Consider the following 57,671-nt stretch of genomic DNA (forward strand, 5'->3'; position numbering starts at 1 on the left):
CCCTTACCCTCATTCCCCCTTCCCCATTGCTGTTTCAAAAACCCTTCTGATTTAGCTTGTTAGGAACGGCTGTTTTCTGCGGTTTCGGGACTGCGGTTTTGAGTGTTCGAGAAACATCTGTTTTGTTGACAGTTTGGCGATCCGTGAGACGCTGTTTTTATGAGAGCAGCGATTTATGCAAGGGTGAGTACGGACAAGAGCCAGACGGTGGAGAATCAGATCCGTGAGCTGCGGCAAGTGGGTGAGCGGCTTGGCTGGGAGATTGTTACCGTCTTCAGCGATGAAGGCATTTCCGGTGCGAAGGGCCGCGATCAACGGCCGGGCTTCGATGCATTGATGCGCGCCGTTACCCGTCGAGAGATCGATTTGATTGGGGCATGGGCGGTCGATAGACTGGGGCGGTCATTGAGCGATCTCGTCGGATTTTTGAATGAGATCCAGAGCCGCGGTGTCGATCTCTATCTGCATCAGCAGGGACTCGACACGAGCACGCCATCGGGCCGCATGTTGTTCCAGATGCTGAGCGTCTTCAGCGAATTCGAGCGCGAGATGATCCGTTCACGGGTGGTTGCCGGTCTTCGCCGAACCGCGGAAAAGGGTACGCGACTTGGCCGCCCGCCGGTGCCGCCGCATAAGATGGATGCAATCCGCAAGGCTCTTGAAGAGGGGCGAGGTGTCCGCGCAACGGCAAGGCGGTTCGACGTGTCGCCGACGACGGTTAGCCGGGTCAAGGCCGAGCTGGACGCCGTGGCTTGAGAGAGGCTGACGCCGAGCCGTATTGGCAGTGGGAGCGAATGGCCGCGGCTGCTTGATATGCCATAACGAACCGGTCACAGGCAGACGTGACTGTGGCCGTTTTTTTGATCGACTTCTTTCCTCTCATATTGGAAACGGTTGGGAACGGGCAAAGGACCGTCTATGACCGTAATGACCGGCCTATATCGGGCAGAAGTAATTTCTCCATATCGCAACAAGCGATGCATATTCGACAGGCCATTGGCGTTATGGCATGCCATTGACAAATCCAAGCAATTTAAGAAGAGCGGCGAGTGTTCTGGCACAAAACCGGAGGTTTTTGGGTCAAGAACGCGAAGGCGTCGTTTGCAGCGGGACCGACGTGCGGTCAGCGCCAACAGCGCGACCCGCGCCAAAGGTCCTGATGCGAGCAGAATAACATTTTGACTCGATAGCTATACTGTTCATTGCCATCACCTTCGCTCTTCGCGTGCCGCGTATCGCATCGGCGACGACAATATTCATTCGAGCTGGAGATTATTGCCGACAACTCCGTTGCCCTCAATATATCTCCGTTCGAATGTTCATCCAATTAATTTAAATGGACAAAACCAGAGATATATTGGAATATTAATTATGTCACACAATAATACTTAATAGTAAATATGCGTGTGACGTGTTTTTTATTATCTAATTGAAGGAACTTCATGGACATAAAACTTATATCCGGCAATCCCGGTTCTTGCAAATCGACAACTGCACTGCATCAGATTGCCTCTAGCAAAAAACTATACGTCGTCGCTCTGCCCAGAATTGACCTGATCAAGGAGGTTAGTGAGCGACTCTGTCAGATGGCTGCATCGCACGGGACGTCGCCGCTCATCGTGTCGATCCACAGCCAGACGCAAAACCGGATGCGCCCAGTCACAGAGATCATGGACGCGCCTCAGACCTATGCCAACAAAGACCATGTGATCCTGTTGATCACCCATGAATCGATGATGCAGTGCGAGTTCGCTGCCTTCAGGGACTGGCATATCTATATCGATGAAGTGCCTTCGGCGGTTGCCTCAGGCTACCTCTCGATCCCGGCGAGCTGGCCTGCATTTGAGACTGCCTATGATCTCATGGAGGTAAAAGGCGTCGACTGTTGGCAAGTCACGTTGCGCGACGGCGCTCCCGGCCAGCGGCAGATACTGAACGACGACTTCTTGCGCGAGAACGCGGCTTTCCACCGGCGGGTGTCGAGCAGCCATGGCGTATTCGTCAATTTTGGCGACTGGTCCCTGCTCAAGGAGGCGGCGACCCGCCTAGAATGGTGGTCGGCTTGGACCCCTGCGGAACTCGAACCCTTCGCCTCTGTCACGTTCGTCGGGTCGAACTTTAAGGAGTCCCTGCTATTCAAGGCGTCCGAAAGCCTGTTTCCGGGCAGATTCTCCCTTCATGAGCAGACCATGCCGGTCACCCGCACCGCTTGGCCAAGCATTCGCATCCACTACTTCATCGAAAACCACATTGGCTCGACAGAATTTTGGCGGGGGGCTGGAAAACCGGCGTTGCATGCTGTTTGCCAATGTCTGGAGAGCCTTGTCGATCTCGGCTTTTGGTCCGGCAATCAGATGGTCATCGACCGCTGCGAAGGCCGTCTTCGCGGCATTCAGGCGAGCCCGAAGGTCGCGGGCTCGAACCGTTATCGTGACAAGACCTCCTGCGCCTTCCTTTACTCGTCAAAATCGCTTCCTGCCGACCAGCCTCTTCAAAAGGCGCTCGGTCTGTCACGAAACGATATTCAGCGCGCTCGAGAGACCGAAGACATCGCCCAGTTTGTCCTGCGCGGTGCAATCCGTGACCCGGCCTATCATGGCGATTACGACATCTACCTCTATGACCGAGGCCAAGCGGAAGACCTCAAGGCCTATCTGATCTCATCGGGGATCTCGCCCAACGTGTCGCTCGTGCACAATCCGGCTGCCAGTGGGCATGATATCGCGCGCAGCCAGCCGGGACGGCCGCCACGGGAAAAGCCCTTCACCTCACCGCAGGAGATCGAACGCAAGAAGCAGGAAAAGCGCTGGCGCAACGCTGAACGGCAACGAAAGAGCCGGATGCTGAAAAAGCGCAATTCCGACGAGCCGCGTCGACCACGCGGACGGCCGCGCAACGATGCGGCGTCGCCGACCCTCGGCCTGTGATCCCCAACCCGTCGCCGGACCTCCCCAAGCCCGCGGCGGGTACTCCCGTTCTAGCGACAGCATGCAGCCGCGCACATCATAGCGACGGGGTGTCCAGATCGGATAGTCTCGTGATCAGCGTCCAATGGAGGTCTCGGCATGGATGAGATGAAAGCCAAGCTGCTCAAAGAGCATCTGCCATATGAGCATGACATGCTCGATGCCGCCTATGCCTTCATTACGTCCGACAAGCGCAATGATGATGCAAAGGATCGAGAGCAGTGGTTCCTGCGCAACGCAGCAATCGTCGCATTCTGGACGCACGCAAGGAACCTGATCGAGTTCTATGAAAAGTCGCCGCACGCAAGCGCCAGCGCATCGGATTTTACCACCGAGCGCCTATGGCCGGAGTTCCGACTTAAGAAGGGCCAGCCCGCGGAGGAAAAGGCCGGGGAGGAGCTCCGCACGCTGATTAACGAGCAGATCAGCCATCTGAAATATGAGCGCGTTAAAGCGCCTCACGACAAGCTCGGCGAATATGATCCTTATAACGTGAAAACAGCTATAGACCGCGCCCGCAGAAAATTTGAATGCCTGCTCACTCCCGAAGCAAAAGCCATCTGGAAAAACCGGCAATCACCAGCAGCAGTGATCTATGGAGACGGAGCGGCCACAAACTGCATCGAAATAATCGAGACTCAGCCTCTGTCCCCAAGCCCGCACAAAGGCGATCAGGAGACGTAAGGAACCGTCGATCCAGCGCCCCAAGTCCCCTCGTCAAAGCAGCAAGCCAGCCCTCAAAACAGACAACCAACCGGTAGACCATCCAACCCGTTTGACACACAGAAAAAGCACGCTAACGTATTGGAATCGTTCAACTCACCAATGATCTAGAATCCTGTCGGGTGCGCCATACTTCTCGATAATTTAGTGAAAATGACCGTTAGCCAAAAAATGCGCTGCGTAGCACCGCGGCAGCACGGGCGTGTAACTTTTCGCTCCGATTTACGGTTCGCCTGCGACGAATGGTCGAGCGGGATACGCAAGCTCGCGTTTCAGGGACTTCACAGGCAAAGGCTTTATTCCGCTTCCCGGCATATGGCGTCTTAGAAGCGTCAGTCGATGAGCATCCTTATTCTCGCCCTGCCATTCAATATCTGCGTAGCTCCTCGGAAACCCCAATTCCGCTTCCTTCCTGATCGGGAAGCTGACGGGATGTCGGCGCAAGAAGTCAGGGCGGCACGAGGGTTCGGGGCGCCTTGGTCGATGTTTCCTCTTCTGCGGCAAAGGTCAACTTGGTCTGGAGGAAATACCTGCCAGCCTTTGCCGCGTCGGAAAGCATATTGTGCAGGGTATCGTCCGCAGGGTCGGCAGGCGGGATACTGATATTGATGCAGTGGGTCTGATCATTGGCAAGCCCGAGATCGCGCAGCCGTAGCGCGATCTCGCCGACCGAGGGACCGTCCGGCATTGCGACAACCAGATACAACGTCTGGAGCACCCCATAGGTCTCGGCGGGAATGACGACATCAACACTCAGATAGAGCCTGTCGTCATAGCGAAATTCGCCGCGTTTGAGTTCGATGAGATCGAGGTTCATCTCCTGGGCCACGCTGGCAGCCGCGCCGGCGATTTAGCCACGAACGACTGGCTAGTGCGCTATGCCAGCAACTGCGTGCGCTACGCGGCAATTGCCGACTGGAGCACCGCATGGCGCATGCCTGGCCGGGATTTCTCTCGAAGGCAGGCTCGGTCGCATCCGGGCGCCGATGCGGATTATCGCCGGGGAATGCGACCAGTCTACGCGGCCCGGCCCGATGGAAGGACTGAACCCGGCTTTCCGACGCTCTTAATTTGCTTGCGCATACAAATATATTGACTCCATGTTTATGGCCAGTTATATGCATGCACAAGCAAACGAAAGGGGCGGCGATGCGCCAGATAACCGTCTATTCGGACTACGTGTGCCCGTACTGCCTGCTCGCAGAGCAGGTCCTCTCCGAGGCCATTGGTGAACGGGATATCCGCATCTCGTGGCGAGCATTCGAGCTGCGTCCGGAACCTGTGCCGACACTGCGGCCGGAAGACCCGTATCTGCCTTCTGTGTGGCGCAAATCCGTCTATCCCCTGGCCGGGCGGCTGGGCGTGACGATCCGGCTGCCGTCGATCTCGCCACAGCCGCGAACCGCAAAAGCCTTTCAGCTTCTGGCGCTCGCGCAGGATAGAGGGCTCGACCATGCCTATTCGATGCGGGTTCTGCGCGCCTTCTTTCAGGAAGACCGTGACATCGGCGATGACGAGGTTCTGATCTCACTCGCAAGCGAGGCTGGTCTGGATCGGAACGAAGCCCGGTCCGCCCTGGAAGACAGCACTTACGCGGAGCGCCATCGGGAGGCCCTGCGCCATGCCCGTGAGGAGATGGCAATTACCTGCGTCCCCACCATCGTCGTCGGCAAGCAGGTGTTTCGCGGCACGCCGTCGCTGCATGAGTTGGAGGCGGCGCTCGACCGACTCGACGGGGCCACGAGCCCTGAAAGCCCACCCAATCAAAACATCACCGGAGACTGACCATGCACTGGTTCTATCTTGGAGTTGCCGTGATCTTCGAAATCGCGGTCGCAATCTCGGCAGGCAACGCAAAGGGCTTCACACGGCCATTGTGGACGGCGGCTACGCTGGTCAGTGGGGCCATCGCCACCTTCTTTCTCAGCCTTGCGCTTCTCACTTTCGATGTCGGCGTGGGCTACGCCATCTGGACCTCGGTTGCCGGCGTCGGGATCGTCATCCTGGGCGCGCTCTTCTTCGGGCAGAAGCTGGATTGGAAGAAGGCGCTGGGGATTGTCCTTGTGATCGGCGGCGTCGTCGGCCTGCGGCTCAGCGGCGCGGCATGACGAACCGTTATTCCAATTGAAAATCGCAAATCCGGACGGAAAGGAAATTGACATGACAACGACAGATCAGAACACGCCGCACAAGGGCCGTGCGTGGCTCATGCTGTTGCTCGCCAGCGCTTTCGAGATCGGCTACGCCCTGAGCGTCGGAGGCAGTCAGGCCTTCAGCGTGCTCGGCTGGTCGATCGCCGCCATTATCTTCTTCCTCCTGACCCTGTACTTCCTCAGCGTGGCCCTGAAATCGATCGATGTTGGGATCGGCTATGCGGTATGGGCGGGCATCGGCGCGGTGGGGGCGGCGGGCTTTGGCAGCGTCCTTCTCGACCAGCCATTGACGCTGAGCCAGGCCATCTGGCTGGCGGTCATCATTGGCGGCGTGGTCTGGCTGAAGCTCGCAGACAGCCCAAAGCTCAACACTGATGAAAGCCTTGCGTCCTGACCGGCCGCAACGAGGATATCCAATGACGACCGATCCTTTCGCCAGGTTCTCTTCCCTGATGGGAGACACCGTCGCCTACGCTCTTGAGCATGTTCATGATGGGGGTATTCCGTTCTCGGCTTTCGTCATCGCCCCGAACGGCGAGATGCTCGGCCGCGGCGTCAATCGGGTGCGTGAGCATCACGATCCGACGGCCCATGCCGAGGTCGAGGCCATACGGGACGCCTGCCGGACCCATTCAACGCCTTACCTTCAGGGCGCGACGCTTCTGGCTTCGGGCGAACCCTGCGCGATGTGCTATATGAGCGCCCTCCATGCCGGCATATCGCGTGTGTTCTTCGCGGTCGATCGCGACGAAGCGGCAGCTCATGGCTTCGACTATCGCAGCGGCTACGCCCTGTTTGGGGCCGATCCGTGCGCGTGGACCTCACCATCGGTCAGCAAGCTTGCCGTGCCCGAGGGGCTGGCCCCGTTTCTCGCCTTCCGTTTGGGAAGGCGTGGGCCATGACCCCGCCGGAACTTGCTTGAAAAATCATTGCATGGTCATACATATGGGAAGCACTTACCCGACAGGAGCCCGCACTGATCATGCTCACGAAAAGCGATGCCCGGAAAAGCGATGCATGGCTCAAGCTGGTTCAGGTCGTCGGCCATATCGAGACGGATATCGGCAAGGCGATGCAGGACAAGCATGGTCTGGGACTTTCGGAATACCGGGCACTCGAGGTGCTTGCGCGTTCGCCCGATTCCGAATTGCGCATGCAGGAATTGGCAACGCATCTGCGGCTCAACCAAAGCTCGATCTCAAGACTGGTGGAGCGTCTGGAACGCGCGGAACTGACGCTCCGCGATCTTTGCCCGGACGACAAACGCGGTGTCTACACGGTTCTGACCGACAAGGGCCGGGCGCGTCTCGAAAGCGCCCAAGCCGATTACAGCAAGGCATTGAACGCAGCGATCAAGAAGCACGGTTGCGAGGATCTGTTGTCCGCAAAACTGATCGCCCCCAGTAGGTCCGATCAATAGCGTTTGCCGTCCGGCGAGTTGGGGTCAGCACCCATTAATCGCCTTGTACAGACCATGGCGGCGTGATTCACGCTCTCCGACTATGGGGATATGACGAGCAATCTTTTCTGGCCGGCTGACGAACAGATGGCGCGGTTGCGGCCATTCTGGGCGGTCTTCCCGCAGCGCGCCTGCTAGAGAACTCCTGGCCGCTGTCGCAGCCCGCATGGCCTCGCGGTTCCGGCAACCCTTGACCGTGCAGACTACCGGTTCAATGAAACCTTCCTGGCTTTCTCCAGCCCTGCAACCAGCGCTTCGACTATTTCATCCGTTGCGCCGTGGCGTCGGAAATAGGAGCCGGGATCGCGGGCAAGCGGCTTGAAAGCATTCATTTTTTCAAGCGCTGCCTTGGTCGCGTCACGATTTCCAAGGGCTCCGTTGGCTATGGCCACAAACGCCTGACTCAAACCGGTTCCTTCAATTGTCAGGTGTCCGGTGGCTTCGAGCATGTCGTCGTAATCCCCCTTCAGGTAGAGATCGACTGCTATCAGGTGGAAGTACCAACTCGGCGGGTTCGCGCTGCGCTCGATGGCCCGCTTGAGGATCGGTATGCCTTCGTCGAAATTGCCGCGTACGGCAAGCCGCCATCCAAGTTGCGCCAGCGTGTCCGGGTCATAGGGATTGAGTTCGACAGCCTTTCGCGCAAGACGCTCGCCTTCCTCGTAGCGGCCCATATAGTGTGTGATAGATGACAGCGCCTTGAGCGCCACGATGCTACCGGGGTCGAGTTCCACAGCCCGGGACGCCGCCTGAAAAGCGTCTTCGTATTCGTCCTGCAGAGCGCGCCCGTCGCTGTACTCAAAGCGCCCTGCATCCAGGTATAACCATCCCAGCATCGCCCAGGCGTCACTGTAATCGGGATCGCGCCTGACCGCTTCCTCCAGGCAGGCGAGAACGGGGCCGAAATCCGTCCGCAAGAAGCTTCGGCGGTAACTGTAAGCGCGGAGCACACAGACATAGCTCGACATGCTCGACACCACCGGGGACGTCATCCGCTTTTCCAGATTGTCGCTGAGGATTCCGTAAGGCTGGCCAAGTATCGTGGCGATTTCGTCGGCCACTTCAGTCTGGATGCGCATAAGCGCCTCGGGGGTCAGCGGTCGGTCATAGGCTTGCGCCCATATCACCCGACCGCTCGCCGCGTCGACCAGTTGCAGGGCGATTCGTACGTTCGCGGCGGCGACCTGCACGCTGCCGCCGACCACGTAGGTGACGCCGAGATCCTGACCCAGCCGCGCGGGCTCTGATTCAACTTCAAAGCCGAAGGGGCGGGCATACAGGCGGAATCCGGGAAAGCGCATCAGGTTCGCGGTGAGTTCCTGGCTAATCCCGTCCGCGAGATAGCGGCTGTCGTCTGTCGGATCCAATGCCTTGAACGGCATCACGACCACCGCAGGACCGTGCACTTGATCTGCGGCAGTGGATCGTCCGTGACCGGTCCGGCCGTCCAGCAGGAGCCAGCCGGCGGCGGCGCTCGCGACGGAAGCGAAGATCAGCCCCCCGACCAGCAGCCTCCGCCCGGCGCGGTCGCCCCGACGGAGGCGGGCAGCAAGGAAACCGGAAACGTCGTCTGTCGAGGTTTTTCCACCGCCCGTAGCTGAGCCTGCGGCGATCGACGCGGACAGCTGCTCGTTTTCGAGCCACTCGAACTGGGGAACGTATGAGCCCTTGGGAATTGAGATCCGGACAGGATCCTTGCTGCCCGCGCCCATATAGTGGCTGTCGAGATCGCGCCGCAGCCGGCGGGCTTCGAAGCGGACGACCGGATCAGCCTGAGAGTCGAATGACTCGTCGCGACTGAAAACCGCGACGGCGACAGAGAAGCCCTTAAGCCTGCCGGCACGTCCCGAAAGCGTCTCTTCGACGATGAACCGCAGGAACGCGCGCCGTTTGATGCTCGCCGTAAATGCCGGACTGGCCAGGATGCGCTCCAATTGGGCCCGCACGTCGTCGGCGGATGGCACTCCTCCGGGAACCCGATCGTTTTTATCAAGTTCGGGGTTCTGCACACCCACACCTCTCGAGCCCGTATGACGATGGCGGCACCGGAGTTTGGTCGCTCGAGCGGTCCACAAGGATAGTCCGGCTGGCCTAACCCTGCACGAAGGTGCCTGCACCGTTTTGGTGGTGCTGAAAAAAATCAAGTCATTTCAGTCGCCTGATCGAACCCGGCTACATGTGCGCACATGTGCGCACCTTTAACTTACGCAACGTAAGATCGACCATAGCACCAGTTCACAGATTGTCGAACAGATGGCGGCTGCGGGAGCGACCATTCTGCGGCGCCGGGAATGGTGCCATGGAGGGATTCGGCTCAATCGTCGCACGTTTCCCACAGCGCGAACTCGACATATGGCGGCGTTGCGCTCGCGACGCGCGGTTCCGGGCTATCTGCTCGGATTACGAGGAAATGACGGCGGCGCTCGACCATTTGCTGAAATCGGTCGGGAATGGAGATCCCAAGATCGAAGAGTACACAAGCTTTCTCGGCGAACTGGAGGCGGAAATCTTGGGTTACTTGGATAATTCCATATCAAACGAACAGAAATCGTAGTCGACCCATTGCCGAATAATAGTATGGGAGAAGTAAATATTTGCCGATGAGGTCTTATCTGGAGGGAGATCTATGAAACGATCAATGTATGCGGCCCCGCCGATACTTGCCTTGGGCCTCTGGGTTCTTGGCCCGGCGCCGGCGCAGGCTCAGTCCGATGCCGGCAATAAGCCCAACATCTTGTTCATCATGGGCGACGACATCGGCTGGATGCAGCCTTCCATCTACCACCGCGGCCTGATGGTTGGCGAAACCCCGAACATCGACCGGATCGGGCAGGAAGGGGCGATGTTCACCGATTACTATGCCGAGCAGAGCTGTACCGCAGGACGGACCGCCTTCTTCACCGGCATGCAACCGGTTCGCGCCGGCATGACCTTGCCGGAAATCCCCGGGGCCCCTTCTTATCTGCAACCTGGCACGCCGGCCTTGGCAAAATTCCTGCTCGACCTCGGCTACAATACCGGCGAGTTCGGCAAGAACCACCTCGGCGACCACACGGACGCCCTGCCGACGGCGCACGGTTTCCAGGAGTTCTGGGGCTATCTCTACCACCTGGATGCGATGCAGGGGGTGAGTTTCCCGGACATCAACAAGAGCCCGACCGAGCAAACGATCGCGCCGCCGTGCAAGAATACGCCGGTTCCCGGCCTGGCCGAGGTGCCCGGCGCGGTCGATCCGAAGGACGGGCTTTGCATGACGCCGCCGCGACCCGTCATTCATTGCACCTCGTCCGATGGCACCGCCGCGAACCAGATGTGTAAGGATGAGGGACCGCTGACACTCGAGCGGTCCGAGACAGTTGACGAGGAGATCTCGGCCGCTGTCATCGATTTCCTCGACCGCAACGACCCGGACGAGACCGGCAAGCCCTTCTTCGTCTGGTACAACCCGGCGCGTATGCACATCACCACCGTCCTGTCGGACAAGTACATGGCGATGGTCGGCGAACCCGGCGGCAAGGACTGGGGCGTCAACGAAGCCGGCATGAAGCAGATGGACGACAACATCGGCTATGTGCTGAAAAAGCTCGAGGACATGGGTGAACTCGACAACACGATTGTCGTTTTCACCACCGACAACGGCGCCGAGACGATCACCTATCCCGATGGCGGCGTCACCCCCTTTGCCGGCGGCAAGCTTACCACCTGGGAAGGCGGCATGCGTGCTCCGATGGTCATACGCTGGCCGGACCATATCGAGCCGGGCACGGTGAAAAACGACACGTTCTCGTCGCTTGACTGGGTGCCCACGCTGGTCGAAATCGCCGGTGGCCCGAAAGGTGACGGACTGAAGGAGGAGATCGAGAAGGGCGCCTATCCCGGCATCGTCAAGACGACGCTCGACGGCGTCAACCAGCGCGCCTACCTGGATGGCTCGTCGGACAAGTCGGCGCGCGATCATTTCTTGTACTGGTCCGGCAAGGTCCCGTCGGCAGTGCGGTACAAGAACTGGAAGATCTACTTCTCGATGGTGTCGCAGAGCCCCAGCGGCTTCGTTGCCGGCGCACTGCCCTATCACTGGACGCAGGTGGTGAACATCAAGCGTGATCCGTTCGAAGCGTCGATCGGCGATCACACCAAGACCCTCTTCGGTGTCGGCGGGGCCCTTGCCGGCCCGGTAACCGCCTATGTGTACGATTGGAACATGCTGCCGATCGGCCAGGCGCTGTGGCTGAAGCATCTTGAGTCCTACGTCGACTTCCCGCCGCTGCAGAACCCGGCCAGCTATAACCTGGACCAGGTTCTCCAGCAGGTGAAGGAAATGAAGACGTCCAGTCACGCAGGCGAATAACACCACATATGCGAGCACTGCGGGCGCCCCGGATCCGGGGCGCCCGTTCACCCGCAAGCCGGAGCAATCGACATGACGCGGTTTCCGATATTATCGACGGCGGCGATAGCTACGGTCTGTCTTCCCCACGCATTCCCTGCAGTTGCACAGGAGGCGCCCAAACCGAACATCCTCGTCATCATGGCCGACGATATCGGGTACTGGAACATCAGCGCCTACAACCGCGGCCAGATGGGATACCGTACGCCCAACATCGATCGCCTTGCGCACGAAGGCGCGATCATGACCGACTATTATGGCCAGCAGTCCTGCACCGCCGGCCGGGCGGCCTTCATCACCGGCCAGAGCCCGCTGCGCACGGGGCTCTTGAAGGTCGGACTTCCAGGCGCCAAGGAAGGTTTGTCGCCGCAGGATCCGACGATCGCCGATCTGCTGAAGCCGCCGCGCCAGAAGCCAGGCAGTTTTTCCGTAGACCAGGCCCTCGACATGCTGACGAACCCGCAGGGAAGCAACTGACAGGGAGGTCGCCATGACAGGAATTCACCGTCTCGGCAATCCGCTGCGGCACGTTTTCGCGCGCGGAATCGTGGCAGCCTTCAGTCTGCTCGCCGCGGCAGTTCCGCTTGCCGCCCAGACCGATCCCCTGCCGTCGTGGAACGACGGAGCGACCAAGCAGGCGATCGTCGACTTCGTCACCGCGGTGACGACCGAGGGCAGGCCGGATTACGTCGCGCCGGCGGACCGGATCGCGACCTTCGACCAGGACGGCACGACCTGGGTCTCGCATCCGCTCTACGGCCAGGCGCTGTTCGCGCTCGACCGCGTGACCGCGATGGCGCCAGACCATCCGGAGTGGAAGGACACGGAGCCTTTCAAGTCGGTGCTGTCAGGCGACCGCATCGCAATGGCGAAATTCACCGAGAAGGATTGGATGGAGATCATTGCGACGACCCACGCCGGGATGAGCACGGCGGATTTCGAGGCGATCGTCGCCGACTGGCTACCGAAATCTGAAAACCCGGTGCTGAAGAGGCCCGTGACCGATCTCGTCTACCAGCCGATGATCGAGGTGATGGAGTACCTGAGGGACAACGGTTTCCGCACCTACATCGTGACCGGCGGCGGGCAGGAGTTCGTGCGTGTCTATGCGCAGGACGTCTACGGCATTCCACCGGAGCAGGTCGTGGGATCGAGCATCGTCACCAAATACGCGACGGTCGACGGAAAGCCGGCTTTGATGCGTGAACCGAAGGTGTTCTTTATCGACGACGGGCCGGGAAAGGCGGTGGGCATCAACCTGTTCATCGGCAAGCGGCCGCTGATCGCCTTCGGCAATTCCGATGGCGACAAGGAGATGCTGCAATGGACCACCGACGGCCCGGGCGCGCGGCTCGGACTGCTGGTGCTGCACGATGACGCGGAGCGGGAGTTCGCCTACGGCCCGGCCGATGGCTTGCCCGACACCAAGGTCGGCACATTCAGCCAGGCGCTAATGGACGCCGCGAAGGGGAACGGCTGGATCGTCATCAGCATGAAGGGCGACTGGAAGCGGATATTTGCATTCGAGTGAACTTCGGGATCGGTCGCGGCCGATCATTCGCTTGCCACACAACCCACGCGTTGACCGGTAGACATTCGAGCCCTGTCAGGTTGGAAATCGGCGTCTTCAACGGGTGCCGGCCTAGATCCCGTTGGCTGCCTGAAGTTCGCGCACATACCGGATGATCGCGACGATCTGTTTATCCGCTACCTCGGGCTGCGGCGGCATGTTGCCATAGGGCCAGTGATGCTGGCGAACCCCAAACCTTACAGCCGCCAGGAAGGCCTCATCGGCATGATGGCCCGGTTTGTAGATATCATGAACGAGCGGTGGCCCCTTGTCGGTTCCCGCCGCATTCTTCCCGTGACACTCTGCGCAAACCTTGTCGAATTCCGCCTTGCCTTCTGCCGCCAGCCCGCTCAGCTCCGGCACGTTCACGGCAACGGTGAATGCCTGGCTCTCCGCGGTCTCTCGTGATCCAGGCGCCTGCCAGAGCCATGCCGCGATTCCTCCGCCGATGGCAGCGACAATCGCAATTTTTGTAACGTTGGCTATTCTTCGCATCCACTGCCTCTACTGCCGATTGAAGGGGTGCATTTTGTCGTCTCAATCCGAGCGGTTGGCAAGATTGCCGGCACGGCCAAGCAGCTTCGCATTGATCGCCACGACCACGGTGCTGAGCGACATCAGCGCCGCACCGAATGCAGGGGTCAGAAGTACGCCCCAAGGATATCCGACGCCCGCAGCAAGCGGGATTGCAAAGGTGTTGTATCCCGTTGCCCACAGCAGGTTCTGAACCATCTTGCTATATGTGGCGCGTGACAGGGCGAGGATCGCGAAGACGTCCCGGGGGTCGCTGCGTACAAGCACGACATCCGCGGACTCGATCGCCACATCGGTACCCGCACCGATCGCGATGCCGAGATCGGATTCCACGAGCGCGGGAGCATCGTTGACACCGTCGCCAATCATCGCGACGGTCAGACTGCGCGCTTTCACATCACGGACTTTTTCCGCTTTCTGGTCCGGCAGGATCTCTGCGAAATATTCGTCGAGGCCCAGTTGCTCGGCGACCGAACGGGCGACGGGGGTGGCATCTCCGGTGACCATCATGCATCGGATGCCCATCTTCTTCAGCCGTGAAATGGCTTCAAAGGACTCCTCGCGGATCACATCGGCAAGAGCGATCGCTCCGACAGGTTCGCCATCCACGACGACATAAACGACCGTATCGCCCTCGTCCGCGTGTTTCCTCACCTTCGGATCGTCGACTTCCTTCCCGTTTTCCCGCAGGAATCCGGGGCTAACCACCTGGACTTTTCTCCCCTCGATCGTCGCCTCGGCACCTTGCCCCGTGATGTTCCGGAAGTCGCTCGCCGACTTGGCACTTACCCCTCGTTCGTGCGCGCCCCGAGCCACTCCTCGGGCGATCGGGTGTTCCGACTGGCTTTCCAGTCCCGCCGCTAACGACAGAACTTCGGCCTCGGGCATGTCGCCAAGCGCGACCACTCCGGAAACGCTGAATTTCCCTTCGGTCAATGTGCCAGTCTTGTCGAACAGGACCGTATCGAGATTGCGAGCTCGCTCGAAGGCGGCCCTGTCCCGGATCAGCAGTCCGTTTTGTGCCGTCAGGCGTGTGCTGACCGCAACGACGAGCGGCACGGCGAGGCCGAGGGCATGCGGGCAGGTAATGACCATCACCGTCACCATTCGTTCAAGCGCGAAAGAGAATTCCTCACCTGTCCCAAGCCAGAAAATCAAAGTGGCGGTCCCCGCGGTCAGCGCAATATAGGTCAGCCAGAGAGCTGCCCGGTTTGCCAGATCTTGAGTACGGGAGCGCGTCTCCTGCGCCTGCCGCACCATATCGATGACCTGGCTGAGGTAAGTCTCTGCGCCGGTCTTGCGGATTTCGAGGGTGACCGAGCCTTCGCCGTTCACGGCGCCACCGACAGCCTCCTGATCAGGCCCTTTTTCGACAGGACGCGATTCACCCGTCAGCATCGCTTCGTTGAAGCTTGAACGGCCCTTGACGATTATCCCGTCGGTGGGGACTTTTTCGCCGGGCTTGACGAGAACGCGATCGCCCGGCTTCAGGTCCGCGATTGCCACATCGACAATCTCGCCGTCATCGTCCAGCCGATGAGCGGTTGACGGAAGCAGCTTGACGAGCGCCTCAAGAGCTCCGGACGCGCCCATGACGGACTTCATCTCGATCCAGTGGCCAAGCAGCATCACGTCGATCAAGGTGACCAGTTCCCAGAAGAACACCTTGCCGGAAAGGCCGAATACGACCGCGCTCGAATAGAAGAAGGCGACCGAGATCGCGAGTGCAATCAGCGTCATCATTCCGGGGCGAAGCGAAGCAAGTTCGCTGAACAGCCCTTTCAGGAATGGCCAGCCTCCATAGAAAAACACGATGCTGGATAGCGCGAAGAGAACGTAAGTATCACCTGTGAAGGCAAGCGCATTGTCCAGTCCCAGGAAGGCCTGGATCATGGGTGACAGGGCCAGGACCGGCACCGAGAGAACCGCCGAAACCCAGAACCGCAGACGGAAATCGGCCACCATCGCCGAATGATCGTGACCAGCATGGTCGTTGCCGCCCTCGTGCCGGTCCATGTGCCCGTTGCCGTGGTGCGGCGCCCCGGTATCTTCTTCCAGCAGCTCTCCGTCGGAATGGGTTCGGGTGTCTCTTTGCATTGTCATTCTCCGCTATGCTGGACGATTGTCGGAAATACCGGCAATCGAAGCCAACGGATGGAAATCGTGGGCGTTCCCTGACTATGGATTTCTTGTCAAAGGCGGGATGCCAATCTCGCCGCTTCCTGCAGCCTGCGGCCCAGATGGATCGGCCAATGCGGGCCGAGCCAGAATACTGCGCGACAGTGGCGTGATTGTTGGCTACCGCGGTGGATGGTCCAGATCAGGTTGCTTGGAAGCCCGTCCGTACTCATTGACGGGGAGTTCCGGATCCTTCGCATCGGGAGCCGCAATTAATAGCGGCTCCGTCAGGACGGCCACGAAAGAGCAATGGCCCCTTCCCGAGCAGGTGTGACTATCCTGCAAGCCCGCTTGGTTTGAAGCGGTACCAAGATTTGCCGCAACCGACGTTTCATGGGTTGACGAGGTTGCGTGCGGATTTTCGACATGGACCGTGGAGGAGACGGCGAGCGCAAGAACGCACAACAGTATTCCGGTCAGCCTGCTCAGAGCCGACGGTTTTCCGATTTTTCCGTTTCTTGCCAATCGTCCCATAAATACCCGCATGCTCCATGCCGCGGTCGGATTATCGTATCATACCCGCTGTCTATTTAGCGCATGCCGCCCTTCGCAGCCGGTCAGCCTTCCAACGCCTTGCGCCGCTCTTCGAACTCGGCGACATCGATTTCGCCGCGCGCGAGGCGAAGCCTGAGCGTTTCAAGCGCATCGCTCTGCTTCTTGGCGGTGCCTTCCTTATCGAGAAACCAGCGCACCGCAAGAACAACGAGGACGATGATTATGCCCCAGAAGAGGAACATCATCCCGAAACCCATGAAACCGTAGCCGTCTCCCCACATATGGCCGTGGTAGCCGCCCCGGTAGTCTCCGGTTTGCGCAAGGGCGACGCTCCCCGTCGTTGCAGTGGCCGCGACGGCGGCCAGAAACGTGTTCAATCGCTTGTTCATTACATCGTCCTTTCTTGTCGCAACGGGGTGCGTGCCTCCGCACTTCCGGATTGAATGGCAAGACGTCAAGTCTTCGGGCAGGCGAAGGGCATCCCGAAGATCAACCTGCACCGGGCGCAAATACGCGCAATTGATGCAGGTCAAGCCACCCTACAATTGATGGGAGTTTGATCGCAGCCGGCAATGGAGCCGCGAGCCGGTGCGGGACGTGCGATGAGGTCGATTGGGGAAAGCGGGCGGCCTCCGGATTTCAGGCGCACCCGTGGCCGTGACAAAAGCAAGGCAAGAGAAGGATCACGAATGGCTCCCGCGCAGGAGTGAGCCTGCCCGATGATGCAGGTAACATCGATCTCGGCGAAGTGGCACCTGAGACAGTGCGGGGCGCCATGGGCCCGTTCGACCTGCCAGCGGCTCAATCAATACCCGCAAAGGTAAGTTCTATATAGAATGCATCCTATGATTTTAAATCGAGCGTCTTTCCTGGGAAGATCTCTTTATAAAATTACGTACTACCTTGGGCGAGTCATTAAGGCATTGGTTGTTTTAAAATTTTTAAAATTGATAAAAGTGCATGATTTACTATCGAGCTACTCTTACGCGAAGTATTGGATTTCCCCAGAGTTCGAGTGCCATTTCTGCAACACGTTGTGGTTTGGGTGCACTTCGGCGGTATTTCAAAATTGACCCTATGTAAAATTGACCTTACGGCAAAATCGTTACGCCTCTGAAGTGGCAGTGATTTTTTCGATTCTGCGAGGTTAAAAATGAACATCAAGAGCATCCTGCTCGGTTCTTCCGCAGCGGCACTTGCCGTGACCGGCGCCCAGGCGGCCGATCTCCCGGTTGCTCCGGAGCCGGTAGACTACGTCCGTATCTGCGACGCTTTCGGTACGGGCTTCTTCTACATTCCGGGCACCGAGACCTGCCTGCGCGTTGGCGGCCGTATCCGTACGGAACTCCGTTTCAACGACTTCGGCGACAGCCCGAATTCCTGGGACGCCGACAGCGACATCTCCACGGCCTTCCGTGCTCGTGGCTACGTCCGTCTCGACTCGCGCACCAACACCGAGTTCGGCCTGCTGCGCACCTACCTGGACCTGTTCGTGACCAACACGACGGGTGATGCCGGTAACGACAGCGTCAACCTCGACAAGGCCTTCATCCAGTTCGGCGGCCTGACCGCCGGCCGCACGACGTCCTTCTACGACTTCTACACCGGCAACAACTGGGGTTCGATCTTCGATCAGGGCTTCGCCGACAACGGTGACGTCAACCTCTTCGGTTACACCTACGCCTTCGGCAACGGCTTCTCGGTTTCGGTCTCGATCGAAGACGGAACCGACCGGCGTGCGGCGCTGGCTGCAACCTCGACGGTGCTGACCACGACCTCGGGCGTCGCAACCCTCACCTCCGGCGTGTTCAACGTCTATGGCGGCCACAAGATCCCCGACTTCGTCGCGAACCTTCGCGTCGACCAGGGCTGGGGTTCGGCCCAGATCATGGGTGCCCTGCATCACGTCTATGTGGACAGCGGCGTGGCGCCGGGCTTCGATTCCGAACTCGGCTGGGCGGTCGGCGCCGGCGTGACGGTCAACCTGCCGATGATCGGCGCGGGCGACTATCTCGGCCTGCAGGCAGCCTATGCCCAGGGCGCTACCAAGTTCGCGACCACCGCCGGCATCGGCGTTCTGGACGGCTTCCTGAACCCGCTCACCGGCGATATCGACCTCGTCGACGCCTGGTCGATCGGTGCGGGCTACACCCATTTCTGGACGCCCACCTGGAATTCGTCCCTGACCGTGAACTACGCGTCGGTGGACGTGCCGATTTCGGGCGCTCCGGATATCGATCTCGACGAATGGAACCTCCAGGGCAACCTGGTCTGGAACCCGGTTTCCGGTCTCGATATCGGCGCCGAAGTCGAGTACCGCAATCAGGAAGCCAGCGCCACCGGCCTCGGCTCCTTCGACAAGGACAGCGTGACCGCGGTCCTTCGCGTGCAGCGCACGTTCTGACACGATTGCCCCTCGCCGGCCCGGTCGCCGGCGAGGGGCTGACACCGGGCCGCGAGAAAGCCCGTGATCGACGCTCAGTCAATCAGATGCCGGCGGAGGCAGGGGCGCTTCGCCGGCCTTTTTTATGCCGGCCGGATATTCTGGTTCATGCGGAAGAGATTTTGCGGATCGTAGAGCCGCTTGATCTCCGCGAGACGGCGATAATTGTCGCCATAGGCCGTCTCGACGCGGTCGGTTTCGTCCTCCGGCATGAAGTTGATATAGGCGGTTCCGATGGCGTGCGGCCTGGCGGCCTCGAAAATGCCGCGTGCCCAGCCGATACAGGCCTTGTCCATCGAGGCGTCCTGCCAGCGGGCATGGACGTTCATGACGAAATGCGAGCTTCTCTGCGGGAAGGCGGTTGCATCCGCCGCAACCCGCCCCGCGGCGCCGCCCACATGGCCGACGAAAATCTCGCATTCGGGTCCCGGCAGCTTGTCGATCGCATCGATCAGCACATTGACCGCGGCGTCGGAAAGTTCCGCGAAATCGTGGCTCTTCCAGTAGTTGCGGGCGCCCGGCGCCAGAAGCGGATCGAAGGCCTGTTGCCAGCCGGCGAAGGGATGCGGAGCGACCACGTCGACAATCGGCTTGCCGATCGCCCGCAAGGGGGCCGTGGCCTTTTCACCCGCGGCAAGGTCGCCGCAATGGCACATCGCCAGCACCAGCACCTTCTTGCCGTGCCATTCGGCCGGCAGGAAGGGAAGGGGCGGCGCCTGCCGCAGCACGACCCAGCAGGTAAGTTCGTCGGGCGCGGATTCCAGCACCTGGCGGTATTGCCTGAAGACCTCGCGGGCATTGGAGAAGGGATGGACGACAAGCCCGGACATGACCTCGGGGCCAAGCTTGTGCAGCTTGAACTCGAAGGAGGTGACGATGCCGAAATTGCCGCCGCCGCCGCGGATCGCCCAGAAGAGATCCGGGTTTTCCGACGGGCTTGCGCGCACCAGTTCGCCATTCGCCGTCACCACGTCCACGGCCAGCAGGCTGTCGATCGTCAGTCCGAACTTGCGGGTGATCCAGCCGAAGCCGCCGCCGAGCGTCAGGCCGGCAAGGCCCGTGGTGGAGTTGATGCCGGTTGGCAGGGCAAGGCCGAAAGCCTGCGTCTCCTTGTCGACGTCGGCAAGGGTCACGCCGGGTTCGATCCAGGCGCGCCTGACTGCCGGGTCGACGCGGATGGAGCGCATCGGCGCAAGATCGATCATCAGGCCGTCGTCGCAGACCGCGTTGCCCGCGATGTTGTGTCCGCCGCCACGGACGGAAACGAGCAGGTTGTTGTCGCGGGCAAACCGCACCGCGTTGATGACATCGGCCGCTCCCTGGCATTTCGCGATCAGCGCCGGTCGGCGGTCGATCATGGCATTCCAGATCGCCCGCGTTTCGTCATAGGCGGGATCGTCTTCATCGAGCACCGGGCCGCGCTGGCGCGCCGCAAGATCCTCGATTGCCGCCGCACTGATCTTCGTCTTGCCGGATTGCAGCGTCTGGAGGCTCATATCATGCATGACTGGTTCCTCCCTGGCGCATGTTCCGCTGGGATCTGGCCGATCCGAATGCCGGAAACATGCGCAAAGCGTCGAACCTGAAGCGGATTCCTGCTTGTCATGCGATTGAGGCGGCAGGATAAACGCTCCAGATGAACCGTTGCCCCAGCCTTTGCCCCGAGGGCCGTCATTGTCATCCTTTACGACGGAGCATGCAAGACGGACGCGGTGACGGAGTTCACACGAGAGCGGCGGCGAAGGTCTTGAGATATTTCATGCCGGTGTCGCACATCGGCGTAACGATGGTGGAGCGGGCCGGAAGGCTTTCCGCAAGGCGCAGCGCCGCGGTCACGTTCGCGCCCGTCGAGGTGCCGGCGAAGAGGCCCTCCTCGCGGGCGAGCCGCAATGCCATGGAGGAAGCCTCCGCAGTCGAAACCTGCTCGATGCGGTCGGCGATCGCGTCGTGCCAAAGGGGAACGACGAAACCGGCGCCGACACCGTCGATCTTGTGACCGCCGGAAGTCCCGCCCGAGAGCACGGCGGATTCGGCGGGTTCCACGGCCACGATCCGGATATTCGGATCGTGGGATCGCAATCCCTCGGCGACCCCGCGCAGGCAGGCTGCGGTGCCCACGGCCTGAACGAAGGCGTCGATGCGCTCCGGCAGGCCGTCGACGATCTCGCGGGCCATGGCATGATAGGCGGCAAGCTGGTCGGTATTGTTGAGCTGATCGGTCCAGTAGCCCCCTGTCTCCTGCGTCATGCGGCGGGCCGCCTCGATCATGTCGCGCGTCAGCCTTTCGGTCATGCGGCCGCCGTCGCTCCCGATGATCGTGAGCCGTGCGCCGAGAACGCGCATGTGATCGAGCTTTTCGCGGGCGAAAGCGTCCGACGTTACGATGTGGAGGGGGTGGCGTTTCACCGCGCAGACGAGGGCGAGGGAAACGCCGGTGCTGCCGCCGGTATATTCCACCACCGGACCTGCAGGCTGCAATCGCCCGTCCGCTTCCGCCGCCTCGACCATGGCAAGCGCCATGCGGTCCTTCATGCTCCCGGTCGGATTTTCGCTCTCCAGCTTGAGCAGGATGCGGGAGCCGTTTGCCGGCACGATATGGCGCAGCGCGACGAGCGGCGTCCTGCCTATCCGCGACAGGATGCTCCGCGACGTGTCGGTCATGGCAAGGCGGCTCCCTCAACTGGTGCAAAAAGCTTCAGGCGGCTTTTCATGTATATACAAAGAATGTAGATACATAGAATGAGCGAAAAGACAAGACACGCGCCCAAGACGCTTCGCAGCGACGCCCGCGCCCTCGTGGCAACCTGCGCGGGCGTCAACAGCCGGCTCGCCGCCCGGCGCATCTCGCAATTCCTCGACAGGGAGCTTGCCGCCAGCGGCCTGACGATCGCCCAGATCGGATTGCTCTCCCAGATCGCGGTGGCGAGCGACGATCGTCTGTCGGCGCTGGCGGCCCGCACCGGCCTTGAGCAATCCACCTTGTCGCGCAACCTGCGCACGCTGGAAGGCGCGGGCCTGATCGAGATCGCCAGCGTGGAATCGGATTTGCGCAAGCGCGCCGTCTGGCTTACCGAGACGGGGGCGCGGCGGCTCGAGGCGGCAATCCCCGTTTGGCGGGCGGCGCAGGAAAAGCTCGGCCGGCTGCTTTCAGCGGAGCTGGCGCCGCGTCTGGCTCAGGAAACCGAGGCACTTGCCGAAACATGAAACTCGACCCCTTCTATCTCATCGTCGACAGCGCCGGCTGGATCGAACGTCTTGGCCCTGCCGGTCTTCGCCTCGTGCAACTGCGTATCAAGCAGGGAACACAGGAGGCGCTTCGCGCGGAAATCCGAGCGGCGAGAGCGGCCGCGCAAAAGCACGGGTGCCAGCTTGTCATCAATGATCATTGGCAACTGGCGATCGAGGAGGATTGCGACTTCGTGCATCTGGGTCAGGAGGATCTGGCGGATGCCGATCTTGCCGCTATCCGCAGTGCCGGCTTGCGGCTGGGCGTCAGCACTCATGACGAAAGCGAATTGGCGGCCGCGCTGGCGGTCGAGCCTGACTATGTGGCCCTCGGGCCGATCTATCCCACCACATTGAAGCGGATGGACTGGCAGCCCCAGGGACTGTCGCGGATCGGGGAGTGGCGGCAAAAGTCAGGCGAAACCCCGCTCGTCGCGATTGGCGGCCTGACTTGTGAACGCGTGGCAAAAGTACTTCAGGCAGGCGCCGATGCCGCGGCCGTCTCCACGGACGTGCTCGGCGCGGCGGATCCGTTGGCACGGGCGCGCGCCTGGATTGCCGCAACCGCGCCCTGGCGCTGAATATGGTTGTCGGCTCCGCCCGCCGGAAAGGCGATCATTGTCCCGGCGTATTGGCGGCGGCGGATGCTGCCGCGCCACAGGATGCGCGGACCACCAGATGGGCCGGAATGACGAGACGGCGGGGCGGGCTCCTGTCTCCCGCCATTCTTGCAATCAACTGGCGCGCCGCTTCGCGTCCGATGGTCTCCGCATCGATGTGAACGGTGGTAAGCGCGGGATGCGACAAGGCGGCCGCGACAATGTCGTCGAAGCCGACAACCGCAAAATCCTCGCCGACCGTCCTGCCCGCGGCAACGGCTCCCTCAAGCGCGCCAAGCGCCATCATGTCGTGGTAGCAAAGAGCGGCTGTCGGTGGTTCCGGCGCTTCAAGAAGCTGTCTTGCGAGAGCGGCCCCGTTTTCCCGCGTCGGGGCGGCGAGCGGTTCGAGGCGGGGGTGGAAAGCAAGCCCGTTCTCGTTCAGCCCCTGCCGGTAGCCGCAAAGCCGCTCGCGGCGGGCGGAACTTCCCTGCTCGCCGCCAATGAAGGCGATGCGTCGATGGCCGAGCGAAACGAGATGGCGCACCGCCTCGCGTGCCGCTTCCCGATTGTCCGGACCGACGGCGTCGCAATCCAGGCCTGCCACCGTGCGCGAGACCTGGACCACCGGCACGCCGCTGGAAGTGATCGTTTCGACCAGCCCTGCAGTCGTATTCCCGGCGGGGCTGAGCAGGATGCCGTCGACACCATGTTCGAGCAGCGAGGTGATCTGTTTGTCCTGTCTCTCGGTGCTGTCGCCTGAATTGAGCAGAAACGTCAGGTAGCCGCGCCTTTCGAGTTCGGCCTCGGCGCCGCCGGCCAGTGCGGCAAAATACGGGTTGGCCACGTCGGTGATCAGCAGTCCGACGGTCATGGAACATTGCGTGCGCAGGCTCGCCGCCTGGCGGTTGTAGCGGTAACCGACGGCAATGGCCGCGCTGCGGACCTTTTCCCGGGTCTTTGCAGGGATGCGCGGGCTGTCGCGCAGCGCGAGGCTGACGGTTGCGGTCGATACGCCGGCCTTGCGCGCCACGTCGCTCAAACTGGACCGAGGTCTGTCAACCGGCGATTTCATGCCGCTCCATCCGATTTTCCGGATCGTCGCCTGGACGCGTCGCCTCCGTGCGATTCAACTTTTGCGCGGCAGAAGTGCCCGGTCAATCGATTGAACGGGCCTGAAGCCTCGGGGAAAATCGTTTACGCAGCGGCCAGAATGGTTTGGCCTTAGTCGGGTATGGTGCGTGACAGCACCGCGACGCCCGCGCCGGGCAGAATACGGTCGCCGAGGAGGAAGTCCGCCGTCCCGGCCAAGGCGGAAATGTCGACCGGCTCTTCACCGTAGTTGAAGATGAAGCGGTGCTTGCCGTTATCGCGAATGCGGATCGCATCGGGCATCGAAAGGCGCCTTACGCCAGCCTGTTCCAGGGCGTAGGCAACGATTTCGTCCATCAATTCGTCGCTTGGCCATCCGGCGACATAGGCGCCCTTGTTGTTGGCAAGCAGTGCAGGATGGCCGTCTTCGCAGTGCATTGCGGTGGCGACGCTGTCGCCTGTGCGGATAAATTCGCGCCACCGCCGGAAATGCAGATCTGCCGGGCGGCTTTGCAATTTCACCATAGCGTTGGGCCTGAGGCTTTCGACGCGCCATACCTTGATGTCGAACAGTGCCTGCAAGGGCCCGGGCGGCAATTCGTCGGGTATGCGGAAGTCCGGCGTTTTTGCGCCCGTCCGTGGGCCGGCAAGCACGAAGGATGAAGAGCCGGCCAAAGCCGAAATCAGTCCGGGCGAGGGGCTCATCAGAGCGGGCATGACGACAAGTTTCCGTGCAGATACGGCATCTGCCGTCGGCGGCACCACGTCGATGGTCACGCCGGCCCTGCGCAAGGCTCTGTAAAAGGCGAGGACAAGGCTAGGGTAGCTGAAATCCTTTCCCTGCGGCTGGATCGTCCAGGCCCAGTCACTTTCGTAGTCGAAAACGAGAGCGACATCGGCACGCTCCGCGCCGCCCTCCGTTTGCAGGTTGCGGAGTTCCCCGGATACCTGCCTGCAGGTCTCCAGGGCCTCATTCGGCGTTCCGTCGGGCAGGAGAAGCGCCTCGTGCTGCTGTTCCTGCGCAAACGGCGCCTGCCGCCAGCGGAAATAGGACACGACCTCGGCTCCCGCCGCGAAGGCCTCGTAGGCCCACAGGCGCGTTGCGCCGGGCAGTGGCGCGGGATTCCAGGGCGCCCAGTTCACGGGCCCCGGCTGCTGCTCCATGATCCACCATCGCCCCTTGCCGCAGGCACGGTAGAGGTCGTGGTGGAACGCCTGCATGTCCGGATCGCCAACCCGCATGTATTTGAGCTTGTGCGCTTCGTCGTCGGTGTCGCGCTCGAGGAAGCCGAGCGGATAGGCGTCCCAAGAAGCGGCATCGAGGTCGCGACCGACTGCGTAGTGATCGAAGTCGGTTACCGAGCCCATGAAATTATGCAGGATCGTGCGGCCGGGTGAGCGCGTGCGAATGATTTCGACCTGCCGGCGATTGAAACGGACAACCTGATCCGAGGAAAATCGCCGGAAGTCGAGCCGGTGCGCCGGATTGGCCTCGGTCACGGTCAGGTTCGGCAGTTCGATCTCGCCGAAATCCCCGTAGTCCATCGACCAGAAGACATTGCCCCAGGCTTCGTTGAGCCGGCCGATGTCCTTGTAGCGATCGCGGAGCCACTGTCGGAAGCCATCGCGCGCGGCGCGCGAGTAGCTGATCGTGGTATCGTGGCAGCCATATTCGTTGTCGGTCTGCCAGGCCGCGACGCCGGGATGATTGCCGAAGCGGTCGGCGAGCAAGGTGACGATACGCTCGCATTCCCGCGCGTAGGGTTCGTGGGAGAAACAGTAGTGCCGGCGCGAGCCGAAGCCGCGCGGGCGTCCCTCGACATCAAGGGCGAGCATGTCCGGCATCTTGTCGACGAGCCATTTGGGCGGGGTGGCCGTCGGCGTGCCGAGCACGATCTTGAGACCGGCCGCATGCAGTGTCTCGACGGCGCGATCCAGCCACTCGAACCGGTATTCACCGGGAGAAGGCTCAAGCCTCGACCAGGCGAACTCGCCGATGCGGACGAAATCGATGCAGACATTGCGCATCATGCGCGCATCGACCGACCATTTTTCTTCCGGCCAGTGTTCGGGATAGTAGCACACGCCAAGGGTCTGCTTCACGACGCGGGTCTCCAGAGGGAGGATGGGTCAGTTGCCTGCGGCAAGGTCGTATGCCGCCACGGCCGCCCGGGCGCGCCGCCCGACTTCCTCGACGGTAAATCCGGGGGAATAAAGGGACGAGCCAAGCCCGAAGGCGCGGGCGCCGGCGGCGACATAATCGGCGAAGTCTCCGTCCGAGACGCCGCCGACCGCCGCGATCACGCAGGCCTCCGGCAGGACTGCCCTCAATGCCTTGATGCCGGAAGGCCCGAGCACATTGGCCGGGAAGATCTTGAGCGCCGAGGCGCCTGCCTTCAGGGCTGCGAAGGCTTCGCTCGCCGTGAAGACGCCCGGCAGGGACAGCATGCCGAGTTCGGCCGTACGTGCAATGACCTCGCGATCGCAATTGGGCGAAACGACGAGACTGCCTCCGGCATTGCGGACGGTATCGACCTGTGAGGCTTGCAATACGGTGCCGGCGCCGACGATGACAGTCTCGGGGAGGTGCTTCCGAAGGCGTTCGATGGAGACGAGCGGATCGGGCGAGTTGAGCGGCACCTCGATTGCCTCGAAACCGGCGGCGGCCAGAGTTTCGCCGATTTCCTCGACTTCTGCCGGCGTCACGCCGCGCAAAATGGCGACGAGGTTGCGTTTGAGCGCAGGCCATGAAGGCGAATTTTCCGCCATAGATTTAGATCTCCCGAGGAGTGGGCCAGATCAGCCGGGCCGCGCTGTGCAGGCCCGCGCAGGCGAGCTTTTCAACGTCGACAGTGTCGAAATTCATGCCCGTAAAGTGGAGAGCCGCGGCGTAGAGCGGTCCGGTCTGGGCGTTGGCGGCGAGGATCAGCCGTTCGGGGCGTGTTCGAAGTGCTCCCGCGATTTCCGCGCCGATCAGCAACCCACTCAACTCTGCGGCGATATCGGCATTTCCGGCGCCGAAGAGCAGGGACCGGGCGCGAAGCGAAAACACCGCCTGCAGCAGGTTTGCCGGCTTTTCCGTCGACTGAGTGAGCCCGCGCCGGAAAGCGGGGTTGAGGGGATCGCAGGCGATTGCGACTGCGCCGAGCGAATGACGCAGGAGGGAGTGCTCGCGAAGAAGCGCGAAGAGCTCGCCCGTCATGGCGGTCGAAAAATCCGTGACACGGCCCTTTTCGACCGTGGACCATTTGCTGTGGGTGCCTGGCAGGATGATCGTCGCCGAAAGGTCTTTTTGAGAAGTGCCGGCGAGGCCCAGTATCTGGGTCTCTTCCCCGCGCATGACATCGGGCCTGTCAGGATTCCGGCGGGCGATGCCGGGCAGGATCCGGATATCCGCGCCGAGCCCGTTCTCGACTTCGATCGCACCGGACGGCAGGTCGTTCAGCGCCGTGGGGAGGTCCATATAGGGCGCTTCGCGCCATCCTTGCCGGGCACCGGCCATTCCGCAAATGACGATCCGGGGGGCTTTCGGAACCGCAAGGCCATCGGTGCGCAGGGCGGCAAGGTGGCCTGCAAGCGCCGGCTCGAAGGCATCGGGCGCGAGGCCCTGCATGCCCTGGCCTGACCGTCGTTCGGCGAGGACGGCGCCATCGCGTGCCAGAAGCCACAGACGGAACGAAGACGTTCCCCAGTCAACGCCAATTGAAGCGATCTCTGTCATGGCAGCCGTTCCCCGGCAATGATCCAGAGTTCATCGGGCCAGCCGAGCGGTAGGCGGAAGCCCGCGTCCATCAATGCGGCGCCTGACAGGACAAGCCCTTCCCCTTTGGCCAGCGGCGTCTCGTAAGGCCGGCGCGAATGGTCCGGTACAGGCGCGCCTTCCGCAAGCCGCAGCCGGTAGAAGCCTGACCGGTCGAGGCCTGACAGGCGAATTGGCGCCGTCGTCTTGCGGGCAATGGTAGCGTCTTGAACGACGGCTGCAAGAAACCGGCTGCCATCCGCAGCAACGGTCATCTGACCACAAAGGCCTTCATCCGCTGCCGCAATGCGTCGGGTCACGCCGGCATGGAGAAGCGCGCGCCACCGTTTGTGGAATGCGATCGCCGCGGCCAGCGTCGCGCTCTCCGCGTCCGACAACTCCCGGAGGTCCAGTTCGAGCCCCATATGGCCGCCGACCGCTGCCGAATAGGCCCGAAAGCGCATATCGAGGCGGCGGCCGGTCGTGTGCGACGGCGAGGGGCCGACGTGGAAGCCGAAGACTTCCATGGGAAAGAAGGTAAGGGCTTCCCGCAGCATCGGCCAGCGGTCATGGGTATCGTTGTTGTCGGATAGCCAGAAGCGCTGGGCATGGCGCAGGATGCCGAAATCGATGCGGCCTCCGCCTGAAGCGCAGCTTTCGATCTCCACTCCCGGATGTGCCTCCCGCAAGCGATCAAGCAGGGCGTAGAGCGCTTCAACCTGTGCGGCCGCGACCGCGTGACCATCCCGGGCGGGCGCGGTCAAAACCCGATTCATGTCCCATTTCAGATAGTTGATATCGTTGACCGAAAGCAGCGCGTCGAGTCTGGAAAAGAGGTACTCGCCGACGTCCGGCAGCGCAACGTCGAGGACGAGTTGCTGGCGTGCCTCCAGCCGCTCGTGGCCTTCGACCCGCAGCGCCCAATCCGGGTGGCTGCGATAGAGATCGCTGTCGGCATTGACCATCTCCGGTTCGACCCAAAGGCCGAAGCTCATGCCCAGACTCTTCACATGATCGATCAGAGGTGAGAGGCCGTCCGGGTATTTGCGCGGATCGACGATCCAGTCGCCGAGACCTGCGCTATCGTGATCGCGGCCGGGAAACCAGCCGTCATCCAGCACGAAACGCTCGGCACCAAGTGTCGCCGCCCTGTCGGCAAGCGCCTTCAACTCATTAATGTCATGGCGGAAATAGACTGCTTCCCAACTGTTGAAATGGACCGGGCGAGCCTGGTCGGGGCTAGGGTGACGGAGCAGGTTTTGGCGGGCGAACCGCTGGAAGGCAGACGCGAGTCCGTTTTCACCCTTGCCCGTCGAAACGGCATAGACGGGCGGCGTGGACAGGGACGTGCCGGGGCGGAGCACGCATTCGCCCGGCAGGTAGAGGATGCCTGCCTGGATCTGGCGGTGGCCGTCCGCGGTTTCCTCCGCCATAAGGCGCCAGTTTCCACTCCATCCAAGATGGAGGCCGAGAGCGTGGCCGCGGTCGAGACCGCAATCCTTTGCAAGGCTCAGGATGCCTGGAAAGGCCTCGTGCGACGTGCGGCCCGTACGGTTCTCCAGCAGATGCTTTCCGTGTGGCCAGGGGGATATCCGGCGCTGGAATTCTGCGCACCAGCGGCCGGTCCAGGTAACCAGTCGGTCGTCCATCGGGCCTGGACGAAGCGCCGGCGCGGCGAGCCAGTCGACGGAAAGGGGAGTCTCGCCCGTATTCGCAATCGTGGAGGATGCCGTCAGGACGCTTGTTTCGTCATCGAGGGCAAACGCTAGTGAAAGAGAAAGGCCAACTACGGGGTCGCAGGCCTCGATCCGGAGCGACCCGCCGTCGGTTTCGAACCTGTTCAGGTGAAACTGGGTTTCAAAGCCGCTGCCATCCGAACGGTGGGCTTTCAGGGCCGGTTGGCCCGAAAAGCCCATTCCGGCTTCTGGAAAAATTGACGGGGCGACCGGCTTGTCCATCCCGGCATGGGTAAGCGGCGGCAGAAGCGCTTCGGCGAGTGCGGCGAGGTCTTCCTCGAGTGGAAGTGTAGGACCGAAATGAAGCAGCATCGGCAGGCGACCGCCAATCGATGCGACTGCCAGTGTCGTCCCGCCGGCATCGAGCCTCGCCGTCCTGATCGATTCGCCGGACGCCATGTCGACTAGCCCTTGGTTGCGCCAAGCGTCAGCCCGGCGATGAAGTGTTTCTGCATCAGGAAGAACATGACGACAGGCGGGAGGGCGGCGACGATCGAGCCGGCCGAGACCAGATGCCAGGCGGCGAGCCATTGGCCGTTCAGCGAGTAGAGGCCGGCGGTCACCGGCAGCGCATGCTTGCCTTGAACGAGTACAGTCGCCCAGAAATAGTCGTTCCAGATGAAGGTGAAGACCAACACCGACAGCGCGGCGATTGCGGGCCGCATCAGGGGCATGACGACGCGCAGGAAGATCTGCCACTCCGTCGCGCCTTCCACACGGGCCGCTTCTATCAGTTCGAAGGGGAGTGCGCGGATGAAATTTCGCATGAAGAGGGTGCAGAAGCCGGTCTGGAAGGCGACGTGGAAAAGGACGAGGCCGAGCGTGGTGTCGTAGAGGCCGAGCTTCAGGGTCAGGTCCCGCACCGGCACCATGAGGATCTGGAACGGCACGAAATTGCCTGCGACGAACAGGAAGAAGAGTAGCAGCCCACCCTTGAAACGATAAATGCCGAAAGCGAAGCCTGTAAGGCAGGATAATCCGACCGCGCCGATCACCGTCGGGATCGTCACCTTGAACGAATTGAGGATGTAGGCGCCGATCGGCGAGTTCTCGAACACCGCAGTGTAGTTTTCGACGAGACTGAAATCGCGCGGCCAGCCCCAGTAGTTGCCGGCGGCAAGGTCGCCGGCCGAGCGGATCGACGTCAGCATCACCGCCAGCAGCGGCAGCAGCCAGAACACGAGGGAAACGGGCAAAGCGAGCTTGTAGAGCGTCTGCCAGCGGCGGTCGAGACGGGCGACGGGCGTTGGAAACATCAGCGCCGCTCCCGGTCTTCCGCGATCATCCGCACAAGGAAGATCGAGATATAGACTATCATGATGGCGAAGAGGACGACGGCGATCGACGCGCCATAGCCCATGCGGTAGCCGTATTCGGAAAGGGCCTGCTCGTACATGTAATAGGCGAGCACCCGGCTGGAGCCGTAGGGGCCGCCATCGGTCATGATCGAGACGAGGTCGAAGGAGCGCAGGGCGCCGATCACGGTGACGACGACGGCAATGAAGGTGGCGGGCTTCAGTTGCGGCAGAATGACGTGCCACAGCATGCTCAGCCCTCGCGCGCCATCCAGGCGGCCGGCCTCGATCTGCTCGGACGAAATGTTGTTGAGGCCTGTCAGGTAAAGGATCATGCAATAGGCGATCTGCGGCCAGAGGCCGGCTGCGATGATGCCGTAGGTTACGTAATCCTCGTCGGCGAGGATCGCGATCGGCTTCGTGCCGAAGGCCTTGAAGAGTTCCGCCAGCAGGCCGAAGCCCGGATCGTAGAACCAGGCGAAGACGAGGCCGACGACGACCTGGCTCAAGACGAAGGGAAAGAAGAAGAGCGACTTGACCAGGCGGATGCCGAAGACCGTCTGGTTCAGGAACAGCGCGATCGCAAGGCCGGCCGGCACGGCCAGCATGTAAAGCACCAACCAGATGATGTTGTTCTTCAGCGACGTGTAGAAAGCGTCGTCGTCGAACAGTTCGACGTAGTTCGCAAGGCCGATGAAGGTTTTCTCGCCGATGCCGTCCCAGTCGTAGAGGCTGATCCACATCGACTGGAAGATCGGCACGACGACATAGACGGCGAACATGATCGCGCCGGGCGCAAGGAAGAGATAGGGCGCGAGCCTGCGCTGATTGCGCCGCCAGATGTCCGCCCCGGAGCTATGCAAGGCAGGCGGGCAGTGCCCTTCCTGCGCTGGACTTGAAGCCGACATCGCCTGTCTTCGTCGCTGTTGGTTCATGGAACGGGCGGGCGGCCCGAAGGACGCCCGCCGATCTGATTTCGAGCTGAAGGGAATGGCCTTATTTGTAGACCCGGCCGCGCACTTTCTCGAGACGTTCCAGGATGCGGTCCTGGTTTTCCGGCTTGACCATGAATTCCTGGAAGCCTTCCATTCCCGCCTTTGCCATTTCGGCCGGAGCGTCGCGATCATAGAACTGCGCCAAGGCATGGGCGGAAGCGAGCATCTCGAAGCCCTGGCTCAGATACTTGTCCTCCGGGCGGGTGGCGTTGCGGTTGACGGGAAGCTGGCCAAGGGTCGCGTTCATTTTTGACTGGATATCCGGTCGCGCGATATAGGCGAGGAAGCGTCGCGCATCTTCCTTGTTCCTGGCATTGGCGGGAATATGGAGCGTGTCCGTCGGCGCGTCTTCTGCCTTGGGCAGGCCAGGAGTGATCTCGGGGAATTGCATGAAACCGAGCTGGCTGTCCGTCAGGCCGCCGGACTTGAAGAGGTCGACGGCGAAGTTCCCCATCAGGTACATCGCGGCCTCGCCCTTGACGAAGAAGGGTACGGCTTCCTGCCAGTCATAGGCGGCGTGGTTTTCCAGGAAATAGCCCGGCTCGACCAGGTCGGACCACTTGTCGAAGACAGCCTTCACGCGGGGATCGGTGTAGGGGATTTCGCCGGCGGTGAGGTCCATGTGGAATTCGTAGCCGTTGACGCGAAGGTCCAGATAGTCGAACCAGCCGCCAGTCGGCCACAAGGCCTTGGTGCCGATCGCGAAAGGCGTAATGCCGTTGTCCTTCAAGGTCTTCGATGCGGCAAGCAACTCGTCCCAGGTCTTGGGCGTGGCGATGCCGAGTTTGTCGAAAATGTCCTGCCGATAGTAGATGCCCCATTGATAGTAGGTATAGGGCATCCCCCACTTCTTGCCGTCGATCGTCATGGACGGGGCGGCGGAGGCAAGACTATCGTTCAACCCGTTTTCCAGCCAGACGTCCGAAACGTCCTCGAACAGCCCGGCCTTGACGAACGGGGCCATCCGATTTCCCGCGTACCATGCGGCAATGTCGGGCGCTTCGGCGGTGAGGAAGTTGCGGATCGAGGTCTTGTAGCCCTCATGGTCGAAGACGTTCCACTTGACTTCGACATCCGGATATTCGGCCTGGAATCCCTTGATCGCGGTCTCGAAGGCGGCTTTCGGCGCAGGGTCGGACGTGTCGGTGTTGATTACCAGAGTGCCGGCCAGGGCAGGGCCGTTCAGGCCGATCGTCGCCACCAGCAGCGCTGCCATTCCGCCTATTTTGTGCAGGCGCTGCCTGTCATTGAAGAAAAGCATGTTTCCTCCCTTGCCGCGTTGCGGTTCTTGTTCCCGGATTCCCTGCCGTCGAAACAGTCGTCCCGGCCGCCGCCACTCTTGACAGACTGAAAGGGAATAGTTCCATTCAATGGAACTTTGTTTCGACTATTGAAAATCCTACGAACAGTCGCTAGGGCTGTCAAGATGAACGCCGTGGTTGCGGCCTGGGAGGGGGAATGCCGGACGAAGGCCAGAAGGAGACGCGAGACGCGGCGGTGAAGGAACTCGTCTCGCCGATCTCGAAAGCGCTCCATGTCCTCGATCTCATAGCGTCCTGCCCCGGGCATGGCCGTTTCGCCGATCTTCTGCGGGCCAGCGGTTTCCCGAAGGCGACGCTTCATCGTCTTCTTCGGCAGCTCGAGCAGGAAGGAATGGTGGCCTTTGACGCCGACACGCAGAGGTATCGCCTGGGTCTGAGGCTGATCCGCCTGGCGCATGGCGCGTGGGAAGACGCCTCGCTGGCGCAGGTGGCCGGGCCGGCCGTCGAAGCCCTGTCTTCGGAGCTTGGCATGACGGTGCACCTTGCCTGCCTGGAAAACGGCCAGGTTCTCTATCTCGACAAACGCAATCGCACCCATGGCGTAGAGATGTTTTCCAGGCCCGGGCGGATCGGTCCGGCCTACTGCACGGGTATCGGCAAGGCGATGCTCGCCTTCCTTCCGGAGGAGGAATTGCGGGCAACGCTCGATCGGCAGGCCTTTCACCGGCATACGGCAAACACCCTGACAAGCCGCGCGGCCCTTTGCAGGGAGCTTCGCGAAATCCGCGAGCGGGGCTTTGCCTATGACGACGAGGAGCATGAACCCTCGATCATCTGCGTGGCGGTGCCGATCCTGTCGCGCGACGGTCGCGTCGTCGGCGGACTTTCGGTGACGACGACTACGAAGGCGGGTTCGCTCGAAGAGCTGGCGGCGGTCGCGCCCCGCTTGAAGGCGGTGGCCGGCGAGATATCGGCTGCGGCGGAGATACAGATGCTCGCTCGCTAGGGCGGGGAGGAGGATGCATGGCAGGTGTCGAACTGTTCGGCGTTTCGAAGTCCTTTGGCGCGACACGGGTGATCCATAACGTGGACCTGACGATCGAGGACGGGGAGTTCGTGGTCTTTGTCGGCCCGTCCGGCTGCGGGAAATCGACGCTGCTTCGCATGATTGCCGGGCTGGAAGACGTCACCTCCGGCGATCTTCTCATCGGCGGGCAGCGGATGAACCACGTCGAGGCGGCAAGACGCGGCATCGCGATGGTCTTCCAGTCCTATGCCTTGTATCCGCATATGACCGTCGCCGAAAACATGAGCTTCGGCCTGCGCATGACGGGTGTGCCGAAAGCCGAGATCGAGGCCAAGGTCTCCAGCGCAGCGGCCACGCTCCAGCTGGAGGAACTGCTCGCCCGCAAACCCGCTCAGCTTTCCGGCGGGCAGCGCCAGCGGGTGGCGATCGGCCGCGCGATCGTACGAGACCCCGGCGTCTTTCTTTTCGATGAGCCGTTGTCGAATCTGGACGCGGAATTGCGGGTGCAGATGCGGGTGGAGATCGCCAGGCTTCATCGCGGCCTCGCCAATACGATGATCTACGTCACCCACGACCAGACGGAGGCGATGACGCTGGCCGACAAGATCGTGGTCCTGCGTGCCGGCCGGGTGGAGCAAGTCGGCTCGCCGCTCTCGCTTTATGAAGATCCGGCCAACGAATTCGTGGCGGGCTTCATCGGCTCGCCGAAGATGAATTTCCTGGCGGCGCGTGCGGGCGGAAACGGTCGCGGAAAGGACGTAACGCTCGCCGGCGTGGAATCGTCCTTCGAACTGCCGCTCGAAAGCAGTCTTTCCGCCGGAACCGACGTCAGGATCGGCATTCGTCCCGAGCATTTCTGTGAGGCCGGCGATGCGGATGTCCGCCTCACCGCGACGATCGAAGTCGTCGAGCATCTGGGCGGCACGTCCTATGTGCACGGACGGCTGGCCAACGGCGAAGCGCTTGTCATCGAACGGCGCGGCTACGACATGCATCGGGTCGGGGAAGCAATCGAGACCGGATTCCACCTGAGGGACGTCCGCGCTTTCGGCGGAAACGGCATGAGGATCAGGTAAGCATGCGGCCGATCGAGGCGCGGAACACCAGATCGACGGGAGCGACTTCGCGAAGATCCTCCGGCGGGTTGCCGTTGATGCGGGCGAGCAGCAGTTCGGCCAGGCGATAACCGCCCGCACGGATCGGCGAAACGGTGGTGGCAAGGGGCGGGTCGAGCGTCTCTGCCTTCAGGAAGGGGAGGCCATCGTCATGGGCGATGACCGAAACATCCTTGCCGATGACGAGGCCGAGGTCGCGCGCCGCCCGATAGGCGCCGAAGGCGAGCAACACACTGGCCGCAAGAAGTGCGGTGGGCCTTTGCGGGCGCGCCAGCAGCGCGGACGCGTTGCGGTAACCGATTTCCTCCGTCATGGCGGCGTTTACGATGAGCCCGGGATCGGGGGCAATGCCATGGGCGGCCAGGGCGGCCAGGTAGCCCGCCTCCCTGTCCCGGGCGAAATTGAGCTCCCGCTTGCCGTTCAGCAGGCCGATGCGGCGATGTCCGAGGTCGACAAGCAGTTCGGTAGCCCGCCGGAACGCGCCTTCATTGTCGATATCGAGATAGGCGTAGGGCGCCTGCGTGTCGGTTCGCCCGTGCAGGACGAAGGGGACGTCCAGGTCGCTGAGAAGCCGTACCCGTTCGTCTTCGATCAGCGGCGATGACACGATGAAGCCGTCTACCCGCCGGTTGCGCACCAGGCGGCGATAGGTCTCCAGTTCGTCGTTGCGGCGCGTTGCACGCAAGGTGAGTTCGACGTCATCGTCTGCAAGCTTTTCGGCCACTCCCGCGAGGAAATCGAGGAAATGGGGGTCGAGCAGCAAACTTCGTTCCGAAGGAAAGATGATCGCGACCGTGCCTGTCCGGCCCGTCGCCAGGCGACGGGCCGCGGCATTTGGCCGATACTCGAGGCGTTCTGCGGCCTCGCGCACGCGCGTACGCGTCGCCTCGGAGACTTCCGGATAGCCGTTCAATGCCCGTGAGACGGTCGTTTGCGACAGGCCGAGATGTGCGGCGAGCTCTTTGAGGTTCATATGGCCGGGTCTCCGCGCGCGATATCCGGGTCCGGAATGTCAAAGCGCTTTGATTATTGTGCTGTTTTTCAGTCCCGATGACAAGCGCACCCAGTGGTTCATGTGCACCAGAATGCCATGTAGTCATTTCGGCGGAAAAATTAATGAGATAAAGTAATGGTTTATGCGAATGACATTCCGGTTTGCAGCTGCCTGCCGTTTGATGCCTGTTGACCGACCCGCCCAGGTGGCGCTAATCTTCTACCAAAGCGCTTTGAAAATTTGAGTGTAAAGCTGGCGGCGGCCTGAATGCCGGAACCAGAGCCTCGGGAAAGCTGCCGGGTTGCCGTCTGCCGGTTGTGTCGTTCAGGATTGTATACTCAGTGATGCGGCTTCATCTGGACAGGTGCGGGCCGCCGTTGCGCCGGAGGGGGGAAGGCCGGCGCATGGAGATGCGAGTTATTGGGGAGGTTCGGCCGCAGGTAAAGCCGGCCGCTATAATCGGGAGGAGAAAGTCATGAATACCCGCGCGATCATCGGCGCATCGGCATTCGTGCTGGCGAGCGCCTTCGCGGCGATGCCCGGCAACGCCGCAACCGTATCCATTTCCTGCGGCGCTGTCGGGCTCGAGCTTGAACTGTGCCGAACGGGCGCCGAGGCCTGGGCGAAGCAGACCGGCAACAGCGTGAATATCGTCTCCACGCCGAATTCGACGACCGAACGTCTTGCGCTCTACCAGCAGCTTCTCGCTGCCGGCGCCTCGGATATCGATGTTTTCCAGATCGACGTTATCTGGCCCGGCATTCTCGGCACTCATTTCATCGACCTGGCGCCCCACTCGAAGGGAGCGGAGCAGGCGCATTTTTCTTCGATCGTCGAGAACAACACCGTCGACGGCAAGCTGCTTGCCATGCCGTGGTTCACGGATGCCGGCGTGCTCTACTACCGCTCCGACTTGCTGGAGAAATACGGCGAAAAAGTTCCCGCAACCTGGGACGAGCTGACGGCTACGGCAAAAAAGATCCAGGATGGCGAGCGTGCGGCCGGCAATGATGGCATGTGGGGTCTTGTGTTTCAGGGCCGCGCCTATGAAGGGCTGACCTGCGACGCGCTGGAATGGATCGATTCCTATGGTGGCGGCAGCATTGTCGACAGCGAGGGCAAGGTCACCGTCAACAACGCGAATGCGCTTGAAGCGTTGACGCTCGCTTCAAGCTGGATTGGCGAGATCGCACCGGAGGGCGTGCTCAATTATGCCGAGGAAGAAGCGCGCGGCGTTTTCCAGTCGGGCAATGCGGTCTTCATGCGCAACTGGCCCTATGCCTGGGCGCTCGGCAACTCCGAAGACAGCCCGATCAAGGGCAAGATCGGCGTAGCGGCTCTGCCCAAGGGCGGCGCGGAAGGCAAGAACACCGGGACGCTGGGCGGCTGGCAGCTCGCCGTCTCCAGATATTCGGAAAATCCTGAGGTCGCTGCTGATCTCGTCATGTATCTGACGGGTCCGGAAGAGCAGCGGCGGCGCGCGGTCGAGGGGGCCTACAATCCGACGATCGGCGATCTTTACGAGGATCCGGCAGTGCTCGCCGCCAATCCGTTCTTCGGCGAACTCTACGAGACCTTCACCAATGCCGTGGCCCGTCCGTCGCGGGTCACTGGCGCCAAATACAATCAGGTTTCGAACGAATTCTGGAACGCGGTTCACTCCAGCCTTTCAGGTACGGCGACGCCCGAAGAAGCGCTCACTCAACTTGAAAGCAGCCTGAAGCGGATGAGTCGGCGCGGCTGGTAAGCGCGCAACGTCAAAATCGCGAGGCGGCGGTTCCACGTCTCCGCCGCCCGCAATGCGCTCAATTCGCATCTGTAGGGGACATCATGTCAATGCAGGCTGCCAATGCGACGGAACTGACCCGCGCGCGCGTCAGAAGCGCCTGGATGTTCCTCCTGCCGATGATCGTCGTGCTTGCCCTCGTTGCCGGGTGGCCACTGGTGCGCACCATCTATTTCGCCTTCACCGATGCGAACCTCTCCGATATCGGCAGCTACAGCTTCATCGGATTTGCCAACTTCCTCGAATATTACGAGGGAGAATGGTTCGGCCTGCTTGTCGACACCGACTGGTGGCGCGCGGTCTGGAACACGCTCTGGTTCACGGTGATCTCGGTATCCATCGAAACCGTGCTCGGACTCGTCGTCGCGCTGACGCTGAACGCGCATTTCCCGGGGCGCGGGGTGCTGCGGGCAGCGATCCTCATCCCCTGGGCCATACCGACAATCGTCTCAGCCAAGATGTGGGGCTGGATGCTGCATGACCAGTTCGGCATCCTGAACGATATCCTCCTGAGCCTGGGACTGATCGCCAAGCCGGTCGCCTGGACAGCGTCGCCGGATACGGCGATGTGGGCGGTGATCATGGTCGACGTCTGGAAGACCACGCCTTTCATGGCACTCCTGATCCTGGCCGCCCTTCAGATCCTTCCTTCCGACTGCTACGAGGCAGCGAAAGTGGACGGCATCCATCCGGTGAGGGTGTTCTTTCGCGTGACGTTGCCGCTGATCCGTCCGGCACTTATGGTGGCGATCATTTTCCGGGCGCTCGATGCGCTGAGGATCTTCGATCTCATTTATGTGCTGACGTCGAATTCGCGCGACACGATGTCGATGTCGGTCTACGCGCGCCAGCAACTGGTCGACTTCCAGGAGGTCGGCTACGGTTCGGCGGCGGCGACGGCCCTTTTCCTGATCATTGCGGTGCTGATTGCGCTGACACTGACCTTTGGCAAGGTACGGCTCGGGGAGGACGTTCGATGAACCCGCGCCGCTTCGTCGCCCGCCTGGCCTTCTGGCTGCTGATCGTGGCAATCGCCGTCTTCTCGATCTTTCCCTTCTACTACGCGATCCTTTCGTCATTCCGCTCGGGCTCGGCGCTGTTCTCGCCGGCCCTCTTGCCGGACAGGGTCGACTTCGCCAACTACGTCTCGGTCTTCGTCGAACAGCCCTTCGGCCGCAATATCCTCAATTCCATCGGTGTCGCGGTCACCGTCGTCGGCTTTTCGCTGTTCCTCGGCCTGACGGCGGCCTATGCGCTGGGCCGCGTGCGCTTCAAGGGGCGCGGCGTCCTGCTCTTCACGATCCTCGGCGTATCGATGTTTCCGCAGGTTGCGGTGCTTTCGGGCATGTTCGAGCTCATCCGGGCGCTTGGCATCTACAATTCGATGCCCGGGCTGATCCTGGCCAACCTGATCCTGACATTGCCCTTCACCGTCTGGGTGCTGACGACGTTCATGCGCGAACTGCCGAAGGAGCTTGAGGAGGCCGCCTATGTCGACGGCGCTTCGCCCTGGACGGTCGTAACGCGCATCTTCCTGCCGCTGATGTGGCCGGCCATGGTAACGACGGGCCTGCTCGCGTTCATTGCGGCGTGGAACGAGTTCCTGTTCGCACTCACATTCACGCTGTCCGCGGAGCAGCGCACGGTTCCCGTCGCGATCGCCCTGCTATCCGGTGCAAGCCAGTTCGAATTGCCCTGGGGCAATATCATGGCGGCCTCGGTCATTGTCACCGTGCCGGTCGTCGTCCTCGTTCTCGTCTTCCAGCGCAGGATCGTCGCCGGGCTCACCGCCGGCGCGGTCAAGGGTTGATACCCCGTTTGCTTTTCCAAGGAGTTTCGCATGGTGGCCCAGGCAACCCAGACATCCACCAGTACCGTAGCCGCGACCGATCCGGACTGGTGGCGCGGCGCGGTGATCTATCAGATCTATCCGCGGTCCTTTGCCGACAGCAACGGCGACGGCATCGGCGACCTGCCGGGCATTGCGGATCGTCTCGACCATATCGCCGGACTTGGCGTCGATGCCATCTGGCTTTCGCCTTTCTATGTCTCGCCGATGGAGGATTTCGGCTATGACGTCGCCGACTATCGGGACGTCGATCCGATGTTCGGCTCGCTTGCCGACTTCGACCGGTTGATCTCGGAAGCGCATGCGCGCGGCCTCAAGGTACTGATCGATCTCGTCATCTCGCACACCTCCGACCGGCATGAATGGTTCGCCGAAAGCCGCGCCAATCGCGGCAATCCGAGGGCGGACTGGTATGTCTGGGCCGATCCGAAGGCGGACGGCACGCCGCCCAACAACTGGCTGTCGGTCTTTGGCGGCTCCGCCTGGGAATGGGATACCCGGCGCCGGCAATACTATCTGCACAACTTCCTGAAATCGCAGCCGGATCTGAACTTTCACAATGCCGAGGTTCAGGACGCCGTTCTTGACGTCGCGCGCTTCTGGCTCGAACGCGGCGTCGACGGCTTTCGTCTCGATACGGTGAACTTTTATTTCCACGACAAGGAACTGAAGGATAATCCGCCGCTTTCGCCCGGCGGTATCGTCACCGGTATGACGCTCGCCAATCCCTATTCCTTCCAGGACCATATCCACGACAAGACCCAGCCAGAAAATCTCGCCTTCCTGGAACGGCTCCGGGCGTTGTGCGACGAATATCCGGCGATCACCCTGGTCGGTGAAATCGGCTCCGACCACAATCCACCCGCCACCATGGCCGCCTATACGAAGGGGCGCCGGCGCCTTCACATGGCCTATACGTTCGACCTGCTGTCGGAGACGTTCTCGGCGGCATTCATCCGCAGGACCGTGGAGGACTTCGAGGCCTCCGTCGGCACCGGCTGGCCGAGTTGGTCGTTATCGAACCATGACGTCCCGCGTGTCATTTCGCGCTGGAACCTGGAGGCCGATGCCGAGCGTGCCGCCCCCCTCCTTGTTGCCATGGTCACGTCGCTGAGAGGAACGCCCTGTCTCTATCAGGGCGAGGAACTGGGGCTGACGGAAGCGGATGTTCCCTTCGAGATGCTGCAGGATCCCTATGGCCGGCAGTTCTGGCCGGATTACAAGGGGCGCGACGGTTGCCGCACGCCGATGCCCTGGCGTGCCGACGTGCCGCATGCCGGGTTCTCGGCGGCAAATCCCTGGCTTCCCGTCTCCGCAGACCACGCCCGCCGTTCCGTCGGCGAACAGGAGCACGATCCGGCTTCCGCGCTGTCGCGGGTGCGGCGGTTCCTGGCCTGGCGTTCAGGGCATGAGGCTTTGAAGAAGGGGACGATCCGGTTCCTCGACATGCCGGAGCCGGTGCTTGCCTTCCTCCGCGAAGCCGGCGCCGAAAGAATGCTTTGCGCATTCAATCTTGGTGCCGAACCGGTGAGTGCGGTCCTTCCGGCAGGGCTGCGGCCCGAAGGGATCGAAGGACATGGCTTTGCTGGTGAAGCGGAAGGCGGCAGCCTTCGTCTTGCCGGTTACGACGCCTTGTTCGCGCGCGTGTGAAAAAAAGCGGATATCGAGGGGAGGACTTGCGCCGATGGCCGAGGTGGTCCTGAAGAACGTGTCGAAGGATTTTGGTTCCGTGAAGGTCATTCGCGGGGTGGATCTTTCGATCGCCGATGGAGAATTCGCCGTCTTTGTCGGTCCGTCCGGCTGTGGCAAATCCACATTGCTGCGGCTTGTGGCCGGGCTTGAGGACATATCCGGCGGCGATCTTTATATCGGAGGCGACCGGGCCAACGCCAAATCCCCGAAGGAGCGGGGTATCGCCATGGTCTTCCAGTCCTACGCGCTTTATCCGCACATGACCGTCTACGAGAACATGGCCTTCGGCCTCAGCCTCTCGGGTGGCGGAAAGGCGGAGATCGATGCAGCCGTCCGCAAGGCCGCCGATATCCTGGAACTGACGCCTCTGCTCGAGCGGCTCCCGAAGCAGCTTTCCGGCGGCCAGCGCCAGCGCGTGGCGATCGGCCGGGCAATCGTGCGCAATCCCCGGGTCTTCCTGTTCGACGAGCCGCTCTCCAATCTGGATGCCGCCCTTCGCGTCCAGATGCGCATCGAGATCGCCAAGCTCCACAAGGAAATCGGCGCAACCATGGTCTATGTCACCCACGATCAGGTCGAAGCGATGACGCTTGCCGACAAGATCGTGGTTCTGAATGCCGGCAATGTGGAACAGGTCGGCGCGCCGCTCGAACTCTATCACCATCCGAGGAACATGTTCGTTGCCGGGTTCATCGGTTCGCCGAAAATGAACTTCCTGGCGACCCGCGTCGAATCCGTGTCGGAGAAAGGCCTGGAAGTCGCCCTGCCCGGCGGCGGATCGGTCACCGTTCCCGTGAGGCCGGACGGCCTGTCGGCGGGTGACATGGTAACGCTCGGCATCAGGCCGGAGCATTTCGGCGATCTTGCCGAAAGCGGTTCGGAGACCGGATTGTCGGGAACGGTCGATGTCATCGAGCATCTGGGCGAGGCGACCCTTGCCTATGTGAAGCTTGCCGACGGCACCTTGGCGACCGCCAAGATCCCGGGCGACGCCGCGTTGCGCGAGGGACAGGACATTCGCCTGGCATTGCCGGGCAGCCAGTGTCACCTCTTCCGGGGTGACGAAACGGCACTGCCCCGCCTCTGAAAATGTCTGTCGACCTGACCTCGCGAACGCACATCACGAGGGACTTCCTTGCCGCGCCGAGCAAGTCGTGAAACATTAGCCGCCGCAATAAAAAAGGCATGGAAAGCAGGGTAGCCGGCCATGGCGTATTCGCGCCGCAGGCAGGAGGAGACCCGCTGCCGGGAGGAAAACATGGGACCGTCGGCAGGCGGCAGCCGCGTTGCGGTCGTCGAAGACGATGCGCTGGTCAGGGCAACGGTGGTCGATACGCTGGAGGAGGCGGGGTTTGAACCGTTGGCCTGTGAAAATGCCGAGGCGTTGGCGCGCGCGCTTGCGGCGGGGCGGCAACCCGAGTTGATCATTCTCGACCTGCAGCTACCGGACCGTGACGGTCTCGCCGTTGCCGGTTCCATTCGGTCTTCCAGCGATATTCCGATTATCATGCTGACCGGGCGCGGCAGTGACATCGACCGGATCGTGGGGCTGGAGATCGGCGCGGACGACTACATCGTCAAGCCGTTCAATCCGCGCGAACTGGTCGCCCGCGTCAAGGCTGTCCTGAGGCGCCGCGTGCCGGGTGCGGTCAGGACGGCGGAACGTCGGCGCGGGTATCGATTTCTCGGTTATGCGCTCGATCTGGAAGCGCGCCGGCTGACGGACCCGGATGGCCAGCCGATCACGCTCACGGTATCCGAATTCGATCTGCTGACGGCGCTGGTCGAGGCGCGCGGGCGGGTGCTGACGCGCAATCAGCTGCTGGACTTGATGCACCGGCGAAATGACGACGTCTTTGACAGGACCGTCGACGTGCTGATCCTCAGACTCCGCCGCAAGATCGAGCCGACGCCGCGCCATCCGAGGCTCATTCGCACCGAGCGGGGCCTTGGCTACGTTTTCGATGCGCCCGTCGAGGTTCTGGCGGAAACGTAACGGGACGGATCGTCGAGAACCTCGCGCAGCCTCAGGGCGAGCGTTTCGCGCCTGTAGGGTTTCTCCAGAATCTTGTCGGCGGGTGGCATGACCGTGTGCAGACCGCCAGCCTCGCCGTTCGCATCCGCGCTGCTGTCGCGGGCGAAACCCGAGCAGAAGAGCACGGGCAGGTCAGGACGGGAAAGCGCCAGGCTTTCGGCAAGGTCCGGGCCGTTCTTGCCACCGGTCAGCACAACGTCCGAAAAGACGAGATCGAAGTTCTGTTCCAGAACAGCCTGCTCCGCGGCTTCAGCCGTGGCGACCGCTTTTGCGCTGTAGCCGAGTTCGGCAAGCATATCGAGCGCCGTTGCCCGAACGAGGTCGTCGTCCTCCACGACAAGGATCCGTTCGCCGCGAGAAGCCGGTACCGCCAGCCGGCCATCATGGCTTTTCTGTTCGGTTGCCCCGTCGATCGCCGCCGGCAGAATCAGCCGTATCCGTGTGCCCTTGCCAGGAGCGCTGTCGATCTCGATATGGCCTCCCGACTGGCGCACGAAGCCATAGACCATCGAAAGGCCGAGGCCGCTTCCCCGCCCGAAAGGTTTGGTGGTGAAGAAGGGCTCCAGCACCCGCTTGCGAACCTCTTTCGTCATGCCGATCCCGGTATCGCGCACGCTGAGCACGATTTCGCCGGGCCGGCCGCCATTCGTGGCCCTGGGAGCCGTCGAGATCGTGATCCGGCCGCGGCCCTCGATTGCGTCGCGGCTGTTAAAGACGAGATTGAACAGTGCGTTTTCTAGCTGTCCGGGATCGATCATCGCAGGCGGAAGGTCTTCCGACAGATCGAGGACGAGGTCGATGCCGGGATCGAGGCTGTAGCCGATCAGGTCGCTCAGACTTTCAACAAGATCGTTGAGATCCGTCGACTGTGGCTGCAAATGCTGCCGGCGAGCGAAGGCCAGAAGACGCTGCGTCATCGCCGCGCCTCCTTCCGCCGCATCCAGCGCCCGCAGGCTGCGGGTGCGCAGCTTCGGCGAGGCGCTGGCATCGTCCTGAATCATTTGCAGGTTGCCGATGATTGCGGCGAGCCTGTTGTTGAAGTCGTGTGCGATGCCGCCGGTCAATTGCCCGACAAGTTCCATCTTCTGCGCCTGCTTCAACTGGCGTTCCAGCGCCCGGCGTTCGGTCCTGTCCGTCAAGCTGGCGATCAGGCCGCCATTCGGCATGGCACCGGCTCGAATTTCGACGACGCGTCCGTCCGGAAACTTCAGCTCGAGCACGGCGAGTGGTGCAAAGCGGTTGCGGGCGAAGCGCTGCAAGTCGATCGGGCGACCGTCGACCGTTCGCGCCACGATGCCTTCCGCCGAAAGATGCTCCAGCACCTGCGTAAGCGAGACCCCGCCTTGCAGGCTCTCCGTTTCGAGGCCGCTCAAACTTGCGAAGCGCGGATTCCAGGCAACCAGCTGACCGTCGCGGTCGAAGAGTGACAGACCGTCGGAAAGGTTGTCGAAAATCGCCTGGAGTGTTCTGGCATTTTCCGCAAGCTTGCCGGCAAGTTCCTCGCGCTCGATAGCCTGCTCCTTGAACACGGAGAAAGCGCGGGCAAGGTCGCCCAGCTCATCCTGGCGGTCCGCGCCCGGAACGATCGCATTGCGGTCGCCGGTCGCGAGGCGCGTCATGGCATTGGTCGCGCTGCGCAGATTGCTTGCCACGTCGCGCATGACGAAGCTGGCGACGCCGAGCGCGGCGAAGAAGCAGAGCGCAGCGACGGCCAGAAGCGCGGATTTTCCAAAGCGAAGGACGGAGATCGTCTGCTCGCTGCGCGTCAGCGCGGAGTTCTGCACCACGGCAGCAAGGCTGGAGACGGTTGCGGTCAGTTGGGCGGAGGCCGTATTGATCGCCGCGAGCAGGAACCTGGAGCGATTGCGCGTGCTGATCTGTCGTAGCCGGTCGAAGAAGATCGGCTGCATGGCCGCAATCTTGGCTTCGAGCATGGATGCGGCTTCTTCCGTGCCGTCGTTTGCAATCGCGAAAGCCGCCGAGGTTCTCAGCGAAGCCGAAACGGCTTCGCTCTCGCGCTGGAACCGTTCCGCCAGCTCTCGCACCCCCGGTGTGCTCTCTACCGCGATCGCCTGCAGGATGAGCTCGCTCAGGTCGCGCAGCGCCCGGCCCTGTTCCCGCTTGAGCGGTCCTGATGTCGCTTCGAAGGCAGAGACGGATTCCAGGTTTCTGACCGTTGCGCGGAAGTCGGTGACGGCGGTCTGGGCGTGTGCCATGGCCGCGTCGGCGGCAAGCTGCTCGCCCGTGACGTCGAGAAGGGCCCGCAAGATGCCTTCCAGGCGCGCCGCAAGGCGAACCGCGGAGGGAACATCGGTTGGTCTGGGAATATTCTGCTGCGTCAGGCGCGGCAGGCTGACGGCAAGCTCGGTGAATTCGGCAAGCCGCTGCTCGATTTCCTCGCGCCCTGCCTCGATCTGGCGTTCATTGCGCAATTCGGCAATGTAGGGTGCCCGGGCGGCAAGACTGGCGCTGCGCTCGGCAAGTGTCAGCACCAGGGACAGATCGCTCAGGCTGTTCGCCTGCAAGGTCTCCAGGGCGGATTCGGTGCGCGAAAAGCCGAGCCACCCCGTGACACCGGCAAGGAGGGTCAGCCCGGCCAGCGCGCCGAGCGTCACCATCAACCGGCCGTGCACGCCTCTTGGCTTCAGCCTTTCTGCCATTCTTTCCGCCCACCTTGCCCCGCCTGTCGCCCGGGCGGGGACGGGGATATTCTATCGGCTGACCATCGCCGTTCCTCGGTCGATGAAGCGCGCGACGGCACTTGTGCCGGGTTTGACCGCGGCTGCCACATTGTGATCTATCGCGAAAAACTCGCCAAGGTCGCTTTCGAGCGCGTATTCGATATGCGAGCCGAGATAGACGGTCTTGCGAACCTTCACGCGCAGTCCCGCGGCCTCGTCGCTCGTGTCCAGCGTGATCGCATTGGGACGGATGGCAACCAGAACGTCTTCCGCATCCAGCGGACGGTCGGGCACGAGGATTTCCACTCCGCCGATATCGACCTTCGCTTTGCCGCTGTCGCGCGACAGGATCCGCCCCTCGACGAGGTTGGCGCCGCCGATGAAGTCGGCGACGAAGCGGTCGGCGGGACGTTCGTAAAGGTCGCGCGGGCTGCCTTCCTGCGCAATCACCGCCCTGTTCATGACAATGATCTTGTCGGAGACGGCAAGGGCTTCCTCCTGGTCGTGCGTCACATAGACCGAGGTGAGGCCGAGCGACTGCTGAAGGTCGCGGATATCGTCGCGCATGCGGCGGCGCAGCTTGGCGTCGAGATTGGAAAGCGGCTCGTCGAAAAGCAGGACCTCCGGCTCCAGGACGAGAGCGCGCGCTACCGCCACGCGCTGCTGCTGTCCACCGGAAAGCTCGCTCGGAAGGCGCTTTTCATAGCCGGCAAGCCCGACAACCCGCAGGCCTTCGGAAGCCTTGTCTTCCCGATCTTGCCGGGACATGCCGGACATTTCCAGGCCGAATGCCACGTTCTGCAAAACGGTCATGTGCGGGAAAAGCGCGTAGCTCTGGAACACCATCGCGACGCTGCGGTCCGTGGCATGAAGCAGCGTCACGTCCTTGCCGCCGATGAAAACCTGGCCGCCGGAGACGGTCTCGAGGCCGGCGATCATCCGCAGTGTCGTCGTCTTGCCGCAGCCGGAAGGGCCAAGCAGGGTGACCAGCGTGCCGGGATCGGCCGTGAAGGAGACGTTGTTGACGGCGGTCACGGCGCCGTAGCGTCGGGTCACATTGCGGAACTCGACGCCGCCTGCCTTGGTGTGGATGGTCATGCAGGGGCCTCCTGGCTGAGCGCGTCGGTGGTCTGCCGGCGGGAAATCCGGCGCTCTCCGACGATAAATTGAATGAGCGCGATACCGGCTCCCATGATGAAGATGAGAGCGGAGCTATAGGCGATGGCGAGGCCGAACTCGCCGTTTTCCACCCGGCCGACGATGTAGGACGTGGCAAGGTCGTGGCGCGCGCTGACAAGGAAGATCACCGCGCTCACCGAGGTGATCGCGCGAACGAAGGAATAGACGAGGGCAGCGACGATAGCCGGCCGCAGAAGCGGCAGGATCACGCGGCGCACCGTCTGGGCGCTGGAGGCACCAAGCGTCAGCGCGCATTCGTCCAGGCTCTTGTCGATCTGGCTCATCGCCGCCACGCCGGCGCGGATACTCACCGGCATGTTGCGGAAGATGAAGCACAGCACCAGGATCGAAGCCGTTCCCGTCAGTTCGATCGGCGGTTCGTTGAAGGCCAGGATGTAGCTGACGCCGATCACCGTGCCGGGGATCGCAAAACTCAGCATGGTGATGAACTCGAACGCCGACTGGCCGGCGAAGCGCTGCCGCACCAGAAGATAGGCCGTCAGGAGCCCCATGCCGGCGGTAAGCGGTGCTGAGATCGCTGCGATTTCCAGCGTGGTGAAGAGCGAATTCCAGGCCCGGCCCGACCACAGCAGGCCGAACTCAGTCCACTCGATGCCGAAATTGCCGAGATAGTGCTTCAGGGTGAAGCTGTTGTCGCGGCCCCAATTGGTGACGAAGCCGCCGAACATGATCATCGCATAGAGAATGAAGGTGAACGTTGCCCAGGGCAGAGCCGTGGCATAGCAAATCCAGCGCAGGCCTTGTGGCAGCTCCGATGGCCTTCCGGCATCGCCCTTGCCCGAAAGCGTCGTATAGGACTTGGAGCCGAGCCAGCGGCGTTGCACGTAGAAGGCGCCGACGCAAAGCGACAGCAGCACGATGGCAAGGGCCGCCGCGCGGCCCGGATCGTTCTGCGATCCGACGACGGCGAAGAAGATCTTCGTCGACAGCACGTCATAGTTGCCGCCGAGAACCAGCGGATTGCCGAAATCGGCCAGGCTTTCGATGAACCCGATCAGGAATGCGTTGGCGAGGCCGGGCCGCAGCAGCGGCCAGGTGACGCGCTTGAACGTATGCCAGCGGTTCGCGCGCAATGTATGGGCGGCTTCCTCCATCGACGGCGCGATACCCTGCACGACGCCGATCAGCACCAAAAAGGCGATGGGCGTGAAGGCGAGGGCCTGGGTGATGAGAATGCCCGGCAGCCCGTAAACCCAGCGCGTCGCGCGGATGTCCAGGAGATCGGCCACGAACAACGTCACCGTGCCGTTGCGGCCGAACAGGAGGATGATTGCCAGTCCGATCACGAAGGGCGGCGTGATGATCGGCAGAACGGTGAGGAGCCGAAGCGGTTTCTTGAAGGGGAAATTCGTGCGGGTCGCCACGAGCGCGAAGGAAAGTCCAAGCAGCGTTGTGATGACCCCCGTCAGGATCGCGAGGATCAGGCTGTTCCAGAACACGCCGCAGCGGCGGTTCTCGACCAGGCAGTTCAGGCTCCAGATATCGGCGTCGGTCAGGCGGGCGAACAGGGAAGCGATCGCCGAACTGTCACCTTCCGGGACGGCCGCGCCGAACAGGATATTGCTGACGGGCAGGAAGACGAAAAACAGGATCGTGCCGATGACGAGCGCGATCGAGCCCGTGGTGAAGCGGTCGCCCTTCATCCAGCCGAGCGCGGCAAGGCCTTCCGTCATCAGGAAGAGGAAGGAGAACAGCAGGACCATGGCTCCGGTGCCGAAGCCGATCTGCGTTGCCTGGGTTTCGCCGAGCAGGGCCTCGAGGAAAGGCCAGGCCCAGCCGTGCAGGCCGAGCGCGAAACCCTGTACCAACGCATAGGCGAGGCCGGCAATCCCGGCTGCGACCAGCGCAAGGCCCAGTTCGCGGGTGCTTCGCGTGGCAAAGATCAGCGGAAGGGCAAGGGGAAGGACGAGCGGCAACAGCCAGGGCGCTTCGCCCGTCATGGCCAGGAAGAGGCCGGATGCCGGCCACGCTTCGGCGCTGAGCAGGGCGAGATTGTACCAGGGCAGGATGGCGAATCCGATCCATCCTGCGGCGAGCCAGAACCATTGGCTGCGTCGCATGGTCGAGGTCCTTGAAGCAAATGGGATGGATGCCGGCGGAGGGGGCAGGCATCCATCCGTCGTGCCGGGATGTCGTCCTCGGGCGATTGCCCGGTGCTAGGTCACCGGGCAATTTTCCTTCGGACGGGGACTGTGGCGTCTGGACTGATCCGCAGATCAGTTCAGGCTGCCGATTTCCTGATCCCAGCGCGAAAGCAGCGCCTTGCGCGTGTCGGAACTGCCGTATTTCTTGAAGTCGTAGTCGATGAGCTTGACCTTATCGAGGCTCGGCGCCTCGGGCGGGATCTTCGCGCTTGCGTTCGAGGGAACCTGGAAGCTGTTGACCGAAGCGCCGATTTCCTGCGCTTCCGCCGTCAGCGCCCAGTCGTACCACTTGCGCGCGGCTTCCGGGTTCGGCCCGCCCTTGATGATGCTCATGGAGCCGATCTCGTAGCCGGTGCCTTCGCAAGGCGCGACGACCTCGACCGGGAAACCGCCAACCTTCTGCTGCACGCCGTCATGCATGAAGACGATACCGATGCCCGTCTCGCCGCGTGCGGCAGCCTTGGCCGGCGCGGAACCGGACTTGGTGTACTGGTTCACGTTGGCATGAAGCTGCTTCTGGTAGTCGAAAGCGGCATCTTCGCCCAGGAGCTGAACCAGCGAGGCGAGCGCGGTGTAGGCCGTGCCGGACGAGTTCGGATTGGCGATCTGCACCTCGCCCTTGTATTCGGGCTTGATCAGGTCCGCCCAGCAGCTCGGCGCCGGCAGGTTCTTGTCTTCCATCACTTCCGAATTGTAGACGAAGCCAAGCGCGCCGGCGTAGATGCCGACCGTGCGATGGCCGGAGGAATTCGCCTGCGAAAGCGCCCAGGGCTGAAGCTTTTCCAGCATGGGAGAATTGTACTCTTCCGTCAGGCCTTCCTCGGCCGCCTGGAGATGCGGATCGCCGGTGCCGCCCCACCACACGTCGCCCTTCGGATTGCCGGCTTCGGCCTTGAGCTGGGCGTAGGTCTCGCCGGAGCTCTTGCGGGTCATGGCGACTTCGACGCCGGTGGCGCGGGTGAAGCCGTTCACCATCGCCTGGCACCACTCCTCGCCGACGCTGCAATAGAGCGTCAGGCTTTCGGCCGAGGCAGCACCTGCCGAAAGCGACAGGGCAATGCCGGCCGTCGACGCCAGAAGGCGGACTTTCTGAGAGAGCTTCATTCTGTTTCCTCCACAATCTTCGGTGCGGGTTCTCCATCCCGTCTTGACCCGAAGCAAAACCTCGCGGTCGTGCCTGCAGTCCGGTGAACGCGGCTTAGGCCAAGTCTCGACGCGGAAGCAGGCAGAACCAGCGTGGTGGGAGGATGTGAACCGGTCATTTCAGAGGGCCGGTTCGACATGTAACTTTGTTAACAGTCCAGTCCGCTCTGCTCGCGCAGGAAGTCCCTGAGCGCGGGCGAGCATGCGAGGATCGGATTGCCCTTGGTGATCCCGTCATTGGCCAGGAAGTCGTTCACATAGCCGCCGGCTTCGGCGACGAGGACCAGGCCTGCCAGCACGTCCCAGGAATTGATGTGGCTTTCGACATAACCGTCGAGCTTTCCGGAAGCGACGAGAGCCATGGCAAGGGCGCCCGCGCCCTGCATGCGATAGACGCAGTGGTTGGACAGCAGGTTGTAGATCACGTCCACGTTGGTATTGATCGGCCGGCGGAAGCTGAAGCCGACGGAGACGATCGCCTCATTGGGTTTCGTCTGGCCGGAAACCTTCATCGGCGCTCCGTTGAGAGTGGCACCCTGGCCGCTGGCCGCGGAATAGAGTTCATCGAGATTGGGGTCGTAGATCACGCCGACAGCCGGCTTGCCGTCAACGGCGAGGCCGATCGAAACGCACCAGAAGCCGATGCCGCGCACGAAATTCGCCGTGCCGTCGATCGGGTCGACTACCCACGCCACGCGCGCCGGCGAACCGCCGGTTTCCTCACCGATGAAGCCGTCCTCGGGAAACAGCGCGCTCATGCGCGAGCGAATCAGTGCTTCTGTCTCCTTGTCGACCTCGCTGACGAAGTCCTGGGTGCCCTTGGCTTCGATGGAAAAGCTGCGGTTGCGAAAGCGGGTGAGAGCGAGCTTGCCCGCCTCGCGTGCGATTGCTTCGGCCGCGCTGCGGCGAATTGCCAGGAATTCCTGCTCACTCGTCAACATGCATTTCTCCTGCATTTCTCCTGCGCTTCAATTGCGCTTCAATTCGTTCTGCCTGGGAAAACAAGGTGGGACTGCGATCAGGCTAGAGCGCTCATATGAATGTTGGATTTCAAAGCGGAGCGGAATTTGTCATTCGGTCCGAAATCTGTAGGGGGGCAGTCCGCGCACGCCGGGTTTGAAGGCAAACAGGCTGCCCGACATGGGATAGCGAGCCATGAGCTCCGGTTCGTTCTTCCGCTGCAGGCTGGTAACCACCAGCGTATCGAGATCGGGGCCGCAGAAGCAGGGCATGGTTGGCGTGCGAACCGGCATCTCGACCGTTTCGATGATGCGGCCCTCGGGGGATATGCAGTTGACGACGCCGGCCGATACGCCCGCCGACCAATAGTTGCCTTCCGCGTCGATCGTCGCGCCGTCCGGCAGCCCGATCGTCTCGTTGAGGTCGATCAGGCGCCGACGGTTGGAAGCTGCGCCAGATAGGGGGTCGAAATCCCAGACGTCGATAAAGCCCGGCCGCGTTTCGGCGTGATAGAGCCGCCTGCCGTCCGGCGACCAGGCCAGCCCGTTGGAGACGGTAAGGCTGTCGGTGATCTTCGAAACGCTGCCGTCGGCCGTCACGCGATAGAGTGCCGCGATCGGCTGGCGAGGCGTGACGTCGTCCATGGTGCCGAGGTAGAAGGCGCCATCCGGACCGACCTTGCCGTCATTGTTGCGGGTGCGGGAATTGTCCGTCTCGATCTCGGCGACCAGTGTTTCTTCGCCGGATACGGGATCGAACAGCACCACGCATTTGCGGCGGGCGACGACGAAGCACCCGTTGTCGCAAAGGCCGAAAGAGCCGACGGCGTCAGGAAACTGCCAGCTCTGCCGCTCTCCGCTCTCCCAATCATACGAATGGATCGCTTGTCCGGCGATGTCGCACCACAGCAGCCGACCGGTGCGGTCGTCCCATAGGGGACCTTCGGCGAGCGTCTGGCGAACGTCGAGCAGGCAGCTGATTTCGTGCATTCCAGTTGCCCTCATGCGGATGCAAAGACGTGGGCGCCCTGATCGGCGCTGACCACGGCCGCACGGAAGGCGGCGAAAAGTTCGCGCCCCACGCCCACCTCGTTGGCCGACAGGTCGATCCGCACCGGTTCGCGCGCGGCGAATTCCGTCTCGTCCACCAGGACTTCAAGCGTGCCGTTCGTCGCGTCGACGCGGATCACGTCGCCGTCGCGAATGCGGGCAATCGGGCCGCCGTCGATGGCTTCCGGGGTCACGTGGATCGCCGCCGGTACCTTGCCCGAAGCGCCCGACATGCGACCGTCCGTAACCAGCGCCACCTTCAGACCGCGATCCTGCAGGACGCCGAGGCCCGGCGTCAGCTTGTGCAGTTCGGGCATGCCGTTGGCTTTCGGTCCCTGGAAGCGAACGACAGCGACGACGTCGGAGGTGAACTCGCCGGCCTTGTAGGCCGCCTGCAACTCGTCCTGCGAATGGAAGACCCGAGCCGGGGCCTCGATCACATGCCGCTCCGGCTTCACCGCAGAAACCTTGATCACGGCGCGGCCGAGATTGCCGGACAGCACCTTGAGCCCGCCATTTGCCTGGAAGGGGGATGTGGCCGGCGCCAGCACCTTCTCGTTGCCGGAAGCCTGCGGCGCCGGAGCGCGCAGCACATTGCCGTCTTCGGCGAGCTTGGCTTCCACCGTATAGCCGGACAGGCCGGTGCCGTTCACCGTGCGCACGTCCTCGTGCAGCAGCTTCGCCGAAAGCAGCTCGCGAATGAGATAACCCATGCCGCCGGCTGCCTGGAAATGGTTCACGTCGGCAAGGCCGTTCGGGTAGATGCGCGCCAGCAAAGGCACGGCATCCGAAAGATCGGAGATGTCGTCCCACGTCAGCCTGATGCCGGCGGCATTGGCGATCGCCACCAGATGCATCGTATGGTTGGTGGAGCCGCCCGTCGCATGCAGGCCGACGACGCCGTTGACCACGGCGCGCTCGTCGATGACTTCGCCCACCGGGGTATAGGCGTTGCCAAGGGCTGTGATCGAAAGTGCCCTCCGTGCCGCTTCCTTCGTCAGGGCGTCGCGCAGGGGCGTATTCGGGTTGACGAAGCTTGCGCCCGGCATGTGCAGGCCCATGATCTCCATCAGCATCTGGTTGGAGTTGGCCGTGCCGTAGAAGGTGCAGGTGCCCGGGGAATGATAGGACTTCGATTCCGCTTCCAGCAGGGCGGCGCGGTCGACCTTGCCTTCCGAATAGAGCTGGCGGATGCGCGCCTTCTCGTCATTCGGCAGGCCGGAGGGCATCGGCCCGGCGGGAACGAACACGGCCGGCAGGTGGCCGAAAGAAAGGGCCGCGATCATCAGCCCCGGCACGATCTTGTCGCAGATTCCGAGAAACACGGCGGCGTCGAACATCTGATGCGACAGGCCGACGGCGGCCGCCATGGCAATCACGTCGCGGGAAAAGAGCGAAAGCTCCATGCCGGTCTGGCCCTGGGTGACGCCGTCGCACATGGCCGGAACGCCGCCGGCGACCTGCGCCACGCCGCCCGCCTCGCGTGCCGCCTCGCGGATGAGGTCGGGAAAGCGCTCATAGGGCTGATGCGCCGACAGCATGTCGTTATAGGCGGTGATGATGCCGAGGTTGGGCACAACGTCGCCGGTCAGCCGCTCCTTGTCGGTCACGCCGCAGGCGGCGAAGCCATGGGCAAGGTTGCCGCAGGAGAGCGTGGCGCGGTGCGGACCGGCCTCGCCGGCCTTGCGGATGCGGTCGAGATAGCGGCTGCGCCCGTCATGGCTGCGCTTGACGATCCGTTCGGTGACTTCTCCGATCCTGGCCTCAACGCTCATGGCTCTTATCCTTTCGAATTTTGTTTCGGCGGGGCGAGGACCGCGCAAAATGCCGCGCAAAGGTTCTTCGCCCCGCCGGTGCGAAATCTCGCAGGCTTACCCTTCAATCTAGGGTCCGGAGATATTCAGATCAGGTCCTCGAACCAGGTGCGGCCATCGCGTTCGACCAGCGCGATGGAGGCGGACGGTCCCCAGGTGCCTGACGTGTAACCCTTCGGCGGCTCCTTGAGGCTCGACCAGCTTTCGAGGATCGGATCGATCCATGCCCAGGCCGCATCCACCTCGTCGCGGCGCATGAACAGCGTCTGGTTGCCGCGGATGACGTCCATGATCAAGCGCTCGTAGGCGTCCGGGTTTCGGACCTTGAAGGCTTCCGCGAAGGACATGTCGAGCGGCACCTGGCGCAGGCGCATGCCGCCGGGGCCAGGGTCCTTGATCATGACCTGCATCCTTACGCCTTCGTTCGGCTGCAGGCGGATCACCAGCCGGTTGGCCGAAATCGAGCCGGCCTCCGTATCGAAGATCGAATGCGGGATCGGGCGGAACTGCACGACGATTTCCGATACGCGCGAGGCAAGGCGCTTGCCGGTCCTCAGGTAGAAGGGAACGCCCGCCCACCGCCAGTTGGCGATCTCCGCCTTGATGGCGACGAAGGTCTCCGTATCGGATGAGGGCTTTTCCAGCTCCTCCAGATAGCCGGCAACCGCACCGCCCGCAGAAGCGCCCGCCCGGTACTGGCCGCGCACGGTGAGCCTTTCCACCGCCTCTGCGTCCATCGGTTTCAGGGCCTTGAGGACTTTCAGTTTTTCGTCGCGGACGGAATCGGCGTCCATTGACTCCGGCGGCTCCATGGCGACAAGGCACAACAGCTGAAGAATGTGGTTCTGCACCATGTCGCGCAGCGCGCCGGCCGTATCGTAGTAGCCGGCGCGGCCTTCGACGCCGAGGCTTTCGGCGACGGTGATCTGTACGTGGTCGATATGGGCGGCATTCCACAGCGGCTCGAACAGCGCATTGGCGAAGCGCAGCGCCATGAGGTTCTGTACCGTCTCCTTGCCGAGATAGTGGTCGATACGGAAGATCTGGTCTTCGCGGAAGACGCCACCGATGGTCTCGTTGAGTTTCTTGGCGGAGGTGCCGTCCTTGCCGATCGGTTTCTCGATGACGACCCGCGTCTGGTCGGTGACGAGCCCGTGGCTGCCGATGCGCTCGCAGATGCTGCCGAAGAAGTCGGGCGACACGGCAAGATAGAAAGCACGCACCACGTCCGAGCGCTCGCCGAGGCGCTTGGCGAGGTCTGTCCAGCCCGCGTCGCTGGCGGCATCGACCGCCACGTAGCTAATGCGCTCGATGAAGCGCTTCAGCACTGCTTCGTCGATATCCGTCACATGTTCGCGCACCGAGGCTTCCGCCCAGTCGCGATAGGCCTTGTCGCCCATATCGCGGCGCGAGCAGGCGATCACGCGGGCCTCGGCCGGCAACTGGCCGTCGAGGTCGCGGTGATAGAGCGCGGGCAACAGCTTGCGGTGGGCAAGGTCGCCAGTCGCGCCGAAGACGGCAAGGTCGAAGGGGGCGACTTCAATGACGCGCACGGCCATGGACGGAAATCCTCAGTCTTGAACAGTCGAAACGAGCGGCGCTGCGAGCTCTGCGCGCCGGGGGAGGTTGGCGCCGCGCCTTGAGCAGGTGAGAGCCGCAGCCTGTGCGGCAAAGGAAAGAACGCCCGAGAGCAGCTCGCCGTCAAGATCGTTCAGCGCGTCGGCATGCAATAGCCCACGCTCGGACAGGGCTGCAAGCATCGCGGCCTGGAACGTATCGCCGGCCCCGACCGTGTCGACGACCTTCACTCCGATGCCCGGAATACGAACCATGCCGGACCTGGTATGAGCCTCCGCGCCTTCGCCGCCACGTGTGACGACGACGAGGCGGGTGCCGCGCTTCAGCCAGCCTTGGGCCACTTCCGTGCTGCTTGCGCCCGCATAGAGGTGCTCCAGGTCTTCCGCGCTGATCTTGAGGATGTGGATGTGGCCCAGCATGTCCTCCAGCCGATCGCGCCAGAGCTGCATGTCGGCGACGACGGTCGGGCGGATATTCGGGTCATAGGAGATGACGCAGCGTGCGCTTTCCCGCTTCACCAGTTCGACGAGGCTGGAGCCCACCGGCTCCACCATCACCGAGAACGAGCCGATATGGATCGCCTCGACGCTCCCGTCGAGCACAGGCAGGTGGGTGCTCTCGATCTGGCGGTCGGCGGCTTTCTCGCCGTAGAAGGCGTATTCCGGCGAGCCGTCCGGCCCGACATCGACCACGCTCAGCGTCGTCAGCCTGTCATTGATGATCGCGTGACGGAGGTCGACACCCTCCGCCTTGAGCGCGGCCTGCAGCCGCCGGCCAAAGAGGTCGTTCGACAGTCCCGCGAAAAAGGACACCGGGCGTTCGAGCCGCGCAAGGCCGACGGCGACGTTGAATGGCGAACCGCCGATGCGGGCGTCCAGCTTCAGATCGCCATCCGTATCTTCCGCGAACATGTCGAACAGCGCTTCGCCGCAGACGAGTATCATCGAATTCCAGGTCCCTTTTTCGTCCGTGCAGGCGGGCACCGCCAAGGCCGCGCCCGCCGACTGGTCTTACGCCGCCTCTGCCGTTTCCGGCGGTTCCATGGCCCCGGTCATGATCGCGACCGCGTCCGACATGGAGAAGTCCTGCGGCCGGATGATCGCATGCCGCCGGCCGAGCCGGTGGATGTGGATCCGGTCGGCAACCTCGAAGACATGCGGCATGTTGTGCGAGATCAGCACGATGGGCAATCCGCGCGACCGGACGTCCTTGATGAGTTCCAGCACCCGGCGGCTTTCCTTCACGCCGAGCGCCGCAGTCGGCTCGTCCATGATGACGACCTTGGAGCCGAAGGCGGCGGCGCGCGCTACCGCCACGCCCTGGCGCTGGCCGCCTGACAGCGTCTCCACCGCCTGGTTGATGTTCTGGATCGTCATCAGCCCGAGGTCGGTAAGCTTCTGCCGCGCCACATCCTGCATCTTCTTGTGGTCGAGCTTGCGGAACAGGCGGCCGAACAGGCCTCCCGCATAAATTTCCCGGCCTAGGAACATGTTGTCGGCGATCGACAGGGCGGGCGACAGCGCAAGGTTCTGGTAGACGGTTTCGATGCCGACTTCCCGCGCCTGCAGGGGCGAGTGGAAATGCACCGGTTTGCCGTCGAGCCGGATTTCGCCCTCGTCTATCCGGATCGCGCCGGAAAGCGCCTTGATCAGTGAAGACTTGCCGGCTCCGTTGTCGCCGATCACGGCCAGGATTTCACCCGGATAGAGGTCGAAATCCGCATGGTCGAGAGCGGTAACGCGTCCGTAACGCTTGA

At 62.3% G+C, this 57,671-nt stretch carries 48 protein-coding genes and 1 pseudogene (1 of these 49 running past the window's edge); 23 read left to right on the forward strand and 26 right to left on the reverse strand.

Features of this window, described 5'->3' with window-relative positions:
- Positions 1-159 precede the first annotated feature (159 nt).
- The 3 genes from H2509_RS02560 (at position 160) to H2509_RS02570 (ending at position 3,650) form a co-directional block, all read left to right on the forward strand.
- Positions 160-756, forward strand: coding sequence for a recombinase family protein (locus H2509_RS02560; RefSeq protein WP_182161973.1), 597 nt, complete (start codon positions 160-162; stop codon positions 754-756).
- Between the two features lie 686 nt (positions 757-1,442).
- Positions 1,443-2,927 carry a hypothetical protein gene (locus H2509_RS02565; RefSeq protein WP_182161971.1) on the forward strand — a complete coding sequence of 495 codons (1,485 nt, stop codon included), beginning with the start codon at positions 1,443-1,445 and terminating at the stop codon, positions 2,925-2,927.
- 138 nt (positions 2,928-3,065) lie between these two features.
- A complete protein-coding gene (locus H2509_RS02570) occupies positions 3,066-3,650 on the forward strand; it encodes a hypothetical protein (protein WP_182161969.1) in 585 nt (194 codons plus the stop codon).
- A gap of 487 nt (positions 3,651-4,137) precedes the next feature.
- Here H2509_RS02570 and H2509_RS02575 read toward each other — a convergent pair whose 3' ends face one another.
- Positions 4,138-4,506, reverse strand: coding sequence for a hypothetical protein (locus H2509_RS02575; protein ID WP_182161994.1), 369 nt, complete (start codon positions 4,504-4,506; stop codon positions 4,138-4,140).
- A gap of 332 nt (positions 4,507-4,838) precedes the next feature.
- Here H2509_RS02575 and H2509_RS02580 point away from each other — a divergent pair, with 332 nt between their 5' ends.
- The 5 genes from H2509_RS02580 to H2509_RS02600 all read left to right on the forward strand — a co-directional run bounded on the left by H2509_RS02580 (position 4,839) and on the right by H2509_RS02600 (position 7,262).
- Positions 4,839-5,474, forward strand: a complete 636-nt coding sequence (locus tag H2509_RS02580; protein WP_182161996.1) for a DsbA family oxidoreductase — start codon at positions 4,839-4,841, stop codon at positions 5,472-5,474.
- Between the two features lie 2 nt (positions 5,475-5,476).
- Entirely contained in the window at positions 5,477-5,797 is a 321-nt protein-coding gene (locus H2509_RS02585; protein WP_182161998.1) for a DMT family transporter, read from the forward strand.
- A 52-nt stretch (positions 5,798-5,849) separates the two neighbouring features.
- The gene (locus H2509_RS02590; RefSeq protein ID WP_182162000.1) at positions 5,850-6,236 is read left to right on the forward strand and encodes a DMT family transporter; all 387 of its coding nucleotides are present in this window, start codon (positions 5,850-5,852) and stop codon (positions 6,234-6,236) included.
- Positions 6,237-6,258: 22 nt separating this feature from the next.
- On the forward strand, positions 6,259-6,744 hold the full coding sequence (locus H2509_RS02595) for a nucleoside deaminase (protein ID WP_182162002.1): 486 nt from the start codon (positions 6,259-6,261) through the stop codon (positions 6,742-6,744).
- A gap of 80 nt (positions 6,745-6,824) precedes the next feature.
- On the forward strand, positions 6,825-7,262 hold the full coding sequence (locus tag H2509_RS02600) for a MarR family winged helix-turn-helix transcriptional regulator (RefSeq protein ID WP_182162011.1): 438 nt from the start codon (positions 6,825-6,827) through the stop codon (positions 7,260-7,262).
- A 242-nt stretch (positions 7,263-7,504) separates the two neighbouring features.
- On the opposite strand, the gene H2509_RS21165 is transcribed toward H2509_RS02600, so the two are convergent.
- Positions 7,505-9,310: a tetratricopeptide repeat protein gene (locus tag H2509_RS21165; protein ID WP_182162014.1), complete on the reverse strand. Its 1,806-nt coding sequence runs from the start codon at positions 9,308-9,310 to the stop codon at positions 7,505-7,507.
- Between the two features lie 290 nt (positions 9,311-9,600).
- On the opposite strand from H2509_RS21165, the gene H2509_RS02610 reads away from it, so the two are divergent.
- The 4 genes and pseudogenes from H2509_RS02610 to H2509_RS02625 all read left to right on the forward strand — a co-directional run bounded on the left by H2509_RS02610 (position 9,601) and on the right by H2509_RS02625 (position 13,219).
- Positions 9,601-9,855: a hypothetical protein gene (locus H2509_RS02610; RefSeq protein ID WP_182162016.1), complete on the forward strand. Its 255-nt coding sequence runs from the start codon at positions 9,601-9,603 to the stop codon at positions 9,853-9,855.
- Between the two features lie 72 nt (positions 9,856-9,927).
- On the forward strand, positions 9,928-11,649 hold the full coding sequence (locus tag H2509_RS02615; protein WP_268925826.1) for an arylsulfatase: 1,722 nt from the start codon (positions 9,928-9,930) through the stop codon (positions 11,647-11,649).
- Positions 11,650-11,721: 72 nt separating this feature from the next.
- A pseudogene (locus H2509_RS02620) lies at positions 11,722-12,114 on the forward strand (sulfatase-like hydrolase/transferase); the annotation flags it as partial.
- Positions 12,115-12,178: 64 nt separating this feature from the next.
- Positions 12,179-13,219, forward strand: coding sequence for an HAD family hydrolase (locus H2509_RS02625; RefSeq protein ID WP_182162018.1), 1,041 nt, complete (start codon positions 12,179-12,181; stop codon positions 13,217-13,219).
- 111 nt (positions 13,220-13,330) lie between these two features.
- Here the strand turns inward: H2509_RS02625 and H2509_RS02630 are convergent, their stop codons facing one another.
- The 3 genes from H2509_RS02630 to H2509_RS02640 all read right to left on the reverse strand — a co-directional run bounded on the left by H2509_RS02630 (position 13,331) and on the right by H2509_RS02640 (position 16,854).
- The gene (locus H2509_RS02630) at positions 13,331-13,627 is read right to left on the reverse strand and encodes a c-type cytochrome (protein WP_328804956.1); all 297 of its coding nucleotides are present in this window, start codon (positions 13,625-13,627) and stop codon (positions 13,331-13,333) included.
- A gap of 168 nt (positions 13,628-13,795) precedes the next feature.
- On the reverse strand, positions 13,796-15,889 hold the full coding sequence (locus H2509_RS02635; protein WP_235974634.1) for a copper-translocating P-type ATPase: 2,094 nt from the start codon (positions 15,887-15,889) through the stop codon (positions 13,796-13,798).
- Positions 15,890-16,527: 638 nt separating this feature from the next.
- Positions 16,528-16,854: an SHOCT domain-containing protein gene (locus H2509_RS02640; protein ID WP_209001762.1), complete on the reverse strand. Its 327-nt coding sequence runs from the start codon at positions 16,852-16,854 to the stop codon at positions 16,528-16,530.
- Positions 16,855-17,618: 764 nt separating this feature from the next.
- Between H2509_RS02640 and H2509_RS02645 the strand changes: the two genes are divergently transcribed.
- Complete coding sequence (locus tag H2509_RS02645) at positions 17,619-18,869, forward strand: porin (protein ID WP_182162022.1); 1,251 nt, start codon at positions 17,619-17,621, stop codon at positions 18,867-18,869.
- A 122-nt stretch (positions 18,870-18,991) separates the two neighbouring features.
- On the opposite strand, the gene H2509_RS02650 is transcribed toward H2509_RS02645, so the two are convergent.
- Both H2509_RS02650 and H2509_RS02655 read right to left on the reverse strand, forming a co-directional pair.
- Positions 18,992-20,413: an FAD-binding oxidoreductase gene (locus tag H2509_RS02650; protein ID WP_182162024.1), complete on the reverse strand. Its 1,422-nt coding sequence runs from the start codon at positions 20,411-20,413 to the stop codon at positions 18,992-18,994.
- Between the two features lie 217 nt (positions 20,414-20,630).
- Positions 20,631-21,569: a PLP-dependent cysteine synthase family protein gene (locus tag H2509_RS02655; RefSeq protein ID WP_182162026.1), complete on the reverse strand. Its 939-nt coding sequence runs from the start codon at positions 21,567-21,569 to the stop codon at positions 20,631-20,633.
- Positions 21,570-21,647: 78 nt separating this feature from the next.
- On the opposite strand from H2509_RS02655, the gene H2509_RS02660 reads away from it, so the two are divergent.
- Entirely contained in the window at positions 21,648-22,112 is a 465-nt protein-coding gene (locus H2509_RS02660) for a MarR family winged helix-turn-helix transcriptional regulator (RefSeq protein WP_182162028.1), read from the forward strand.
- The gene (locus tag H2509_RS02665) at positions 22,109-22,714 is read left to right on the forward strand and encodes a thiamine phosphate synthase (RefSeq protein ID WP_182162030.1); all 606 of its coding nucleotides are present in this window, start codon (positions 22,109-22,111) and stop codon (positions 22,712-22,714) included. The genes H2509_RS02660 and H2509_RS02665 overlap by 4 nt, the downstream gene beginning before the upstream one ends.
- 34 nt (positions 22,715-22,748) lie before the next feature.
- On the opposite strand, the gene H2509_RS02670 is transcribed toward H2509_RS02665, so the two are convergent.
- From H2509_RS02670 to H2509_RS02705, 8 genes are all read right to left on the reverse strand, one after another.
- Positions 22,749-23,804, reverse strand: a complete 1,056-nt coding sequence (locus H2509_RS02670; RefSeq protein WP_182162032.1) for a LacI family DNA-binding transcriptional regulator — start codon at positions 23,802-23,804, stop codon at positions 22,749-22,751.
- Between the two features lie 149 nt (positions 23,805-23,953).
- A complete protein-coding gene (locus H2509_RS02675) occupies positions 23,954-25,924 on the reverse strand; it encodes a beta-galactosidase (RefSeq protein ID WP_182162034.1) in 1,971 nt (656 codons plus the stop codon).
- A gap of 27 nt (positions 25,925-25,951) precedes the next feature.
- Positions 25,952-26,590, reverse strand: a complete 639-nt coding sequence (locus H2509_RS02680) for a 2-dehydro-3-deoxy-6-phosphogalactonate aldolase (RefSeq protein ID WP_182162035.1) — start codon at positions 26,588-26,590, stop codon at positions 25,952-25,954.
- 4 nt (positions 26,591-26,594) lie between these two features.
- Positions 26,595-27,542, reverse strand: coding sequence for a 2-dehydro-3-deoxygalactonokinase (locus H2509_RS02685; RefSeq protein WP_182162037.1), 948 nt, complete (start codon positions 27,540-27,542; stop codon positions 26,595-26,597).
- On the reverse strand, positions 27,539-29,695 hold the full coding sequence (locus H2509_RS02690) for an alpha-galactosidase (RefSeq protein WP_182162039.1): 2,157 nt from the start codon (positions 29,693-29,695) through the stop codon (positions 27,539-27,541). Before H2509_RS02690 ends, H2509_RS02685 begins: the two co-directional genes overlap by 4 nt.
- A gap of 5 nt (positions 29,696-29,700) precedes the next feature.
- Positions 29,701-30,552 carry a carbohydrate ABC transporter permease gene (locus H2509_RS02695; RefSeq protein WP_182162040.1) on the reverse strand — a complete coding sequence of 284 codons (852 nt, stop codon included), beginning with the start codon at positions 30,550-30,552 and terminating at the stop codon, positions 29,701-29,703.
- A complete protein-coding gene (locus H2509_RS02700; RefSeq protein ID WP_182162042.1) occupies positions 30,552-31,499 on the reverse strand; it encodes a carbohydrate ABC transporter permease in 948 nt (315 codons plus the stop codon). The genes H2509_RS02695 and H2509_RS02700 overlap by 1 nt, the downstream gene beginning before the upstream one ends.
- Before the next feature lie 88 nt (positions 31,500-31,587).
- Positions 31,588-32,802, reverse strand: a complete 1,215-nt coding sequence (locus H2509_RS02705) for an ABC transporter substrate-binding protein (RefSeq protein ID WP_182162204.1) — start codon at positions 32,800-32,802, stop codon at positions 31,588-31,590.
- A 242-nt stretch (positions 32,803-33,044) separates the two neighbouring features.
- Between H2509_RS02705 and H2509_RS02710 the strand changes: the two genes are divergently transcribed.
- Positions 33,045-33,854, forward strand: coding sequence for an IclR family transcriptional regulator (locus H2509_RS02710; protein ID WP_182162044.1), 810 nt, complete (start codon positions 33,045-33,047; stop codon positions 33,852-33,854).
- Between the two features lie 17 nt (positions 33,855-33,871).
- Positions 33,872-34,951: an ABC transporter ATP-binding protein gene (locus H2509_RS02715; protein WP_182162046.1), complete on the forward strand. Its 1,080-nt coding sequence runs from the start codon at positions 33,872-33,874 to the stop codon at positions 34,949-34,951.
- Here the strand turns inward: H2509_RS02715 and H2509_RS02720 are convergent.
- Positions 34,944-35,963, reverse strand: coding sequence for a substrate-binding domain-containing protein (locus H2509_RS02720; protein ID WP_182162048.1), 1,020 nt, complete (start codon positions 35,961-35,963; stop codon positions 34,944-34,946). The genes H2509_RS02715 and H2509_RS02720 overlap by 8 nt on opposite strands.
- 496 nt (positions 35,964-36,459) lie before the next feature.
- Between H2509_RS02720 and H2509_RS02725 the strand changes: the two genes are divergently transcribed.
- The 6 genes from H2509_RS02725 to H2509_RS02750 all read left to right on the forward strand — a co-directional run bounded on the left by H2509_RS02725 (position 36,460) and on the right by H2509_RS02750 (position 43,307).
- On the forward strand, positions 36,460-37,731 hold the full coding sequence (locus H2509_RS02725; protein WP_182162051.1) for an ABC transporter substrate-binding protein: 1,272 nt from the start codon (positions 36,460-36,462) through the stop codon (positions 37,729-37,731).
- 89 nt (positions 37,732-37,820) lie between these two features.
- Entirely contained in the window at positions 37,821-38,750 is a 930-nt protein-coding gene (locus H2509_RS02730) for a carbohydrate ABC transporter permease (RefSeq protein ID WP_408022658.1), read from the forward strand.
- A complete protein-coding gene (locus tag H2509_RS02735) occupies positions 38,747-39,580 on the forward strand; it encodes a carbohydrate ABC transporter permease (RefSeq protein ID WP_182162055.1) in 834 nt (277 codons plus the stop codon). The genes H2509_RS02730 and H2509_RS02735 overlap by 4 nt, the downstream gene beginning before the upstream one ends.
- A 30-nt stretch (positions 39,581-39,610) precedes the next feature.
- Positions 39,611-41,269, forward strand: coding sequence for an alpha-glucosidase family protein (locus H2509_RS02740; RefSeq protein ID WP_182162057.1), 1,659 nt, complete (start codon positions 39,611-39,613; stop codon positions 41,267-41,269).
- 34 nt (positions 41,270-41,303) lie between these two features.
- Complete coding sequence (locus H2509_RS02745) at positions 41,304-42,398, forward strand: ABC transporter ATP-binding protein (protein ID WP_182162059.1); 1,095 nt, start codon at positions 41,304-41,306, stop codon at positions 42,396-42,398.
- Between the two features lie 120 nt (positions 42,399-42,518).
- Complete coding sequence (locus H2509_RS02750) at positions 42,519-43,307, forward strand: response regulator (protein ID WP_235974635.1); 789 nt, start codon at positions 42,519-42,521, stop codon at positions 43,305-43,307.
- Here H2509_RS02750 and H2509_RS02755 read toward each other — a convergent pair.
- From H2509_RS02755 to H2509_RS02800, 10 genes are all read right to left on the reverse strand, one after another.
- A complete protein-coding gene (locus tag H2509_RS02755; RefSeq protein ID WP_182162061.1) occupies positions 43,265-46,006 on the reverse strand; it encodes a hybrid sensor histidine kinase/response regulator in 2,742 nt (913 codons plus the stop codon). The genes H2509_RS02750 and H2509_RS02755 overlap by 43 nt on opposite strands.
- A 51-nt stretch (positions 46,007-46,057) precedes the next feature.
- Complete coding sequence (locus H2509_RS02760; protein ID WP_182162063.1) at positions 46,058-47,125, reverse strand: ABC transporter ATP-binding protein; 1,068 nt, start codon at positions 47,123-47,125, stop codon at positions 46,058-46,060.
- A complete protein-coding gene (locus H2509_RS02765; protein WP_182162065.1) occupies positions 47,122-49,287 on the reverse strand; it encodes an ABC transporter permease in 2,166 nt (721 codons plus the stop codon). Before H2509_RS02765 ends, H2509_RS02760 begins: the two co-directional genes overlap by 4 nt.
- Before the next feature lie 156 nt (positions 49,288-49,443).
- On the reverse strand, positions 49,444-50,475 hold the full coding sequence (locus H2509_RS02770) for an ABC transporter substrate-binding protein (protein WP_182162067.1): 1,032 nt from the start codon (positions 50,473-50,475) through the stop codon (positions 49,444-49,446).
- A gap of 188 nt (positions 50,476-50,663) precedes the next feature.
- Positions 50,664-51,455, reverse strand: a complete 792-nt coding sequence (locus H2509_RS02775) for an inositol monophosphatase family protein (RefSeq protein WP_182162069.1) — start codon at positions 51,453-51,455, stop codon at positions 50,664-50,666.
- 129 nt (positions 51,456-51,584) lie between these two features.
- A complete protein-coding gene (locus H2509_RS02780) occupies positions 51,585-52,463 on the reverse strand; it encodes an SMP-30/gluconolactonase/LRE family protein (RefSeq protein ID WP_182162071.1) in 879 nt (292 codons plus the stop codon).
- Between the two features lie 11 nt (positions 52,464-52,474).
- Entirely contained in the window at positions 52,475-54,298 is a 1,824-nt protein-coding gene (gene edd / locus H2509_RS02785) for a phosphogluconate dehydratase (RefSeq protein ID WP_182162073.1), read from the reverse strand.
- Positions 54,299-54,423: 125 nt separating this feature from the next.
- Positions 54,424-55,896 (reverse strand): glucose-6-phosphate dehydrogenase, encoded by a 1,473-nt coding sequence (gene zwf, locus H2509_RS02790; RefSeq protein WP_182162075.1) that lies wholly within the window; start codon positions 55,894-55,896, stop codon positions 54,424-54,426.
- Between the two features lie 12 nt (positions 55,897-55,908).
- Positions 55,909-56,859 carry a carbohydrate kinase family protein gene (locus tag H2509_RS02795; protein ID WP_182162077.1) on the reverse strand — a complete coding sequence of 317 codons (951 nt, stop codon included), beginning with the start codon at positions 56,857-56,859 and terminating at the stop codon, positions 55,909-55,911.
- A 66-nt stretch (positions 56,860-56,925) separates the two neighbouring features.
- Positions 56,926-57,671, reverse strand: the 3' portion of a protein-coding gene (locus H2509_RS02800; protein WP_182162079.1) for an ATP-binding cassette domain-containing protein. 40 nt of this gene lie beyond the right edge of the window; 746 of the gene's 786 nt are visible here — the last part of the coding sequence; the start codon falls outside the window, past its right edge — the gene reads right to left on this strand; its stop codon occupies positions 56,926-56,928.

The sequence above is a fragment of the Stappia albiluteola genome (assembly GCF_014050225.1).
Taxonomy (GTDB): Bacteria; Pseudomonadota; Alphaproteobacteria; order Rhizobiales; family Stappiaceae; genus Hongsoonwoonella; species Hongsoonwoonella albiluteola.

Bases quoted from the DNA above. Each gene is read 5' to 3' on its own strand.
- H2509_RS02560 (WP_182161973.1), top strand. From the start codon at position 160: ATGAGAGCAGCGATTTATGCAAGGGTGAGTACGGACAAGAGCCAGACG.
- H2509_RS02565 (WP_182161971.1), top strand. From the start codon at position 1,443: ATGGACATAAAACTTATATCCGGCAATCCCGGTTCTTGCAAATCGACA.
- H2509_RS02570 (WP_182161969.1), top strand. From the start codon at position 3,066: ATGGATGAGATGAAAGCCAAGCTGCTCAAAGAGCATCTGCCATATGAG.
- H2509_RS02575 (WP_182161994.1), bottom strand. From the start codon at position 4,506: ATGAACCTCGATCTCATCGAACTCAAACGCGGCGAATTTCGCTATGAC.
- H2509_RS02580 (WP_182161996.1), top strand. From the start codon at position 4,839: ATGCGCCAGATAACCGTCTATTCGGACTACGTGTGCCCGTACTGCCTG.
- H2509_RS02585 (WP_182161998.1), top strand. From the start codon at position 5,477: ATGCACTGGTTCTATCTTGGAGTTGCCGTGATCTTCGAAATCGCGGTC.
- H2509_RS02590 (WP_182162000.1), top strand. From the start codon at position 5,850: ATGACAACGACAGATCAGAACACGCCGCACAAGGGCCGTGCGTGGCTC.
- H2509_RS02595 (WP_182162002.1), top strand. From the start codon at position 6,259: ATGACGACCGATCCTTTCGCCAGGTTCTCTTCCCTGATGGGAGACACC.
- H2509_RS02600 (WP_182162011.1), top strand. From the start codon at position 6,825: ATGCTCACGAAAAGCGATGCCCGGAAAAGCGATGCATGGCTCAAGCTG.
- H2509_RS02610 (WP_182162016.1), top strand. From the start codon at position 9,601: ATGGAGGGATTCGGCTCAATCGTCGCACGTTTCCCACAGCGCGAACTC.
- H2509_RS02615 (WP_268925826.1), top strand. From the start codon at position 9,928: ATGAAACGATCAATGTATGCGGCCCCGCCGATACTTGCCTTGGGCCTC.
- H2509_RS02625 (WP_182162018.1), top strand. From the start codon at position 12,179: ATGACAGGAATTCACCGTCTCGGCAATCCGCTGCGGCACGTTTTCGCG.
- H2509_RS02635 (WP_235974634.1), bottom strand. From the start codon at position 15,889: ATGCAAAGAGACACCCGAACCCATTCCGACGGAGAGCTGCTGGAAGAA.
- H2509_RS02640 (WP_209001762.1), bottom strand. From the start codon at position 16,854: ATGAACAAGCGATTGAACACGTTTCTGGCCGCCGTCGCGGCCACTGCA.
- H2509_RS02645 (WP_182162022.1), top strand. From the start codon at position 17,619: ATGAACATCAAGAGCATCCTGCTCGGTTCTTCCGCAGCGGCACTTGCC.
- H2509_RS02650 (WP_182162024.1), bottom strand. From the start codon at position 20,413: ATGCATGATATGAGCCTCCAGACGCTGCAATCCGGCAAGACGAAGATC.
- H2509_RS02655 (WP_182162026.1), bottom strand. From the start codon at position 21,569: ATGACCGACACGTCGCGGAGCATCCTGTCGCGGATAGGCAGGACGCCG.
- H2509_RS02660 (WP_182162028.1), top strand. From the start codon at position 21,648: ATGAGCGAAAAGACAAGACACGCGCCCAAGACGCTTCGCAGCGACGCC.
- H2509_RS02665 (WP_182162030.1), top strand. From the start codon at position 22,109: ATGAAACTCGACCCCTTCTATCTCATCGTCGACAGCGCCGGCTGGATC.
- H2509_RS02670 (WP_182162032.1), bottom strand. From the start codon at position 23,804: ATGAAATCGCCGGTTGACAGACCTCGGTCCAGTTTGAGCGACGTGGCG.
- H2509_RS02680 (WP_182162035.1), bottom strand. From the start codon at position 26,590: ATGGCGGAAAATTCGCCTTCATGGCCTGCGCTCAAACGCAACCTCGTC.
- H2509_RS02685 (WP_182162037.1), bottom strand. From the start codon at position 27,542: ATGACAGAGATCGCTTCAATTGGCGTTGACTGGGGAACGTCTTCGTTC.
- H2509_RS02690 (WP_182162039.1), bottom strand. From the start codon at position 29,695: ATGGCGTCCGGCGAATCGATCAGGACGGCGAGGCTCGATGCCGGCGGG.
- H2509_RS02695 (WP_182162040.1), bottom strand. From the start codon at position 30,552: ATGTTTCCAACGCCCGTCGCCCGTCTCGACCGCCGCTGGCAGACGCTC.
- H2509_RS02700 (WP_182162042.1), bottom strand. From the start codon at position 31,499: ATGTCGGCTTCAAGTCCAGCGCAGGAAGGGCACTGCCCGCCTGCCTTG.
- H2509_RS02705 (WP_182162204.1), bottom strand. From the start codon at position 32,802: ATGGCAGCGCTGCTGGTGGCGACGATCGGCCTGAACGGCCCTGCCCTG.
- H2509_RS02710 (WP_182162044.1), top strand. From the start codon at position 33,045: ATGCCGGACGAAGGCCAGAAGGAGACGCGAGACGCGGCGGTGAAGGAA.
- H2509_RS02715 (WP_182162046.1), top strand. From the start codon at position 33,872: ATGGCAGGTGTCGAACTGTTCGGCGTTTCGAAGTCCTTTGGCGCGACA.
- H2509_RS02720 (WP_182162048.1), bottom strand. From the start codon at position 35,963: ATGAACCTCAAAGAGCTCGCCGCACATCTCGGCCTGTCGCAAACGACC.
- H2509_RS02725 (WP_182162051.1), top strand. From the start codon at position 36,460: ATGAATACCCGCGCGATCATCGGCGCATCGGCATTCGTGCTGGCGAGC.
- H2509_RS02730 (WP_408022658.1), top strand. From the start codon at position 37,821: ATGCAGGCTGCCAATGCGACGGAACTGACCCGCGCGCGCGTCAGAAGC.
- H2509_RS02735 (WP_182162055.1), top strand. From the start codon at position 38,747: ATGAACCCGCGCCGCTTCGTCGCCCGCCTGGCCTTCTGGCTGCTGATC.
- H2509_RS02740 (WP_182162057.1), top strand. From the start codon at position 39,611: ATGGTGGCCCAGGCAACCCAGACATCCACCAGTACCGTAGCCGCGACC.
- H2509_RS02745 (WP_182162059.1), top strand. From the start codon at position 41,304: ATGGCCGAGGTGGTCCTGAAGAACGTGTCGAAGGATTTTGGTTCCGTG.
- H2509_RS02750 (WP_235974635.1), top strand. From the start codon at position 42,519: ATGGCGTATTCGCGCCGCAGGCAGGAGGAGACCCGCTGCCGGGAGGAA.
- H2509_RS02755 (WP_182162061.1), bottom strand. From the start codon at position 46,006: ATGGCAGAAAGGCTGAAGCCAAGAGGCGTGCACGGCCGGTTGATGGTG.
- H2509_RS02760 (WP_182162063.1), bottom strand. From the start codon at position 47,125: ATGACCATCCACACCAAGGCAGGCGGCGTCGAGTTCCGCAATGTGACC.
- H2509_RS02765 (WP_182162065.1), bottom strand. From the start codon at position 49,287: ATGCGACGCAGCCAATGGTTCTGGCTCGCCGCAGGATGGATCGGATTC.
- H2509_RS02770 (WP_182162067.1), bottom strand. From the start codon at position 50,475: ATGAAGCTCTCTCAGAAAGTCCGCCTTCTGGCGTCGACGGCCGGCATT.
- H2509_RS02775 (WP_182162069.1), bottom strand. From the start codon at position 51,455: ATGTTGACGAGTGAGCAGGAATTCCTGGCAATTCGCCGCAGCGCGGCC.
- H2509_RS02780 (WP_182162071.1), bottom strand. From the start codon at position 52,463: ATGCACGAAATCAGCTGCCTGCTCGACGTTCGCCAGACGCTCGCCGAA.
- edd (WP_182162073.1), bottom strand. From the start codon at position 54,298: ATGAGCGTTGAGGCCAGGATCGGAGAAGTCACCGAACGGATCGTCAAG.
- zwf (WP_182162075.1), bottom strand. From the start codon at position 55,896: ATGGCCGTGCGCGTCATTGAAGTCGCCCCCTTCGACCTTGCCGTCTTC.
- H2509_RS02795 (WP_182162077.1), bottom strand. From the start codon at position 56,859: ATGATACTCGTCTGCGGCGAAGCGCTGTTCGACATGTTCGCGGAAGAT.